The organism is Lentilactobacillus parakefiri (genome assembly GCF_002157585.1).
Classification (GTDB): Bacteria; Bacillota; Bacilli; order Lactobacillales; family Lactobacillaceae; genus Lentilactobacillus; species Lentilactobacillus parakefiri.
In genome coordinates this window covers 1-57,671 of the sequence record NZ_BDGB01000072.1, presented here as the reverse complement: position 1 = coordinate 57,671, position 57,671 = coordinate 1, and the positions used below count along the sequence as shown (strand labels likewise).

The window sequence follows — 57,671 nt, the reverse complement described above, 5'->3', positions numbered from 1 at the left end:
ATATTGAAAAAGTCGACCAGGGTGGGGCAGAAGTGCTTCACATCGACATCATGGACGGCCAATTTGTGCCTGCTTTGTCTTATGGGCCGGGTTGGGTGAAAGCGATTCGACCAATTACCAAAATGGTTTTAGACGTCCACATGATGGTTGAACAACCGGAACGGTTTATCGACCAATTTGCCGATGCCGGTGCCGACATTATTGGGGTCCACGTGGAATCAACTCCCCATATTCACCGTGCTTTGCAAATGATCAAGAATAAGGGTGTCAAGGCCGAAGTTGTCATCAATCCCGGCACGCCTGTGTCAGCTATAAAACCCGTGCTGTACATGGTTGACCAAGTGCTCGTGATGACCGTTAACCCTGGTTTTGGCGGCCAGAAGTTCTTGCCTGAGACGGTTAAGAAGATTGCCGAACTCAATGAGTTGAAAAAAACTGAAGGCTTGAACTTTGACATCGAAATTGACGGTGGCGTCAATGATCACACCGTTGTTGGGGCTTACCAAGCCGGGGCAACGGTTGCGGTTGCCGGTTCATACGTTTTTGACGCCGATGATCCAGTTAGCCGAATCAAAGCAATAAAGGATGCGACCAAATAAATGAAGATCTTAAATCTATTGGTTGGCGGCCCCATTGACCTCTGGCCTGACGAGCTAAAAAATGGACAGATTAAAGGCGATTGGATCGGCATCGATAGAGGCAATCTCCATTTGATCGAGCGGGGAATCGACCCACTCGTTGCGATTGGCGATTTTGATTCTTTGAAGCCTGCCGAACTTCAGTTGGTTCGCAACCACATTAAAGATATCCGCCAATCGATTCCTGAAAAAGACGATACTGATACTCAATTGGGGCTGAAGGTCGCCTTGCAGGAACACCATGCTGATCGACTTGATATTTATGGTGCGACAGGTGGCCGGCTGGATCATTTTCTGGCTAACCTGTGGATGGTCCTGGGACCGCGTTTCAAGCCATATGCACCAAAAATTCGAATGATTGACAAGCAAAACACGATCACCTTCTTTTTGCCAGGGACTTATCAAATTGAAAAAGAGTCTGATAAAAAGTACTTAGCCTTCGTTGCCTTGACGCCGATGGATCACTTGACATTATTTGACGAAAAGTATCAGTTAGATGACTATCAAGTGAAACACCCAATGTCTTTGGCCAGCAATGAATTTGTTGGGAATACTGCTAAATTCAAGTTTGGCAGTGGGGTGATGTGTGTGATTCAAAGTAAAGATATTAATCGATATAATTAAAAAATAGGGGCAACGTTCAGCAACCGTTTTCGGTTTACTAAGCGTTGCCCCTATTTGAGGGTAATAAAAAAGACCGATTAACATCGATCCAAGTTATTGTTATACGCGGGTAACTTTACCTGATTTAAGGGTTCGGGCAGAAATCCAAACCTTCTTAGGCTTGCCATCAACAAGAATCCGAACTTTTTGCAAATTTGGCTTCCAGGTACGACGGCTTGAGTTTAAAGCGTGTGAACGTTTGTTACCAAAGTGGGTACGCTTACCATTAATAAAATCCTTTGCCATGGGTAACAAATCTCCCTTCTCTTTGATTTTAGTGTTAAAGTCTGTTTCATTACACTAGAATAATTTATCATAGATACATTGATATTGCAATACTTTTCTTTCAAGTAATTATACTTGACAGTCCTCTGATCGCCGTCAAGATTACTTTGGTTTTTAGCGTTATTGTGGTAATATTAACTATCGTTAAAGGTTAATAGAAAATTAAGGAGGCTGCTGCACATGGCCGTCAAAATCAAAACCAGATTCGGAACAGTTGACATCGACAACAATGTTATTGCAAACGTTGTTGGGGGCGCCGCTACCGATAATTACGGTGTCGTGGGTATGGCAAGTCGCAATCAGCTTAGAGACAATGTCAACACGATTTTAAACCGCGAGAACTATTTCAAGGGTGTTGTGGTTAAACAACACGACAATGAAATCGAAGTGAATGTTTATATTATCGTTGCTTATGGCAACAAGATTTCGGAAGTTTCTAAAAACGTTCAAGCAAAGGTTAAATATAACCTGCAAAGTATGCTTGGGGTATCTGCAAATTCGGTCAATGTCATCATTCAAGGCGTTCAGATAATGAATGACTGATTATGCAAGTGACCAAGGAGGACAAGTTGTTGAAAGTTACAGAAATTACCAACACCGAATTTACGGCAATGGTTCAAGCAGCCGCAACTAAATTAAATAAAAATTCTGATTTTATCAATTCACTGAACGTATTTCCAGTTCCAGATGGCGACACGGGGACCAACATGAGCCTGTCAATGGCTTCTGGGTACAAATACGTCAACAAAGACGTCAAGACAAACGTTGGCGACTTAACCGCTGCTTTGGCTAAGGGACTCTTAATGGGTGCCCGAGGCAACTCAGGGGTTATTTTATCGCAGATTTTCCGCGGCTTTTCCAAATCAACTGAAGGAAAGCAAACCCTGAGTGCGCAAGATATTTCTGATGCTTTTATTGCTGGAACGGAGATTGCCTACAAGTCCGTCATGAAGCCAACTGAAGGAACCATTTTGACGGTTGTTCGAATGGCCGCAACTGCCGGTAAGAAGGCCGCTTCCACAACCAATGATGTGGTAGCCGTGATGGATGCGATTTATCAAGCTTCTCAGTCGGCATTGGAGAAAACGCCGGATTTGCTGCCGGTTCTTAAACAGGTCGGCGTTGTCGATTCTGGTGGTCAAGGATTGGTATTTGTATTGGAGGCCTTCGATGATGTTTTGAATGGTCGAAACGAAGCGGAGTCTGGCGAATATCAGCCGAATGATGCTGAAATGAATCAGATGATTAAAGTCGCCGATCAAAGCGTTCAGAGCAAACTAAATCCAGAAGACATCGTGTACGGTTACTGTACGCAAATTATGGTTCGAATCGGCAAGGGTCGAGAGGTTGATCATAAATTTGACTACCAGACTTTTTATGATTACCTGGCCAAACTTGGTGATTCGCTGTTAGTGATCAATGATGATGACATTGTTAAGGTCCACGTCCACACTGAACATCCCGGCAAGGTCCTCGCCTGGGGTCAGGAATTTGGGGATTTGGCAACCGTCAAAGTTGATAACATGCGGCTCCAACAAGAAACCATCATTGAAGAAGATGAGGACAGCCACGAAGACGCCTCACCAATTCAAAGAGCCGAAAGTATCAGCACCCAGCAACCAACTTCAGACACGGCCATTATTTCGGTCTCTTCGGGTAAAGGGTTGAACCAACTATTCGAAAGTTTAGGCGCTAACTATATTGTCAGCGGCGGTCAAACAATGAACCCAAGTACCGAAGACATTGTTAACGCGATTCAGAATACCAAAGCGAAGCAAGCGATCGTCCTGCCAAACAATAAAAATATCTTCCTGGCTGCTGAGCAAGCTGCCAAGGTGGTGGATATTCCGACAGTGATTGTTCATTCAAAGACCATTTCACAGGGCATTACTGCCATGCTTGGGTTTAATCCTGAAAATTCACTGGAAGATAATCAAAAGGCAATGGAAGATAATTTGCCAACGGTTAAGTCTGGCCAAGTCACCACCGCTATTCGAGATACCAAAATTGATGATTTGGATATCAAAAAAGATCAGTTCATGGGCATCGTCGATGGTGACATTGCCACGGCTGGCGATGATCTGATCGACACTGCTATTCAGATGGTCAAAAAGATGCTCGATGATGATAGTGAAGCGATCACAATTATTTACGGCGAAGGTGCCGACCAGAAGGCCGCTGAAAAGGTCCAGGCCGGTATTTTGGAGCTGGATGACGAACTGGAAGTTGAAATTCATGAAGGGGACCAGCCAGTTTACCCATTCTTAATTTCGGTCGAATAAACAAATTCGTAAAAGTTTGGTCAAAACTGGCCAAGCTTTTATTTATATCACAGTTAAAGGAGGGGTCAGGTTGGCCAGTTTAAGCGATTCGGTTGGGGTTCTTAAAGGAGTCGGCGAAAAGCGGCTTATCGCGCTCAATAAGCTTGGAATCAATACCATTAATGACTTACTGACTTACTATCCCCGCCGATATGATGATTTATCACTAAAAGATTTAAGGACCGCGGTTGATGGCCAAAAAGTCACTGTCAAAGGTACGGTGATTAGTGAACCAACCGTTCGTTTTTTTGGTCGCCGTAAAAGTCGTCTCGGGTTTCATCTCAAGATTAATGATGAGATCGTCAACGTTACTTTTTTTAATCAACCTTGGTTGAAAAAACAGCTCGAGCTGGAAGCCCAAGTGATTATTTTTGGCACCTTCGATCGCAGTCGCAACCAGATTCAGGGGATGAAAATCTTAAACGGCGAAAAAAGCGACACTTACGATTCCATTTATCCGAGCAATAAAGAAGTCAAACAAAATACCATTAAGCAATTGATTAGACTTGGGTTTGATGAATACCAAAATCAGCTGGTGGATGTCATTCCCGAGCCAATTCGCACTAAGTATCGATTGGAGTCCTTTCACGATACCATTCAAAATATTCACTTTCCAACCTCACCCCTAGCAGCCCAAAAAGCCTTTCGGACGGCTAAGTTCATGGAGTTTTTCTTATTTGCGATGAAAATCCAGATTTTAAAACAGCGCCATCGAAAGCCGGATCCAGCAGCCAAAGTTGCCTATGATGCCGAGCTGGTTAAACAGTTTACAGGTCAATTAAAATTCAAACTAACCAATTCCCAAAATAAGGTTGTCAATGAAATTTTGACTGACCTGAAAGAACCACTTGAAATGAATCGATTGCTTCAAGGCGATGTTGGCAGTGGTAAGACGGTTGTTGCCGCAATCGCCATTTTAGCGGCAATCAGTGCTGGCAAGCAGGCCGCCATTATGGCACCAACTGAAATTTTAGCCGAACAGCATGCTAACACGTTTGCCAAGCTATTCGAAAAATTCGATGTGAATATCGCCTTATTGACCGGGGCAACGACAGGGCTGGCCCGTAAGGCCATGCTGCCGCGAATTGCCGATGGTGAAGTGAACCTGATTGTCGGCACTCACGCCTTATTCCAGGATCAAGTCGATTATCACGATCTTGGCTTGGCAGTGATTGACGAACAGCATCGATTCGGTGTCAACCAGCGACAAGCTCTGCGGTTGAAGGGAAACAGTACCAACATGCTGGCGATGACCGCCACGCCAATTCCGCGAACGTTGGCAATCACTATGTATGGCGATATGGATGTCTCCGTGATCGATGAACTACCAAAGGGCAGAAAGCCGATTAAGACGACTTGGATTACGTCAGCGAAAACCGACAGTGCGATTCGGTTTGTCAAAAAGCAGCTCGATTTCGGCAATCAAGTCTATGTCGTCACGCCGCTGATTGAAGAATCCGAAGCTGTTGACATGAAGAATGCGATGGCAATATTTGACCGTTTCAAAGCGATTTTTGAACCGCAATATTCAGTTGGTCTCTTACATGGCCGAATGTCTGATGAAGAAAAGGATACTGCCATGGCCGACTTTAAAAGTAACCAATTTCAAGTTCTCGTGGCGACAACCGTGATCGAGGTTGGTGTGGACGTCACCAATGCTAATACGATGCTGATATTTGATGCCGACCACTTTGGCTTGGCACAGCTTCACCAGCTTCGCGGCAGGGTTGGCCGTGGCGACACACAGTCCTACTGTATTTTAATTGCCGATCCTAAAAATGAGCTTGGCAAAAAAAGAATGACCGCGATTGCCAGCAGTACCGACGGCTTTTTCCTGTCCCAAAAGGATTTGGAATTACGCGGTCAAGGTGACATCACTGGCAGTAAGCAATCCGGGATGCCAGATTTTAAAGTAGCTGATCCGGTTGGCGACTTGAACATTTTACAAGTTGCCAATCAGGAGGCCCAAACTTTGACGATTCACCAAGACTGGCAGAAAAAGCCAGAAAATGTACAATTATCACAGTATTTAAAATATAATGAAACCATTACGACTGATTAAAGAGGAGTTAAATATGAAAATTGCAGTGGACGCCATGGGTGGCGATTACGCCCCAAAAGAAGTTGTTGAAGGTATTGAATTGGCACGGGATGCTTATTCCGATGTTGACTTTCAACTATTTGGTCAAACCGACCAAATCAATAAATATCTCAAAAATGACGATCGGATCCAGATTGTCCAAGCTGATGAAGTCATCGAAATGGGCGACGAACCAGTCAAGGCGGTTCGGACTAAGAAACAATCCAGTATCGTTTTGGCGGCAACTGCCGTCAAAGAAGGCCGTGCCGACGCATTCTTCTCTGCAGGAAATACGGGGGCCATTTTAGCTGCCGGTTTATTTATCGTCGGCAGAATCAAAGGCATTGATCGTCCTGGGTTGACCACCACGCTGCCGGTCATCGGCGTCAAGAATCAAGATAAGTTTGTGATGATTGACGTTGGTGCAAATGCTGACACGAAGGTATTAAATATTTATCAGTATGCCTTGATGGGAAAGTACTATGCTCAAAACGTTAACCAAGTTAAAAATCCACGGATTAGCCTGTTGAACAATGGTACCGAAGCGGATAAGGGCGATATGAATCACCGTAAAGTCCATGACCTGCTGGCAGCTGATAAGGACATCAATTTTGTCGGGAACGTTGAATCTCGTGAATTGCTTAACGGTGCAGCGGATGTGGTTGTGACTGACGGGTTTACCGGAAACGCTGTGTTAAAGAGTATTGAGGGAACCGCTTTATCGATGCTTGACCTCATCAAGACAACCATCATGGACAGTGGCACCAAAGCGAAGTTTGGGGCTTTGATGTTAAAAGACGCTTTCCACAAAGTCGGCGGTTCAATGGATTATTCACAATACGGTGGCGCCGTTTTACTGGGTGTGAAGGCACCGGTTGTCAAAACGCACGGCAGCAGTAAGGCTAACACCGTCAAGAACACGATTGGTCAAATTCGACAGATCATTTCTTCTAATATGATTCCTGATTTGAATCAATACGTCACTGATCACACTGATGAGCTGCAGCAAATAAAAGATAGTATCAAAAGCAGTAAATAGTTGATATAATAATCATTAGCAAATTAATTTTATGAAATAGGTGTTTATCAAAATGGACAAAGATGAAGTGTTTAACAAAATTGCCGATTTAGTGGCTGACCAATTTGATGTCGACCGAAGTAAAATTACCGGTGACTTGAATTTTAAAAACGATCTTGATGCTGATTCAATTGATTTCGTTGAATTTGTGTTGGATATGGAAGATACTTTTAATGCGGAAATTTCCGATGAGGATGCTGAGAAGCTGAATACCATTAATGAGGCTGTTGATTTTGTCATGGCTCATCAAAAATAATAAAAGTGATCGTAAATTGAAATTATTTCAAGTTTGATATAATTTCAATTTTTTACTGTTATCTGGATTTTATTTGGAGGTAAAAGATTGATAAAGGGTTTAAATGAGATGCTAAAACAGGATTTTGGCATTCATATTGATGATCAGGATTTATTGGATGAAGCGTTCACACAAGCGTCTTACGTCAATGAACATCGCGGTGAAGGTTTGAAATTCTATGAACGCTTGGAGTTTTTGGGCGACGCAGTTTTACAGCTGATCGTTTCTGACTACATTTTCAAACGTTATCCAAAGATGCCTCAAGGACGGCTTACACGGCTTCGAGCAGCGATGGTAAATGAGCAAAGTTTCAGCACCTTTGCCAGAGAATGTCATTTTAATCAGTATATTCGTTTGGGTAAGGGCGAAGAAAAGGCCGGTGCTCGTGATCGGGACTCCCTTTTATGTGATATTTTTGAATCATTTGTCGGCTGTCTATATTTGGACCAAGGGCAGGCCGAGGTCACACGCTTCGTGACTAAAGTTATTTTCCCAAAGCTTGATGAGGGGATGTTTGCTGAATTCTTCGATCATAAGACTGAGCTGCAGGAACTCGCACAAGCTGATGGGCCGGTTGCCATTGATTATGAATTAGTGGATGAGTACGGTCCGGATAACGATCGTTCTTTTAAAGTCAACGTTTCAATTGATAGCAAACTTTATGGCGTAGGTATTGGTCATTCAAAGAAAGCTGCGGAGCAAAAAGCCGCCCAACAAGCGCTTGAGCAGTTTGACACTGAGGGCGATAATCTAGTTTAGACTGGAGAATGAGTGTGCAACTTAAATCCATTGAAATTATCGGTTTTAAATCATTTGCCGACAAAACCTTAATCCACTTTCCGGGCGGCATGACCGGCATTGTGGGACCCAACGGCAGCGGCAAGAGTAATATTGCCGAATCCATTCGTTGGGTGATGGGGGAACAATCTGCCAAAAATCTCCGTGGATCGCGGATGCCTGATGTCATTTTTTCAGGCTCTGCTGATCGACGGTCTTTAGGCATGGCCTCAGTGACCTTAACCTTAGATAATTCCGACCACTTCATTAAGACACCCTTCGACACGCTCAAGCTTTCCCGGAAACTTTTCCGAAATGGCGATAGTTCCTATTACTTGAACGAAAAGCAATGTCGACTCAAGGACATCACTGATTTGTTTTTGGATACCGGCATTGGGCAAGGGTCGCTGTCGATCATTTCTCAGGGGAATGTTGAACAAATATTCAATAGTAAACCCGAGGATCGACGATCAATTATTGAAAACGTCGCCGGCGTGTATAAGTACAAACAGCATAAGACGACTGCTCAAAAAGAAATTGATCAAACCACTGATAATCTTAATCGAGTTGAGGACATTATTTCAGAACTTCAAAGTCAAATGGCGCCCCTTGAAGAACAGAGTAGTTTGGCAACCGATTATCTTGATCAAAAAAAGCGCTTGGATCAATTTGAAAAACAGCAGTTGATTCTGGCAACCAAGAAGTTGATGGCAGCGAGTGACCAGCTGAAACAAACGGTTGCCGAAAAGTCTGACTTGGTGAACAAAATTTACACCCAAGTCCGCCGAGACGAAAACGACCGCGATAAATTGAAGGCTAAGTTGACTCAAAACCGGGCGAAAATTGATCACATCAACGAACAAATTTTGGGCGCTACTGAACGAATCCAATCGCTGAAGAGTCAACATCAATTATCCACTCAGGAGAAGTCCTTTAAGGATGCCGATTTAAAACGAATCACTGAGCAAATTAAACTGACTGACAAGCAAATTGATGATTTTCAGGTCAAACTCACTCAATCGGTAGATGCCGGTAAGCGGTTATCAGCTAAAATTGCCGCCAAACAAGCCGATTTCGACAAACTTTCTGAGGCCCAAAAGGCTAACAGTGTGTCGGTCATTGAATCTGAAATCGATCAGTTGCGGAATCAATATGTCGATTTATTGCAGCAAAAAACCGACATAAAAAATCAAATCACCATGAAGAGTCACGATGAAAAGCAGTTTGAGCAGCAGTTAGGATCACAGCAGGAACGGATAAACAAATCAAGTGAAGCGCTTGGTAAGCTCCGAATAGAATTGGCACAAAAGCAGGCTGCCTTCACGAAGGGTCAATCAAACTTGCAGGAAGTCTCTGAGCAGTTGGCTGATTTAACCAACTTAATGAATACTCGTAAGCAAGCCGTTGACAGTTCCCAAGCCAATTGGCTGGCTGCGCTGAAAATTGCTGAACAGGCCAAAGCCAAAGCAGAATCCCTGAAGAATCTCCATGATTCCTACCGCGGCTTTTATCGCGGAGTGGCTAATCTTTTGAAACGGAAAAACCAGCTGCCCGGTATATTGGGGCCGGTGAGCGACTATTTAACGATTGAAAAACGTTATGTCAAGGCCATCGAAACCGCTTTAGGCGCTCAGACGCAACATATCATCGTCGAAGACAATCGCGCAGCCTCTTCAGCCATTCACTTGCTGACAAAAGAACGACTTGGTCGGGTGACATTGTTGCCAATTTCAACCATTAAGAGTCGTCAGCTAAGTCAGACAATTATCCATGAATCACAGGGAATTGACGGATTCATTGGGGTGGCAGCTGATTTGGTGTCCATGCCAGATAATCTCGCTCAGATTAAAGGCTTCCTTTTGGGGACGACCATTATTGCGGACACACTCGATCATGCCATTAATATTTCTAAGCAAATCAATCATCGAACCCGGATTGTCACTTTGGATGGGCAGGTCGTCAATGCTGGCGGATCTTTGACCGGTGGTGCCAGTCGTAATGACAATCAAGGCGTTTTGATCCAAAAGGCCGAGTTGGAATCTTTAAATCAATCGACTGCCCAAATGGACCAAAAATTAGCCGAGAATGAACACCGACTTCAATCCGCTAAAGTTGAACTTGAAAAGATCACTGCCTCACATGAACGCGGCCAACAAAAAGTTTTTCAAATTCGTCAGCAAATAGATGCTTTGGAGAATCAATGTCAGTCACTGCAAAATACGGTTGAGGAGAAGCAGCGTGAACTGGCAACCCTCAAACTTGCGCTGAAGAATTCGGCCCAGGCTAATCAAGCAGACGACAAGTCCCAGCTCGTCGATCGCCAAGCAGCCATTGACAAACAAGTACAGGCAGTCAACGATGACCTGGATCACAAACGGGTTCAACTGGCAAACGTGAAACAGTCTGCCCAAAAGTTTGCTACTGAAAAGCAAACTTTGCGAGAAGCCATTGTCATTGAACAGCAAAAAATGACCCAGCTCCAAGTTGATCAAGCTGCCATCAATAAACAAATTGCTGCGCATCAGCAAAATCGGGTTCAACTGCTTAAACAGCAAGACCATTTAGCTTCCGAACTCAGCGCACAAGTTGACGCTGGGACATTGAACAAGCAAATTCATGCAGCCGTTGATAATCAGCGTGCCCTTAACGCAACCCAGAGTCAATTAAAAGCCACCGTCGAGTCGGCACAAGATCACCTGGATCAGTTAAACCAAAAGATTCAAGATGAGCAGATCAATTTAAACAATGCCAAGTATGAGCTGACCAGTCAGCAAGCAGCCGCCACTAAGAACCGCCAGAATTTGGAAACTAATTTTTCCACGCTTGAAACAACTTATCAGATTGAGCAAACCGATTTGGCTAACCCGGATTGGAACTGGGACGAAAAGCAAGTTGTCCGTCAAATTAAAATGCTGCGAACTGGCATTGACGAAATTGGCCCGGTAAATATCGGGGCAATTCAAGCCTTCAAGGAAGTTTCCAAACGGTTTGAATTTTTGACCAGTCAAAAACAAGACCTTTTGGAAGCCAAGGACCATTTAACGGCAACCATGCGCGATATGGATGATACCATTACCACTAAATTTGCCAAGGCATTCAAGCAAGTCAGCCAAGCCTTTTCAAAAGTCTTCGTTGACATGTTTGGTGGCGGAGAAGCCAAGCTGGTCTTGACCAATCCCGATGACATGTTGGATACTGGAATTGAGATTATGGTCAAACCACCTGGCAAGAACTATCGCAACTTAAATCTGCTGTCAGGTGGCGAAAAAGCCTTAACGGCGATCACGCTGTTGTTTGCGATCATCAAGGTTCGACCGGTACCATTTTGCATCTTGGATGAAGCAGAGGCAGCCCTTGATTCATTTAATGCCGATCGCTTTGCCAAATACCTCAAACGGTTCGGTGATGAGACCCAATTTGTGGTCATTACCCACCGAAAGGAAACCATGATTTACGCCGATCAACTGTATGGTGTTACCATGCAGGAATCCGGCGTTTCAAAAGTTGTCACTGTTAATTTAGATCATTTAAAAGCGGAGGTGAGTTAATTGGGACTTTTTGATATCTTTAAACGCCGTTCCAAAAAAGACGACGAAAAAAAAACAGCTGAATCCACTGAACAAATCGACTCTAAACAAGAAGCACCCGTCAAAGACGACCAAAGCACGGCCAGTTCAAATCAAACAACCGTGGATGCTGAAGAGACGGCAAAAGCCACCGAAAGGCCAGTTGATGAACCAGCTGACCAGTCAGTAGATGAACAACCGGTCCGTCAACCAGAGAAGCAAAATGATAACCAGACCACAAATCAAACTGATGCTCAACAACCAGCACCAGCTGTAAGTGAATCCAATCCGTTGGCGGAGCAACAAGCTTCGGCTGAAACCTCTGAGGCGCCAACAGAACCGGAAAAATCAGCTGAAAGTAAAGCTCCAGCGGAAGCAACAGAAGACTCAAACACTGAAAAATACGAAAAAGGATTGGAAAAGTCACGATCCTCGTTTGGTCAAAAACTGAATGCACTCTTAGCCAACTTCCGCCATGTTGATGAATCGTTTTTTGATGACCTGGAAGATATGCTGATTGAATCAGATGTCGGGTTTGAAACTTCGATGCGGATTGCCGATGAACTGCGTGATGAAGTCAAACTGCAAAATGCCAAAAAAACCAAAGATGTTCAAAACGTGATCGTCAAAAAGTTGATTGACATGTACGATCAGGCCGGCAATGGTGAAAATTCAGCTATCAACATGGCGAAATCCGGCCCGACGGTTATCATGTTTGTCGGCGTCAATGGGGTCGGTAAGACAACCACCATCGGTAAGATGGCCAAAATGTACAAAGATCAGGGTAAGAAGGTCGTTTTAGCTGCTGCCGATACCTTTAGAGCCGGTGCGATTGAACAGCTAAATGTTTGGGCAGAACGTGATGGCGTGAACATTGTCAAAGGCAAGGCTAAAAGCGATCCAGCCTCTGTGGTTTACGATGCGGTTGTCAAAGCCCGTAAAGACGACTATGACATTTTGATGGTCGATACCGCTGGCCGTCTGCAGAATAAGGTTAACCTCATGAATGAATTGAGCAAGATGAAGAAAATTCTGACGCGTGAGATTCCTGAAGCACCACACGAAGTTTTACTGGTTCTTGATGCTACTACCGGTCAAAATGCCATGACTCAAGCCAAAATGTTTAAGGAAACCACTGACGTTTCCGGAATAGTCTTGACTAAGCTCGATGGCACGGCTCGCGGTGGAATCGTCCTTGCAATCCGCAGTGAATTGCATCTGCCGGTCAAGTACGTTGGTTTAGGTGAGCAGGTTGGCGACTTGAAGCCCTTTGATCCAAATGACTTTGTTTATGGGTTGTTTAAGGGCCTCATTTCTGAATAACCCGGTATTTAAATGTTGACTGACATTATTTAAATCTGTACGCTGGATTAAGCATTGGTCGTCAAAGGAGTTTCAATATGGAACTGGAAAAAAACAACTACATCAATTCTTTGTTTGAATTTTACGAGCCACTCCTCACCAAAAAGCAGGCTAACTATATTGAGCTGTACTATGCGGATGACTACTCACTGGGTGAGATTGCCGGTGAATATAACGTCAGTCGGCAGGCCGTCTATGACAATATTCGTCGTTCCGAGAAGATTCTTCAGCAATATGAAGATAAATTGAATTTATATCATAGCTTTGTTGACCGGAACGACAAACTTGACCATATTCAAACTTATATTCAAAAAAAATATCCACACGATGATCAATTGAATTCAATGATCAAAAATCTGGAAACAACCGAAGAACAATAAGGGGTGAATTAATTGGCTTTTGAAGGATTAACCGAACGTTTACAAAACGCCATGAAAACTTTGCGTGGCAAAGGGAAAGTCTCTGAGTCCGATCTGCGGGCAACGATGCGGGAAATCAGATTGGCTTTACTTGAAGCCGATGTTAATTTCCAAGTCGTCCGTGATTTCGTCAAAACCGTTGAGCAGCGTGCCAACGGGGCCAAGGTACTGGAAGGGTTAAATCCCTCTCAACAAATCGTCAAAATTGTTGATGAAGAGTTAACTAAAACCATGGGGGAAGAAGCCGTTCCCCTGAATAAATCAGAAAAGATTCCCACCATCATCATGATGTCTGGCCTCCAAGGTGCCGGTAAGACGACGACAGCTGGTAAATTGGCCTTAAAGTTAAAGAATGAGCAGAATGCCCGGCCGTTATTGATTGCCGATGATGTCTATCGGCCAGCTGCTATCGATCAACTGCAGACGGTTGGTCAACAAATCGATGTTCCAGTGTTTCAGCTGGGAGTCGATGTCGATCCGGTAGAAATTGCCAAACGCGGTGTTGAGCAGGCCAAACAAGACCATAATGATTATGTCATCATCGATACGGCCGGTCGTCTGCAAATCGACGAAAAGTTGATGGACGAGTTAAGCCATATTAAGGATGCCGTTGAACCAAACGAAATTCTGTTGGTCATCGATGCAATGACCGGTCAAAACGCCGTTGCGACTGCCGAAGGATTTAATAAACCCCTGGACGTTACCGGGGTGGTCTTAACCAAGTTGGATGGTGATACCCGTGGTGGTGCCGCCCTTTCAATTCGAGCAGTCACTCAAAAGCCAATCAAATTTGTTGGTCAGGGTGAAAAAATGTCTGATTTGGACGTTTTCTATCCCGATCGAATGGCTTCTCGGATCCTTGGAATGGGCGATATGCTTTCACTCATCGAAAAGACTCAAAAAGAGTATGATGAAAAGCAAGCCCAAGAATTATCTGAGAAAATCCAGGAAAATACCTTTGATTTCAACGATTTTGTTGACCAGTTAAATCAGATTCAAAAAATGGGTCCCTTAGATGAAATCATGAAAATGATCCCGGGGATGGCTAATAATCCACAGCTTAAAAATGCAAACATGGATCCAAAAGACATGGATCATTTAAAGGCAATTGTCTATTCAATGACCGATCAAGAGCGTACCGACCCCGATGTGTTGAATCCATCAAGACGTCGGCGGATTGCCCGCGGTTCTGGACGACCAATCCAAGAAGTCAATCGAATGATCAAGCAATTCGGCCAAATGAAGACCATGATGAACAAGGTTTCCAAAGGGAACATGTCCGGAATGGAAAACATGATGAACAGTACCGGAATGGGCGGCAAAATGTCCAAACTGGCAATGAAACAGTTCAGTCGCAAAATGAAAAAGAATAAGAAACGGCGTTTGAAGAAGAAAAATAAAAAGCGCCATTAATGCTGACAAGTTCATTGCATTGACACCCAACCAATCAGTTCAATTGGTCAAAACGAGCTACTCAGTCCGCTATTTTGATGGTGTAAAGAAAAAAACCTTTACAAGCATTCAAATTACTGGTATATTATTAATCGTTAAAACATTACAGGAGGTAAAAGCATGTCAGTTAAGATTCGTTTAAAGCGCATGGGTTCCAAGAAGCGCCCATATTACCGTATCGTTGTAGCCGATTCACGTAGTCCTCGTGATGGTCGGTTCATCGAAAACGTTGGTACTTATAGTCCATTAACTCAACCTGCCAAGATTACGCTTGAAGAAGAGTCAATCATGAACTGGTTGAATAATGGTGCACAACCATCTGATACCGTTCGTAACATCTTATCAGATGCCGGTATTATGAAGAAATATCACGAAGCTAAATACTCAAAAAAGTAAGTGAGTGATTATCATCATGACAAGTATTGATGGTTTAATTAATAAGATTATCTCACCGTTGGTAGACTATCCTAAGGATATTGAGATTTCGCATAATGAATCCGATCGGTTTATGGAATATCATCTGAAGTTGAACGAAGAAGATATTGGCAGAATCATTGGAAAGCATGGTCATGTGATTCAGACAATCCGGACAATTGTTTACAGCGTTCCGGTTGAGGGTCAAAAGAAAGCTCGTCTAATTGTCGACGATGGGAAACAATAGGGTTCTTAAGCGAAACGAAGGTTTTGTTTAGGCCCTTTTTTCTTTATTCAAAATGAGATTCATTAAAGCTGGAGGAGTGAGTGAATGAATTATTATAATATTGGCAAGATTGTCAATACCCAAGGCTTGAAGGGTGAGGTCAGGGTGATTTCAATTACTGACTTTCCTGAAAAACGGTTCAAAGTCGGCAATACGGTCTTTGCCAAACTGCCCAACAAGCACGAACAAGTGGCGCTGACAATTGACGGCGTCCGTAAACATAAAGGATTTGTCCTGCTGCACTTCAAGAATCATCCTTCAATCAATGACGTTGAATACTTAAAGCCCTCAGAGCTAAAAATTGATGAGGAAAGCCTCTCAAACGATGACCTGCAGCCTGGTGAATATTACTATCATCAGATCATTGGGTTGGACGTTGTTGATCCACAAGGCAATCCAATTGGCCAGGTCAAAGAGATCCTCTCACCGGGTGCCAATGATGTCTGGGTGGTTGAACGCGATCAACAAAAAGACTTACTGCTGCCAAAAATTGATTCTGTCATCACAAATGTTGATCTTGATGACGGCAAGATAGTCGCTGACATTCCGGAGGGGTTGGACGAATGAGAATCGATGTGCTCAGTTTATTTCCAGAAATGTTTTCAGTCCCAATGCACGATTCGATTATCGGAAAGGCAATTGAGAATCACATTATTGATCTAGCCGTGACCAATTTTCGTGAATTTACCACCGATAAGCACCGTCACGTTGATGACTATCCCTTTGGCGGTGGCGCGGGTATGCTGCTACAGGCTCAACCCATTTTAGACGCGTATGACCACACCAAACAAACCACTGAAGCTGCCGGTTATCCAAAGGGCAAAGTGATTCTCATGGATCCGGCCGGAAAGCCTTTCAAACAACACGATGCCGAAGCACTGTCCCACGACGACCATTTGACGTTTATCTGCGGTCATTACGAAGGCTATGATGAACGGATTCGCTCCATTGTGACCGATGAATACTCTTTGGGCGACTTTGTCCTAACTGGCGGAGAACTACCAGCGATGGTCATGATTGACGCAATTACCCGCCTGATTCCCGGTGTTTTGGGCAATAATCAATCCAGCGTTGAAGAATCGTTTTCAACCGGTCTCTTGGAAGAGCCTCAGTATACGCGGCCAGCTCAATTTCGGGGAATGAAGGTTCCTGAGGTCCTAATGAACGGCGATCACAAAAAGATTGCTTTATGGAATCAAAAGGAGGCCTTGCGCCGAACTTATCTTCGGCGACCAGATCTCATCGACCATCATCAGTTGACCAGCACGCAAAAGAAATTATTTGCCGACGTTCGAATTGAGGAAGAAGAAAAACTGGCTGCAAAAGCTGCTGACAAGAAAAAGTCCTTTACAGACAACGAATAATTATGTTACACTAATTTTTGGCGCAAGCCGCAAAACAACATTCCGCTGTCGGACAAGATAATGAATGTTAGTGAAAGGAAGATTTGTTTATGCGACAAAATCAATTGATTGACAAGATCAACGAAAAGCAACTACGTAATGACATTCCTGATTTCCGTGCCGGAGATTCTGTGAGAGTTTACGTTAAGGTTGTCGAAGGTACCAGAGAACGTATTCAGTTGTTCGAAGGTGTTGTTATCAAACGCAAGGGTTCAGGCATTCAAGCTACTTACACCGTTCGTAAAGTTAGTAACGGTGTTGGGGTTGAACGAATATTCCCACTGCATTCACCACGAGTTGATAAAATCGAAGTAGTAAGACAAGGACACGTTCGTCGTGCCAAGCTTTACTACCTGCGTGACTTACAAGGTAAAGCTGCTCGTATTCGAGCTTCACTTCGGACACGTGGATAATAATCAATTAGGCTGGATCGAATCATTCGATTCAGTTTTTTTGTATACTCATTTCTAATGACTTAATTGCTTAAATACTTAAGTTCTGCTTAAGACTAGCACAATCGATTGATGACTGCTAATCAGGTGAGTAAAATGACGCTTATTCGATGAACATGATCGGATTGAGATTTGGTTAATTTCGTCTCAAACCAGGCACAAGTGACGTTTATTTGCTATCATAGATATTAGGACATGAACACGATTACATTGTTGAGGGTGATAGCAATGACTGAACCAGATGAAGATCAAAAGAATAGTCAGTGGTTTTTGAAGTATTTAACAAGCGACCGTCACTACTCGGTTGATACCATCCAGGCTTATCAACAAGCACTCAGCGAGTTCACCAGGTTTCTGGCCGAAATTCCCAGTGAACAAAAGCCGTTGACCCAAGTAGACTCGTTTGATGTTGAGTCATTCTTGAGCGACCTCTACGAGCGAAAGTACGCTAGAAATTCCATCGCCCAAAAGGTGTCAGCGCTGAAGTCGTTCTATGCCTTCTTGGTGAAAAATGCGGTCATCGCCAATAATCCATTTGAATATGTCCACTTGAAGTCAAATAATCGCCGGTTACCGAGATTTTTGTATCAAAATGAAATGCGGGCGCTGTTTCAAGCAGCCAAACAAAATCCCAATCACCAACTCGGATTGAGAAATACGGCTGTTCTGGAAACGTTATATGCGACTGGTATTCGGGTCAGTGAGTGCGCCGGCATTCAGCTCAAGGACGTCGACTTGGACAACCGCACCATCTTAGTCACTGGGAAGGGCAATAAGCAAAGATACGTACCCTTTGGTGAATATGCCAAAGACGCCATTGAAGGTTATCTTACCGACGCTAGAAGCCCGATCATGGCTAAGTACCATCAAGACCACCCGTTCTTATTCGTCAATCATTATGGCCGACCGTTGACAAGTCGGGGAATTGAATATCTTATGGACGAAATTGTGAAGCAAAGCAGTCTCACAACGAAGATTCATCCCCACATGCTGCGCCACACCTTTGCGACTGAGATGCTCAACAACGGTGCCGACATGCGGTCAGTTCAAGAATTATTGGGCCACAGCAGTCTGGCAACGACCCAAATTTACACACACGTTACCAAATCACATTTAATGGATGATTATAAAAAGTATTTTCCACGAAATAATGATTCATTAAAATCAAACAAATAAAGGGGTATATTATGCCAATCAAATTTGAAGCAACTACGATCGTCGCTGTTCGTCACAATGGCCACCTTGCTATGGCTGGTGACGGCCAGGTTACCATGGGTGAAAAAGTGATTATGAAGGGAACTGCCCACAAGGTTCGCCGGATTTATGATAATAAAGTCGTTGTCGGTTTTGCCGGAAGTGTTGCCGATGCCTTCAACCTCGAAGAACGATTTGAAAAGAAATTGAGCCAGTTTGACGGTGATCTGAAACGATCTGCCGTTGAATTAGCTCAGGAATGGCGTGGTGATCAACAATTACAAAAACTTGAGGCTTTGTTAATTGTCATGAATGACAAAGATTTATTGCTGGTATCCGGTCAAGGAGAAGTCATTGAACCCGATGATGATATTCTAGCGATTGGTTCCGGTGGTAACTTTGCTTTAGCGGCTGCGACTGCCATGAAGCACCACGCCCAAGATATGAGCGCCAGAGAGATTGCCGAGGCTGCCATTCACATTGCCGGCAATATTGATATTTTCACGAACCAAAACGTGATCTCTGAAGAACTATAGGAGGAACTTAAATTGACTGAGTCTACTCAAACACCCAAAGAAATCGTTTCTGTCTTGGACCAATATATTGTTGGCCAAAACGAAGCAAAAAAAGCGGTTGCGGTCGCCTTACGAAACCGATACCGCCGAATGCAGCTGTCAAAGGACATGCAGGATGAAATTTCACCAAAGAATCTGTTAATGATCGGACCGACTGGAGTCGGGAAAACTGAGATTGCCCGTCGTTTGGCCAAAATTGTCAACGCGCCATTTGTGAAAGTTGAAGCCACGAAATTTACCGAGGTCGGTTATGTGGGTGGCGATGTTGAATCAATGGTCCGCGACTTGGTTGAAAATGCCATCCAGCTGGAGCGTGCTGACCAGTACAAGCAGGTTCATGTCGAAGCTGAAAAGCAGGCCAACAATCAGTTGGTCAAACTTCTGGCACCGGCAAAGAAAAAAGAAAACCGGCAAAATGAGATGCAGAACCTGATGAACATGTTTACCCAGATGCAGAATGGCCAGATGCCGTCCGAAAATCAGGACGATCAAGAAGAAGTCACCGATGATATCCGTGAAAAACGGATGTCAATCGCTGAAAAACTCAAGGCCGGCCTACTGGAAAACGACCAGGTTGAAATTGAAATGGACGATCCCTCACAACAACCCGCTGGTCAAAGTACGATGATGAACCAAATGGGAATTGACTTGAATGATACACTGGCTGGGTTGATGCCCAAAAAGAAAATCAAGCGGACTGTTCCAGTGAGTGAAGCCCGCGAAATTTTAACCCGTCAGGCTTCCGAAGACCTGATTAATAAAGCTGATCTCTATCACAATGCGATTGTTCGTGCTGAAAATACCGGGATTATTTTTATTGATGAAATTGATAAGATTGCGCCGGAAAAATCCCAAAATAGTGGTGAAGTTTCCCGCGAAGGGGTTCAACGAGATATCTTACCAATCGTCGAAGGATCTCAGGTCAACACCAAATACGGCACCGTCAACACAGATCATATGCTGTTTATCGGCTCAGGTGCTTTTGCCGAAAATAAACCCTCAGATTTAATTCCAGAACTCCAAGGACGTTTTCCAATCAGAGTTGAGTTGAATGATTTGACCAAGGAAGACTTTGTCAGAATTTTGACCGAACCGACTAACTCACTGACCAAACAATACATTGCTTTGATTGGGACTGACAATATTAAAGTCACTTTCACCATCGAGGCAATTAATCGAATTGCCGAAATCGCTACCGATGTCAATCACAACACTGATAACATTGGTGCGCGTCGTTTGCACACGATTCTTGAAAAATTACTTGAAGATATTCTGTACGAAGGACCGGATATGCAGATGGGCGACATTACCATTACTGAAAAGTATGTTGATGATAAAGTTGGCAAATTGGCTCAAAATAAGGATCTTTCACGTTACATTCTTTAAAGTCGGGAGGAAGAGATCAAATGATTACCTTGAAGAATCAGTATTTAACTGTGTTGATCAATGAACAGGGCGCAGAACTCACCTCGGTGAAAGATACTGACGGACTAGAATATATCTGGCAGGCCGACCCAGCATTTTGGAGGCGTCACGCCCCAATTCTGTTTCCCATCGTTGGTCGCCTCAAAGACAATCAGTATACCTATAAGGAGCATTCCTATGAGATGACTCAGCATGGCTTTGCTCGTGACAATCAGTTTCAAATTGAATCGCAATTGCCAACCAAAGTGTCCCTTCTTTTACGGCCAACGGATGAAACGCTGGCCAAATATCCGTTTAAATTCGAGTTGCGAATCATTTATGAACTGGTTGATCATCAATTGAATGTGAGTCTGAACGTCATCAACCCAACTCAGGAGACAATGTTATTCTCAATTGGCGCCCATCCTGGCTTTAACGTTCCATTAGTCAAAGGAGAAGGCAGCTTTGAGGATTCCTTTATTCGCGTCGCACCAAAGAAGTCATACGTTCAGATCCCCTTAAAACCGCCGTACAGCGATCCAACTGATCCCCAAGCCATTGACCTGACTAAGCCGCTGCCATTGAAGCACGAGCTGTTTAACAGCGATGCCATCGTTTTAAGCCTTGATCGCCAGGAAACAACCGTGATGCTGGCTAACGCCCAGAATGATCACGGCGTTTCCCTGACGGTTGAAAATGCCCCTTACGTCGGTATCTGGTCACCGTACCCGAAACAAGCACCGTTTGCTTGTATTGAACCATGGTGGGGACTGGCTGATACGGTTAATACCGATGGCAAGTTAGAAGATAAATTCGCCATTAACCGATTGGACGGCCGCCATGCTTTCGTCGGCAGGTATTCAATCAGTTTCTTCTAAATGTTTCGTCATTAAAGACAGCCGTCAAATAAATTGTCCGGCCCGTTAAAGTGTCAGACGAAAAGCGAGTGATTCCTTATTTCAGAAATCACTCGCTTTTGATTAACTTATTTATTGGAATCTTTGCGTTTCCGGAGCCGATTCCCTAGGCCGAAGGGAACCATGCTTTCCGTGCCGTTTTTGATTCGGCTGATATTGGCGCGATGACGGTAAAAAATGAAAAAGGTCAGAATCACCGCCAAGGTACTCAATAAAAGATCGTGCGTAAAGAAAATGGCGATGGTCGTTAGCGTAAAACCAACCATGCTGGCTAGACTCACCATGCTGGTTAACAAGATTATCAGGATCCAAATGCCGGCTGCCAAAAAGAAGAAGGCTGGTTTGTACGCCAGCAACATCCCCGCGCTGGTCGCCACTGCCTTGCCGCCCTTAAATTTATCGAAGATCGAAAAGGTGTGACCCAGAATGGCCATTAATCCAAAGATCAACGGGCTGATCGTCGTTATATGAAAAAAAGTCGGCAACAGGGTGGCCACTGCCCCCTTTGAGATATCCAGTGCCATCACGATTGAGCCGGCAATCGGGCCCAAAACCCGGTAAGCATTAGTGGTGCCAATATTACCGGAACCATGGCGACGGATATCGATGTGAAAGAAAATTTTACCAATCCAAACGCCACTGGGAATTGACCCTAGCAAATAAGCTATCACTAACAGCATTATAATTTGTTCAATATTAGAATTCATCTCAAACCTCACAATAGTCGCATTTAATAAACTTAATAGCGTTTCTCATTTTAGCATGTAATTTAGGTTCAGCCAATAAAATTTCGTTTCCATCAGCGTAAATTTAGGTTATTATGAAGTAGATTGCAAAAAAAGGAGTCATAACGAATGGCAAAGCAAAAGCAAAAATATGATGATTCCTCGATTCAAATTCTTGAGGGACTCGACGCGGTTAGAAAGCGTCCGGGAATGTACATCGGTTCCACAGATTCACGTGGCCTGCACCATTTGGTCTACGAAATTGTTGATAACGCGGTCGATGAAGTGTTGGCCGGTTACGGAGACGAAATCGACGTTTCAATTCATAAAGATAATAGCATCACGGTGGTTGACCACGGACGGGGGATGCCGGTGGGAATGCACGCTTCAGGAAAGCCAACCCCCGAAGTCATTTTAACGATGCTCCATGCCGGTGGTAAATTTGGCCAGGGCGGCTACAAAACCTCTGGTGGCCTTCACGGGGTTGGCGCTAGTGTGGTTAACGCGTTGTCCACTTGGCTGAAAGTTGTCATCGTCCGTGACGGTTACCGCTATGAAGAAGATTTCAAAAACGGCGGCCATCCGGTGGGTACACTGAAAAAGTTGGGTAAAACCCGCGCCCATAGTGGGACGACGGTGACCTTCAAACCGGATCCAACCATTTTTACCAGTACGGTTTACAACTTCTCAGTTCTTTCCGAGCGATTGCGGGAATCGGCGTTTTTGCTTAAGGGAACTAAAATTACCCTGACCGATGAACGAACTGATCAAGAGCAGGAAGACGTTTTTCACTATGAAGAAGGTATCAAGGAATTCGTTCAGTATTTGAATGAAGATAAGCACACTTTGGGCGACGTCATGTATTTTGATGGCAAAAGAGACGGCGTGGAAGTCGAAGTCGCTGCTCAATATAATGATGGCTATTCTGAAACCATGCTGTCCTTTGTCAACAACGTTCGAACGAAGGATGGCGGGACTCACGAGGCTGGCCTGAGAAATGCCTGGACAAAAGCCTTTAACGACTATGCCAGAAAAGTGGGCATGCTCAAAGAAAAAGATAAGAACCTTGAAGGCAGCGACGTCCGCGAGGGATTATCCGTTGTCTTATCATTGCGAATTCCCGAAGAGATTCTCCAATTTGAAGGCCAAACCAAGGAAAAATTAGGCACCCCTGAAGCCCGCTCAATCGTTGATAGCGTTGTCAGCGAAAAATTAGGCTATTACTTGATGGAAAACGGTGAATTCGCCCAAACTTTGGTTCATAAAGGATTGCGTGCCAGACAAGCTCGACAGGCAGCCAGAAAAGCCAGGGATGAAACCCGAACCGGCAAACGGCATAAGAAGCAGGAACGCCTGTTGTCAGGGAAGTTGACTCCCGCTCAATCAAAAGATTACAGCAGAAATGAGCTGTTCCTAGTTGAAGGGGATTCTGCCGGTGGTTCCGCCAAGCAAGGTAGAGACCGTCGTTATCAGGCAATTTTGCCCCTTCGTGGGAAGGTTTTGAACACTGAACGGGCTAAATTACCAGAAATTATGAAAAACGAAGAAATCAATACCATGATCTATACAATTGGTGCCGGGGTTGGTGCTGATTTTAATATTGATGATGCCAACTACGATAAGATTATTATTATGACCGATGCTGATGACGATGGTGCACACATCCAGATTTTACTACTGACATTCTTCTACAAATATATGCGGCCAATGATTGATAATGGCCGGGTCTTTATTGCCTTACCACCGCTTTACAAGCTGCAAAAAGGTGCCGGCAAGAAGCTGAAAGTCCAATATGCTTGGACCAATGAAGAATTAAACAAGGTTTCGAAAGATTTTGGCAAGGGATACAGCCTTCAGCGTTTCAAAGGTTTGGGTGAGATGAACGCCGATCAACTGTGGGAAACGACAATGAATCCCGATACCAGAACCTTGATTCGGGTTAGAATCGACGATGCCGCACTTGCTGAGAAACGAGTCACTACTTTAATGGGGGATAAAGTTGAACCCCGAAGAAAGTGGATCGAACATAACGTTAAGTTTAACTTAGAAGAAGATGGCAGCATATTGGATAATACAAATGATTAGGGGGCGCGACTAAAAATGAGTAAAATTGAAAGTTTGACCCTCGAAGATGTCATGGGTGAACGTTTTAGCAGATATTCAAAATCAATAATTCAAGAACGGGCATTGCCAGACATTCGTGATGGGTTAAAACCCGTTCAAAGACGAATTCTGTATGCGATGAATAAAGATGGCAATACCTATGACAAGCCGTTTCGAAAATCGGCAAAATCCGTTGGAAATGTTATGGGTAATTTTCATCCCCACGGCGACAGCTCAATTTATGAAGCCTTAAACCGGATGAGTCAGGATTGGAAGGTTCGAGAGCCACTCATCGAAATGCACGGTAATAATGGGTCGATGGATGGTGATCCGCCGGCAGCAATGCGGTATACCGAAGCCCGTTTGAGCAAAATTGCCAGTGAGATGCTTCGGGATATTGAAAAAGATACGGTCGACTGGGTGCTCAACTTTGATGACACTGAGTATGAACCAACTGTCTTGCCATCCCGATTCCCCAATCTTTTAGTGAACGGTTCTACTGGGATTTCAGCAGGCTATGCCACCGATATTCCACCGCACAACTTGGGAGAAGTCATTGATGCGATTCTCTATCTGCAGAAGCATCCTGACGCAACCCTGGACGATTTGATGCAATTTGTCAAAGGCCCTGATTTTCCAACCGGAGCGATTGTCCAAGGAATTGATGGTATTAAAAAAGCCTACGAGACCGGTCACGGCAAGATTATTGTCCGCTCGAAGACATCAATTGAACCTCTGAAAGGCAACAAATCACAAATTGTCATCACAGAGATTCCATACGAGGTCAATAAAGCCCAATTAGTCAAACGGATCGATGAAATCCGCTTAAATAAGAAGATTGACGGAATTTCAGAAGTTCGTGATCAAAGTGATCGAAACGGTTTGAGTATTGTCGTTGAATTAAAACGCGACGTTGACTCAAAAGGAATCTTAAATTATCTGTTTAAAAACACTGACCTGCAAGTCTCTTATAACTTCAACATGGTGGCCATTTCCCATATGCGGCCGGAACGCCTGTCGCTGAAAAAGATTCTGGTGGCATACCTGGAATTCCAGCAGGAAGTGATTGAAAAGCGGACCAAGTACAACTTAAAGAAGGCCCAAGATCGTCAGCACATTGTTGAAGGACTGATTCACGCCTTATCAATTTTAGACCAAGTCATTAAAACCATTCGGGCAAGCAAAAATCGTAAAGATGCCCGCGATAATTTGGTTAAAACCTACGACTTTTCAAAAAAGCAGGCGGATGCTATCGTTGCCTTGCAGCTATACCGTTTGACCAATACTGACGTGACTGAACTGGAAAATGAGCATCAACACCTTGCAGACGAGATTACTAAAGACAACAAAATTTTAGATAGCCCAAAAGAGCTCAATCGCGTTTTGGCGAACGAATTACGAGCCTTGGCCAAAACTTATCGGAGTGCTCGTCGGACTGAGGTCCAAGCCGAGGTCTCAAACATCAAGATTAACACCGATGTCTTGATTCCAGACGAAGATGTTGTGGTCATGGTCAGTCACGACGGCTACATCAAGCGCAGCAGCATTCGATCATATAAAGCCTCAACGACAGATACCGGGTTAAAGGATGAAGATTATCCAATTTTTATGTCCCAATTAAACGCCCGTGATCATCTGTTTATGTTCACCAACAAGGGCAATCTAATTTATCGGCCAATCTTTGAATTGGCAGATGTGAAGTGGAAGGATACCGGGGAACATATTTCTCAAACCATCGGCTTGGATGCTGACGAGGAAATTATTGGAACCTATGCCTTTGACTCGCTCAAACAACCCGGGAGATTCCTCATTGCGACTGACCAAGGTCACATCAAGCAAACTGCTTTTGAAGATATGAAACCCGGTCGGACCTATAAGAAGCATGCTTATACTTATGAGAAGCTCAAAAATACCGATGAACGAGTCGTTTCCATTCATTATCTGAAAACACCAGAGACTGCTGGACAACTACTGCTGATTTCCAACAATGGTTTAGCACTACGTTACGGAATTGAAGAGGTGCCGGTTAACGGCGCCAGAACCACCGGAGTCAAATCAATGGGGCTGCGAGGTGTCGATAAAGTCACCAACCTGCAGCTGGTTAACGAAGATGATACTTTAGCGATTGTGACGCAACGAGGGGCTTTCAAGAAGTTGGCTGTTAAAGAAATTCCTGCAACTTCACGGGCTCGAAAGGGTGTCATGATTTTGCGGGAACTCAAGAACAATCCCCATCGAATCGTGGACTTTTGCCGAATTCAAACTGACGATCAGGCACTTGAAGTTAGAACAGACCATCGTCGGGTTCACGATATTGTCTCTGCTGACTATTCCCTTGGTGGCCGCTATTCCAACGGCTCGTTCGTGATTGACGTTGACAGTGAAGGAACACCGACTTCAATTAGGCCTAAGTTTGTCGACTTATCAATTGATTAAATTTTTACCATATTAATTGATTGTATTAACAATAAGAATTATCATAATAGCAGTATCCTGTTAATTATTTAATGGTCGTATGGACCGATAAGGAGAGTCTGAATGAAAACCACTCAGGAAAATATTTTTGCATCTAAGACTTTATCGTATTTTCTCCAGTTGTCAGAAACAATGAATTACACCCAGGCTGCTCAGATCTTGGGGATTACCCAGCCAGCGTTGACTCAGCAAATTAAGAAGCTTGAAAAAACCATGGGCACTGAATTATTTTACTCGGTTGGCAAGAAATTAAGGCTCACCGATGCAGGTGTGATCATGTTGAAAACCACTCGGCAAATATACGACCTGTTAAATGATGCTAACGACCAGATTCAACAAGCAACCAGCTCAACAACTGGTCAAATTAATCTGGGGATCTTGGCTTCCGTCGAGACCAAAGTCTTTGAAGATTTTGCTTTGGCACTTTACCAGGAAAATCCGGACTTGGAAGTCAATTTCCATATGCTGACCAGAAAAGAAATTTGGGAAAGTTTGGAGAACAACCGAATCGACTTGGCAATCATGTACCTGCCTGACGAATCGATTAAGAATTGGAAGCCCTACAGTTCCAAGAAGATTATTTCGGATGACTTACTGTTTATCCATCACAACAAAAGCCTCGCTAAACGCAAACGAGTCCGCTTGAAAGATGTGAACGATAGGCCATGGGTGATGTATCCCCAAGACTATTATCTCAATCAAACTTTGCGAGAATCCTTTACGAACCAGATGGTTGACTGGCCAAAAGTGGCTGCCAGATATACGATGCCTGAGCAAATTTTAAAGTTTGCCATTAATTCTCACACGAATACGGCATTACCAAAGTCATACATGCTCAATATCGATCTCAAGAAGTTGACTGACGACGATATTTGGGTCACTGAACTGGATCCTAAAGTCAAATTTGACCTAAACTTTGTCTACCGCAACCGGAAAAATGAAATTCCACGAATTGAACGTTTCTTGCAGAAGTTCGATGAGTTCCTTGCTAAAGAAGATTATTTAGCCCGTTTAGGGAAATAAATTTAATTATCAAAGGAGATTATGTAAATGAGTAAAGAATTAGTTTTTGGCCATCAAAGTCCTGATACAGATGCGATTGTCGCTGCAAAAGCCTATTCATATTTGCAGAACAAATTAGGGTATGATACGGAAGCCGTTGCTTTGGGTGAACCCAATTCAGAAACTGCATTTGTTTTGAATTATTTTGACGAACCAACGCCACGCATTATCAAAACTGCAAAAAATGAAGTTGATTCCGTCATGTTGGTTGACCACAATGAATTCCAGCAAAGTGTCAGCGACATCAAAGATTTAACAATTACTCACGTGGTTGATCACCACCGAATTTCCAATTTTCAAACTGACCAGCCGCTTTATTACCGTGCTGAACCAGTTGGCTGCTGCAGCACCATCATCGTCAAGATGTTCGACGAAAATAAAGTTGAAATTCCTGCACAATTAGCCGGCTTAATGCTTTCGGCAATCATCTCGGATACGTTGTTATTGAAGTCACCAACCACAACCGAAGAAGATAAAATTACTGTGAAGACTTTAGCTGAAATTGCTAATATTGACTACGAAAAGTATGGGATTGAAATGCTTAAAGCTGGAACTAACGTGTCTGCCAAGAGTGACCAAGAGTTGATTGATTCGGACGCCAAGTCATTTACAATGGGAGACAAGAGTGTTCGTATCGACCAAATCAACGTTGTTGAATTCAGTGAAATTGACAAACGTAAGAATGATATCGAGAAGGCCATGAAGGCTGAAGCAGCTGATAAAGGTTACGACCTGTTCTTAGTGTTGATCACCAACGTCTTGAATAGTGATTCAAAGATGATTGTAGTGGGTCAACCAGCATCTGCAGTTGAAAAAGCCTTTAACAGCAAATTAGCTGACGACACACTGTCATTACCGGGAGTTGTTTCTCGGAAGAAGCAAGTTGTTCCACCATTAACAGACGCATTAAGTTAATTCATCCGATCTTTTTAAACGGTCTGGCTAATCTCAATGGTTAGTTTGGCCGTTTTTGTTTACTTTGTGGCAGTTGACGGCTATAATAAATTTAGTTTAGTTGTACACAACCTAATTTTAAATGGAGGGTTAATATGGACAAGCAGGAACTTAAAAACAAACTAACCCAAGAGCAGTACGATGTTACCCAAAATAAAGCCACTGAGGCGCCGTTTAGTGGTCAGTATGATGACTTTTACCAGGATGGTATTTACGTTGACGTCGTGAGCGGAGAACCGCTGTTTTCTTCAACCGATAAATACGACGCTGGCTGTGGTTGGCCGTCATTCACTAAACCAATTGATCTGGCCAACATTGACAATCACTTAGATACTTCCTTTGGCATGATTCGTGAAGAAGTCAAAAGCAAACAGGCTGGGTCCCATCTTGGCCATGTCTTCCCAGACGGGCCCAAGGACGCCGGCGGTCACCGTTTTTGCATCAATTCTGCTGCCTTAAAGTTTATTCCGGTTGCCGAATTGGACGCAAAGGGATACAGTAAATACAAACAATTATTTGAATAAATAAAAATGAGGTGCAATGCATGGAAGATACAGCAATTTTTGCAGGTGGATGTTTCTGGTGTATGGTCAAACCATTCGACACCATTCCCGGCATTAATAAGGTCGTTTCCGGATATACCGGCGGTCATGTTGCCAATCCAACTTATGAACAGGTTGCCAGCCATACCACCGGCCATACAGAAGCTGTCAAGATTTTCTTTGATCCTGACGTAATTTCGTATGATCAGTTAGTGGAAATTTATTGGCATCAAACTGACCCAACCGATGCGATGGGGCAATTCCAAGATCGCGGTGATAACTATCGACCAGTCATTTTTGTAAAGAACAAGCAACAACGAAAAATCGCTGAGGCCTCAAAGAAAGCATTAGCCGAAAGTGAACAATTTGACAGCCCAATTGTGACTCAAATTGAAGATGCCAAACCATTTTATCCTGCAGAAGAAGAACATCAAGAGTTCTACAAGAAAAATCCGCTCCGCTATCAAATGGAAGAAATGGGCGGACGGGAAACCTTTATCAAAAAGAATTGGCAAAAAAATAAGTGAATCAACGATAACGCTGATCAATCAAGGGGCTGTGACAAAACTCGATTTTTGCCAACAGCCCTTTTTTGAAATAAATTGTAAGGAGAATTGTCAGATGATTAAATGGTCGCATGAGCGAAGTCAAGCATTCCAAGAAACGTTGCTTGACTGGTATGATCAAAACAAGCGCGACTTACCCTGGCGGCGCGATCACAATCCTTACCACGTGTGGGTTTCCGAGATTATGCTGCAGCAAACTCAGGTGCAAACTGTCATTCCGTATTATTTACGGTTTATGGACCAGTTTCCAACGGTGGAAGATCTCGCAACAGCTACTGAAGACAAATTGATGAAAGCTTGGGAAGGACTGGGCTACTATTCGCGGGCCAGGAACCTTCAAAAGGCGGCTCGTCAAATTGTTTTCGATTATCAAGGTCGATGGCCAACGACTACTGAAGCCCTTCAGGAACTAAGTGGCATTGGTCCCTATACAGCCGGCGCCATTGCCAGTATTGCGTTTGGCCAACCAGTCGCTGCAGTGGATGGGAATGCCTTTCGCGTCTTTTCCAGATTATTGGAGATTGATGATGATATTGCTAAACCGCAGACCCGCAAAGTATTCGAAAGAATAATCAATTTAATCATCCCCAAAGCACGTCCGGGTGACTTTAATCAAGCCATTATGGATTTAGGCGCCAGTTACATGACCGCGACCAATTACGATACCAGCCAATCGCCGGTCAAGGATTTTAATCAGTCTTACCAGGATGGGATCGAAGACCATTACCCAGTCAAAACCAAAAAGAAACGACCGATTGCCCACGACTATTTCGGTTTAATCATTCATTCCAAGCAAGGTTACTTATTTGAAAAACGCCCTAGTCATGGCATTTTAGCCAATTTTTGGATGTTTCCTTTATTTGACCGCGAGAATTTAACTGATGAAAAGGCAACGCCAGAATCAATGTTGGTTGGCAAAATCGAAGCGCGACTGCAGTCCGAATACCAATTAAGTGCCGATTTGCATGCAGTGGATGTCCCAACAGTCACTCATACCTTCACCCATCAGAAATGGAAGATTAAGTTGCTGGAAGCACAAGTAGCGGATAATATCGATGTGAGCTATTTTCCTGGGAAATGGATTCATTCCAGTAAATTTGATCAAATGACATTTTCGAAAGTTCAATCAAAATTATGGCTGGCATATCAAAAAGCTTCGAAATCCACTCAATCGGTTGGTGATTAATCCGTCTTTCAAAGGAGCAAAGTCAATGAAGGATCTTTACCTCAGTCTTAAATCCGATTAGTGATGCTTCTTGTCACCATGCAGCTTATCGAGTGCTTGGCGTTGCTTGGTGTCAATGATATGCGTGTATAATCCGGCGGCAGAAGTTGAGCTCTGGCCAAGCTGAGTTGCGACCAAGTGTTCATTGTTGGTTTCCAGATACAGCTTGGAAGCTAGGGTATGCCTTAACTTATGGGGTGTAATCCGAACGTGATTGAAAGCTTGAGAATATTTGGCCACCAGCAACTCAACGGTCGCGGTTGAGATTCTCCGGGGTTGGCTTGCCCCTTTCGTTAAAAAGAGGGCAGGGGTAGTCTTGGTTGCCAAATACCGCTGCTTACGGATTTTTAAGTAAGCTGCCAGATGTGGCAGTACCCAATTGGCAATGGGAACGGAATCGTATTTTCCGCCTTTTCTCCTGACCACAATTGTGGCTTTAGGCAAATTCAAATCGGCCATATTTGCATTGGTCAATTCAGAGACCCGAATGCCGGTCCCAAGCATCAGCGCATTGATTGCGACGTCACGCTCACGATCACGCTGATATAAAGATAGCGTTCGTTTATTTGTCAGTTTCTTGGGGTAAGTATTCTGGATGAATTCAACGTATTTTACGTCAGCATCGCCCAACATCAACTGATCTTTGATGTTGCTGGCGCGGGTTTGGTAGGTTTCAGTGTCGGGAACCAGCGCAATTTTCTTCATCACATTTCGGTAAAAATAGGGTTCACCATCCGCAGTTTCGGTCTCTTCAGATAGGTACCTGAACAAGGCCGACAACGCGTTCAGTGAGCGGTTGACCGTTCGATGAGAAATAGGTGCTTGCGGATGAGCGGCGGTCTGCTTACCGCGGTTCAGCAGGAAAGACTTATACAGCTCCATATCCTGTTTTTTGAAGTTTTCCAAAGCTGAGAGTGGAATATCTTTGACATGTTTGACGTCGGTAATTGAAGCATCGATCATCCAGGTGAAGAAGCGGTGAAATTCGTTTAGATACTGATATAACGTGGCGGGGGATAATGGCACCGTGGATTTATCGAGGTAATAGTCGTTAATATAGGTTGGCAGGGTTTGAACCAGCTGTTCGTTGTGGTCGATGTATTGGGATGATTTCATCGTTAAGCTCCTTAATATCGTTAATAATGGCCCAAGCCAATGCGCGGGAATTTGGTGGGGCTGTCTGTTTTTTTGTGTATAACTTAATAAAATCTATATTTTATTAAGTTAAGTATAGCATAAATGAGCATATTCATTGACCCAATGTTGGAATCGATTAATATTAATAAGTGAACAATCCAAATTTGAAAGAGGTTTAGATATGAGATCGGATTTTTGATTAAGGGGGTTCTAACTATGGTTGATTTACATTTAATTCACCAAATTCAACTTGGTATTCTGGCAAATGTGGCGGCAATCAATTCTAAATATCATTTGGAATACTTTCTAACTGGCGGTTCAGCAATTGGTGCCGTCCGTCATCACGTCTTTATTCCATGGGACGACGATATTGATATTGGCTTGCCGCGAACTGACTTCGAAAAGTTCCTGCAAGTCGCACCAGCTGAATTGTTGCATCGAGGATACTTTGTTGAAGAGAATCGCCTTGATCCACAATACGAATACGATTTTGCCAAAGTGATGGCTGATGGCACCCGGATTCTGGAACACGGCCGTGAGTTAACGAAAGCTAAGAATGGCATTTTTATTGATGTCTTTCCATTTGATCGGATGCCAAATAAACGGACTCAGCAACACAACCAGCAAGCTAAGTTAGCAATGCTGTTGGAAGAGATTCGGAAACGATTTTATCCGGATCTGTATCAGCAAAGCATCACACAATCTAAATACGCTGATTATAATTTAAATGAGCTTTACGATATTCGGCTGAGCACAATGACGCAATACAACGGTCACTCAGAATTGTCGTTGATCAACATGTCATCACCATACCAATACGGAAAAGAATTAATCAAACCAACAGAGATCCATCATCTAATCCCAATGGACTTTGAGAATTTACAAGTTCCGGTCTTGGCGGATTATGATGCGTACTTAACGAGGCTGTATGGCGACTACATGAAATTACCGCCGTTAAATAAACGCATTCAGCGTCACGTTTTAAAAGTACAGGTGGATAATTTTACCAAACGAACACTCAAGTTGAATCCGGCAATCATCTGGAAGAAGCCGTTGGTTAATTGTTCACGAAATTAAAGTAAAGGACCAGTTATCATTGCCGAGAGTGTTGGCTTTGATGGCTGGTCCTTTTTAGATGTTTATCCTACTTCGCATAATATATATTATGTAAAGTAGAATCTAAATTACGAATATCGGATTTAATCCCCGCTCTCCTGTTGTCTATTTAGATGATTTTATTAAAACGGATGACATCATCACGTTTGACGAATTTAACTTGTTGCCAAAATGATTGACCAACTTGGTTATTCTTCATCACATTGACGAAGATTTTATGAATTCCGACGGCTTGCAGCTGTTCAATCACTTTAGTCACAAGTTGGCTTCCTAAACCCTGGTTCTGGTAACTCGGAGCAACAGCCAAATGATAAATTGTCCCGCGGCGGCCATCAGTTGCACCAAGAATACTGCCAATGATCTGTTTGCCGGACCGGGTCTCTGCTACAAAACAAAAATTCGGATTAAAACGTAACAATCGACTGATTTCCTCAAAACTGTCGTCAAATTCCCTCAAATTCATGCCGGGAACATGTTGCCACAAGGCATAAGCATTTGGGTAATCTTCAGCCCGCATCTTTCTGATGATAATTTGATTGTCCATCGTGTTGAACCTTCTTTTAGTTTCAAAATGCATTCTTTAATTGTAGCTAACAACAACTGATTTGACAGTGTTTTTCAGCTATATCCGAACGTTTAATTGTATATAACAATCATTGGTGTTTTTCCCTTCTAATTCAACGGCATCAAGGCAAAATATGGCTGGAACTCCGCTGGGGCTTCCCGCCTTGTCAGCCTGAATACCGGCAACTCAGACTGATAGTTGGTCTCTGGTTCAATGGAAGAGAACCAGTAGCGAAAGTCCAAATGTTGGTGGGCACCCTCACCCTTTTTTGGATTAGCTGGAATGTCAATGATGTTCACGTCAATTAAATGATGCGGAACGGTCTTCAAAACCAGACCTGTCTCCTCAGTAAATTCCCTGATCGCACAACCAATTGGCATTTCGTTTGGTTCCACATGTCCGGCAGGAAGTAAAATAGTGTGCAGATATGGATGACGGATAAAAATTCCGCTACCAGCGTCAAACACCATTGCACTTGCTGATAGATGAAATGAGGAGCTGCGATCACGCAATCCCGTTTGGTGCAATGTCAACAACTTGGTGACCGTCTGCATTTTCTTGGAATTGAGCCATGGATATGACTGCTTTTTTAAAGTCGTTATTTGTTTACCTAGTTGGTCGACTAAAATGACAGATCACTTCCTCAATCGTTTAATAGGTCTTTAAAAATCTGATACGTCTTAATCAGCTCTTGGGTTTCTTTGACGTTGTGAACTCGGATAATCCGGCCACCAAGTTGGGTCATATAGGCTTCAAACAGCAGCGTTGGAATTAGCCGCTCTCCTGAATCGGCATCAAACAATCGTTTGACAAAGCTCTTTTGAGAAATTGCAATCATGATCGGCGTCGCAAACTGACGCATTTGTTTTGTAAAGCGCATTTTAATCAAATCAAACTCAAGGGTATTACGATCAGAGAAACCAACTCCTGGATCGATGACGATGTTTTCTTTTTGAAGACCGGCTTGTTTCAAGCGCGCAATTGTCTCAGAGAAAAATGACTGCATCGTGTCTTCGAGGGTTGCTGACTGTTCATCAAAATTACGTCCGTTAAACATCGTGACGACTGATGGATGATATTGTTGAACCAAATCCAGTTTAGTTTGAGAATTAAAGCCATCAATATCATTGATGATCTGAATGCCGGATTGCAAAGCCCGCTCAATCACCGAGTTGGTATTTGAATCGATTGCCAATACAATGTTGGGAAATCGCTTCTGAATCGCCTTGAGATAGGGCTCTACCCGCTGCCACTCTTCATCGGCACTAATATCATCAAAATGCGGTTTGGACGATTTGCCACCCAGTTCAAAGATTTTGGCACCATAACTCATTTCAGTTTCGATACGGTCCAAAACCTGATCAATACAGGTATTGACCCCACCGTCGTAAAATGAATCCGGCGTTAAATTGAGAATCGAATAAATAATTGGGCTTTCCGTAATATTGAAGTCAAAATTAGCCCCTCGAAAATGGATTTCGTTAGGATTAGTCATTTGAATCACTCCTTGTCTTTATCAGGTAGTCACGAATTGGGTTAATGAGATAGAATGAACCCACCACCAAAATCACCAGCTCCGGGTTCTCAGACGCTTCAGCCATGCTGTTCTTGAGAGCGACGATTGGGTTACGAAACGTTGGGTAACGCTTTTCCGTAACGTTTTTGAAAACTGTTTGGAGATGATCTTTGTCTAGCTTGCGCTCTGGATTGTCGGGTTGAGTTAATCTGAAGGTTGCATTTGGGATTTGAGCCAACAAGCGCACATTATCGACGTAATCTTTATCCTTAAGAAAACCGGTAATAATCAACTTAGGCTGTTTTGGAAAGGATTGTTTCACTGATTGAACGAAGGCCGAAATGGCATCAACATTGTGAGCCCCATCAATCATAATGATTGGTTTGGTGCTGATCGTTTCAAATCTCCCAGGAACACTCAGCTTCCCCAACGCTTGGGTTAACAAGCGATCCGTGTCAATTGTTGAACGCTGATGTTTTTGAAAATCAAATAGCCATAAAAGCACTGTTCGGACATTCTCTACCTGGTAAGCACCCTGCAAACCAAATTTGAAGTGACCGGCTCGATCATTAAATTGGTAATGCAAGCTAGTTCGGTCATCCGATTGTTGATCAATCTGAACCTGATTAGCATCAAGAAAAACCGCATTTTTCTCGATGGCCTCATGGCTCAAAATAGCAGATACTTGTGGCCGTTGATTTGGCGCTGTAATCGTTGTATTTCCCTTGCGGATAATTTTTGATTTTGTCGTCGCAATTTCCTCGATGGTATTACCAAGAATCCCAGTATGATCCATGCCGATCTTAGTGAAGATTGAATACATCGTTGTCGTAACCGCGTTGGTGGCATCGAGTTCGCCACCTAAACCGCATTCCAACACCACATAGTCGACTCCTTGATCAGAGAAATACTGCATTGCCGTGACAAACTGCGCCTCAAACTCAGAAAGTTCCTGCTTACCATCACCAAATGAGGCCATTAATTGCTGAAGTCGATTCAGATAATGGTTAAAGTGAGTCATTTGAATTGCCTGCTGATTAATGCGAATACTATTGGTAACATCACCAATAAACGGACTTGTAAACAGACCAACCCGCTGACCCATCTTCTGAAGCAATGCCGCAATCATTGTCGCGGTTGATCCCTTGCCGTTAGTACCACAGACGTGAATGATTGAATAGTTGGTATCTGGATTGCCCAATTGGCGTAAAACTTGTTTTAACAAACCAATGCGGTCACCTTGATCATATAAAAATTCAGCAAAGTGACTGGTTAAATCATCTTTCATATTTGCCCCACCTGAATTGAATTTAGAAACTCACTTCTCAGTTCATCGTTTTGTTGAAAGATTCCTGTAAATTTAGTAGTTCGTGTCACGGTGCCGGTTTTTTTGACACCTCGCATTTCGATACACATATGACGGGCATCGACAATCACCGCCACGCCCTTGGGATGGAGGATCCTTTCCATTTGGACTAGAACATCATCCGTGATTTTTTCTTGAAGGCTTAACTTGTGTGATACAAAATCGACTAACCTGGGGATTTTACTAAGGCCGATAATTTTGCCATTATCAGGTACGTAGGCAACGCTGACTTTGCCCCAAAATGGCATCATATGATGTTCACACATTGAGTAAAATGGAATACCTTTGACCATGACCGTCTTTGAATCATCCGATTCAGGTGAATCAAACAACTTATAGTCCTGAAAATCTTCTAATCCGATTGAATCAAAGATGTTGGCATACATTCTGGCAACCCGATCCGGAGTTTCAATAAGCCCCTTTCTGGATGGATCGTCACCAATTGCCGCTAACACCTTGGTCACATTACTGGTAATCTCTGTGTAGAAGTCATTAGCAGGACTAATTTTCTTGATTGATTGATCTTCTTTTTCAAGGATCGAAATGGCCATCTCAATCTTATGGGCGTCTGGAAACTGTTCATCAATCAATTCTTGGATCGGAATTAACACAAATAACCGGTTGAAGGCTTCTGGATGCGGAACCGACAGCCCGGGCTCTTGGATATGCTCGCTGCCAAAGAAGATGATATCAATATCCACCGTTCTTGGACCCCAGTGAATCGAACGGGTCCGATGAAGACCACTTTCGATTTCATGAATGACTTTTAAGAGCGCCAGTGGCTCATAGGTGGTGCCAATTTTGACGGCCGTATTCACAAATGCCCGTTGCTTAACGCCACCAACTGGAGAAGTTTCGTACAAACTAGCCTGCTTTTCAATCATAATCCGTGGGTCACTGCCCAACGCCTCGATGGCTTGCTGCAAAAAGGCCTCTCGGTTCCCAATATTACTACCTAAACTTAAATATACATCTTCCATGCTAATGCTCCATTTCTATTTCGACGTCATCCAACACCCCGTTAATCGGCGTTCCCTGCTTACGAATGTGAATATTGACAGCCGCAATGCGCCGGTCAATGTTTTTGATGGCGTCAATGATTATTTGTGCTAAGGTCTCAATTAAGTTGACCCGGTTATTTTGAATCACGTTGGCGACGGTTGGGTAAAAATCCGCGTATGAAACTGTCGACTTCAGATCATCGTCAGCTGGGACCGCATTCACAGCCACTTTTAAATCAATTTGAATGTTTTGCCCGACCACTTTTTCCTCAGGTAAAACGCCGATATGACTGTGAAAGCGCATATTGTGCATTGTAATTTGATACATGGATAATCGCTCCTTTGTGTATGACAAAAAGCGGCCCGCCAACCAATTTGATGGTACGGTGTGTCGCTTATTATTTTAGTTGAACAACCGATTATAAATATTACCCATTGTCTGAGAATTCAGCGTGTAATACAGAATGGCCATTTGAATGGGTGTCATAACCAGTTCTTTTAATGCCCGCGCTGGCAAAAATGTCCAAAATGGTGTCTTATATAAAATGGTTAACCAATAGGTATTCAAAACAGTATTGACGATAACAGCAATAATCAGCTGGGCGATAATCACTCGTTTCCAACTGATCGGTTTGCCATAAAAAAAGTAGCCATAAATAGCTGCGCCCAAGATCGCCGAGATTGTAAAACCTGGAAAATAAACACTTCCGGACATCAAAGTGCCGATAATGTCTGTTAAAGCAGCGATGGTTGATGACCATAGTGGCCCGTACAACATGCTGGCAATTGCGGTCACAACAAAGCCAAAGCTCAACCGCCATGCCTGAACACCGACCGTAAATCGACCCAGAATTAACAATAACGACATAAAAATGCCTAATACAACAATATCAACAACCCGCAGCTTACGAAAACCCAGTGATAATGACTTCATGATGCAGCATCTCCTTATAAAGGAGCTCACCATTATTTAGAAAACTAAATAACATAGTGAATGCGGAAACAATACCGCAAACGGTCGACAAGTCGAAGCCAGCCATTTTTCGTTCGAAGTTCACATTCCGTTCCTCCGACACTTAACGCATTGAATCCTACCCCATATTTATTTTATGTAACTATTAAAGTCTATCACATGCATCAAAAAAAGCAATCGCCTAGTTCGTGTTTTACTGAACAATAGACGGTTGCAGATTAATAAAGTTCACTTTAGAGGTTATCTTGTTCAAAGTCCCTAAGCCAGGCAAGAGCCAGTGCCTTATCGCCTAAATGAGTGCCAATTGTCGGTCCAAAGTAGCTTTGGTCAATTTTCATATCAGGATAAAGTTCGTGAATTTTGTTTGCCCATTCATTACCGGCTTTCGGATCATTCGCGTTAATCACCAATGCCCGCAATGGGTAATTGGCCTTTTGTTTTGCCGTGGCAAAGAGTTCTTCTACTCGTTTAAGAGCCTTTTTGCGAGAACGGATTTTTTCGAAAGCAACGATTTCATTACTTTTATCATCAAACGTTAATAGGGGCTTGATCTTCAAAATTCCACCAATGAATGCAGAAGCGTTTGACAGGCGGCCACCCCGAACCAGGTTTTGCAGATCATCAACGACAAACAGTTCATCAATTGTCTGTCGAAGGCCATCAAGATATGTAATAATCTGTTCGGGAGTACGGCCGATTTGCGCCATTTTGCTGGCTTGAATGGCCATGTACCCCATTAGTTTGACGGTAATCTTGGAATCGTATGGGATCACTTTGATGCTCTCAATTGTTGGGGCAATTTGAGTCAGTGAGCTATAAAAACCAGAAATCGTGCTGGCAAGGTGAATGCTGATCACCGTGTCATAGCCTTTTTTGGCCAATGAATTATATAAGTCGATCATTTCGCCGATTGGGGGCTGAGACGTGCTTGGAAACGCTTGAGAATTCTTTAATTTATCGTAGAATTCCGCCGTTGTTAAATCAACGCCCTCCTTATACTCACGGCCATCGATAATGACGGGAATTGGCACTTCGATAATGTTATACTTCGTTTGTTCTTCCTTCGTCAAATATGCCGTGCTATCAGTCACGATCGCAATTTTCATTAAACTCACCTGCTTGTAATTAGATTCTATCCAAACTCTTTTCAAGACGATTGATTAATATCTTCAAAAGATTCTTTTCTTCGTCAGTCCAGTGATTAAAGACGCGTTCAGTCAATTGCGAAATTTCAAGTGCAATGTGTTGACTGGCTTTTGTTCCTTTATCAGTCACTTTGTAAATCAGCTGCCGCTTATCACGACCAACGGCAGTTTTTTCGATCATATCTTGTTCTAACAATCGCTTCAATTGCCGCGACAAGGTGGAGATGTCCAATTTGGTACTCTCGGACAATAATTCTTGAGTGGTATTGCCGGCAATCACTTGGTTTAACAATTTCCATTCAGAAATGGTCAGGTTCATTGCCTTTGTAATAGTGAAGATTTGAGAACGGTGGTTTTTGGCAGCCGAATTAAGTGCCACAAGAATATCTTTCATGATGAAAAGACCTCCGAAAAATTAGTATACGCTATTTGATAATGACATACAAATAACATGTGCCTTCCTTAGCATCAGTAAGGAAAGTGCGCTATACTAGTACATGCTACTTATACGAAAGTGAGTGATAAGATGTCATTTGATGGTTCTTTTACCCATTCTATGAAAAATGAACTAACAGACCTGCTGCAAACTGGCAGAATCAGCAAAATTAATCAACCCTATCCGAATGAACTCATATTAACAATCCGAGCTCACGGGAAGAATCAACAGCTCTTGCTATCTGCCAATCCCACGTATGCTCGGGTACAGATTACCAAGGTTCCCTACGTCAATCCCAGTGTGCCGACGAATTTTACAATGATCGTCCGTAAACACCTCAGCGGTGGGATTTTGACCGATATTTCCCAACAGGAAAATGACCGGGTGTTGACCTTAACCTTCACGGCACGAAATGAGCTGGGCGATCAGACAAAATTAGACTTGGTCGTCGAAATTATGGCTCGTCATAGTAATATTATCTTAGTCGAACAAGCAACCGGCAAGATTGTTGACGCCATTAAACATGTAGGATCTGATGTTAACCGGTATCGACTGCTGCTGCCGGGTGCGACATATATCAAACCCCCGAAGCAGGACTTGGAAAACCCATTTACCTTGACTGACTTTGATCAGGTTCACCAATTAATCAAAGATTTTCCGAATGTGGACGTCTTGGCTGAAAATTTGCGGAAGACGATCCAGGGATTGGGCAATGACACGTCCTTGGCATTAGCAACTAGTTTGCATAAAGACGAGAAAGTTGAGACTAATTTTAAGGATTTCTTCCAAAAATTCGACTCACCAGAGCCAACCTTTAGCCATATTGCAGGTAACAAGATTAATTTTACCGCATTTCCGTATCCAGGTACAACTAAAAATCAAATTTTCTCAACATTGAGTGAATTGCTGGATGCTTTTTATGCCAGCAAAGCGCAACGAGACCGAGTCAGAGAACAAGGTGCGGTGCTAATTCAAGTTGTCAAAAAGCAACTGAAGAAGAATCGGACAAAGCTTAAAAAACTTCAGCGGGATATGAAGGAAACCGAAAATGCCGATGATTACCGTGTTAAGGGTGAAATCTTAACAACCTATCTCAACGACGTCCAACGGGGAATGACCAGTATTGAACTACCTAATTACTATGATGAAAATAAACTGATTAACATCCAGCTTTCCAATCAACAATCCCCTTCACAAAATGCTCAGCGTTATTTCAAAAAATACCAAAAGCTGAAGAACGCCGTTCAATTCGTTGGCGAACAAATAACGCTCACCAAACAAGAAATTGACTACTTTGAAAATATTCAATCACAAATTGAATTGGCTGACCCAAAAGACCTGATCGATATCAAATACGAATTGGAGCAAGGCCACTATCTCCGTGACCATGAGCAGAACAAAAAGAAGAAAAATAAACGTCAAAAAATTAATCACCCAGAAAAGTTTGTCGCCAGCGATGGAACTGAAATTTTAGTTGGGAAGAATAACTTACAGAACGAAAAATTGACGATGCATACGGCCGATAAGCGCGACACTTGGCTGCACACCAAAAATATTCCTGGGTCTCACGTTATTATCAGAAGTTTTGACCCCTCCGAGAAAGCCTTGGCAGAAGCCGCTAATTTGGCCGCTTATTTCTCCAAGGCCCGTGGATCGGCCAAAGTCCAAGTTGACTACACAAAAGTCAAGAATATTCGCAAGCCTAATGGGACCAAACCGGGGTATGTCATCTACGATAATCAAACCACACTATTTGTTACGCCTGATGAAGGCTTAATTGATCAGATGAAAAAATAAGTCTGTGGCGTAATGAGTGGTTATGTTATAGCAATATAAAAAAATGTCGGGACATTCACTTTGTCCTGACATTTTTGTAACTTATTCAAAATTCTTGAATGAGAATGAGGAACCAACTTCTTGTTTGGTGGTTCCTTCAATCCGACTCGACTGAAGCTCTCTAAATGGAAAATGGGCCGTCATGATTGATGAACGCTTGTGCTCAGATGGCTTTAAATCTTCTCGCAGCGCATTCATATCTAATGTTTTAAGGTATTTACGAACTAAAACGGTCACCCAATTGATACCGGTGGTTTTAGTTAGAAAAGCGGTTTCAGTAATCCGAACAGGTCGAATTCCGGTCATTTCGTACTGAGAATCTCCAGTTGTATTGTACAAGACCTGCACCAATCCTTGCCATTGCCCGGTATCCACTTTTTTGGTGGCATCGGCAATCAACTGAGTTTCATCAGATTGCCAATTATCCATCGGTTCTTTATAATCGTTAATAAATCGCAAATCTGTCCGCTGATCTTTACCAACAAACGAGATTGTTGTAACGGGTAAAATTTTGTTCCCTTCGATAAAGAGATCGACCGCGGTTGTTGCATATTTTTGATTGTAGGTGGCAACTTTCTGATCTGGCGGCAACACGATGATGTCAAGATTTGGGAACTGTTTGAGTTGTTTAGACAAGTAATGCCGATTGCCGGGCAGAATGACAACATCCGGTTTCTCTAAATTAATAATATTTAGAATATTGCCGAGTTGAATTGGTTCAATATACTGTTTATCACTTAGCTGAGGGGTTAGTGACACTGCATTCGGATTAGTATTCATGATGATTGTTTTATAACCCGATTTGTGAAGCGCCCTTAAAATCTGTGAGGTATAGTAATCGGCCGCTGAATTTGGTCCGAGCTGGTTGCCACCACGGCCAATCACCAAGGCACTCTTTTCTTCGAATGGTCGACTCTCGTTTTCCAATTCATAACTGCTGTAAAAAATATTCGTGGATTCCAGCATCTCCCCGGCGCTTGGCTCAACTGCCTTATAAGTCACGTGATTCTCGTAGTTTTCGTTCAACTGTTGAATTTTTGAGATATTAACTTGCCATAATTCAGCCAGCATACCGTCGCCAAAGCCATATTTATGGCCAATTTCGATGGATTGCGGCGACAATGGATTGTTCACAACAAAATCTTGAGCTCTCAATAGTTGATTCAGTTTGTAGAAATAGAAACGATCAATTTGTGTCAGTTCAGACAACTCATCGATTGAGAATCCTCTTCGCAAGGCTTCCATCAGAATTAACACGCGGCTTGCCAACGGGTGGATTAACTGATTAATCACCTCATCATCGTTGACTGTTGACACACTTGGAAGAATATCCCGAGGTGAAAATTGGGAGCTGTGCATGGCCTTAATGATCGCTTCCTCAACCGTTCGGCCAATGCCAATTGTCGACCCGACAGACTTCATTAAAGTATTCAGATGCTGGTCGACGTCCGTAATATCTCTAAACGGCCACAATGGAATCTTAACCACCACGTGGTCCATCGTTGGTTCCATAAATGGCAAAAATTTATTGTATTGACTTGGCAATTTGATTTCGGTTAGATTGTAACCTAGTTCGAGAAAGCTTGAAACGTAGGTTAAGGGATACCCGGTTGCCTTAGCAGCCAAAATTGTGTTTCTGGTAAAAAAAGGACTCACCTTAGTCACAAAATAATTGGCGTCCGTTCGAGACTGGGCAAATTGAACGTGACAGGTTCCCGCGACATTCAAAGCATCCATAATTCGAAATGTCGCCGACCTAAGCGCTTGATATTCTTCATTAATCAAGGTTTGAGTTGGCGCAAAAATAATTGAATCACCCGAATGAATCCCAATGGGGTCCATATCTTCCATCCCTGAAACCAACAGCTTATTACCACTTTCATCACGGATACCAACCATTTCGATTTCTTTGTAGCCGACGATGCTTTGTTCAATTGAACAGCGCTTGATGTATGTCCGCTTAAAACTGACATCCAGAGCATCCTCCAATTCGTCGGTATTATTACAAATAAACCGGCTGGTATCATGACTTGATGACATTGGTTTGACAATCACTGGGAAGCCGACTTCGCGGACAAAGTCCATGGCTTCATCATCATCAGCGACAATCTTTGAGGCAATCACTTTTTCGTTAATTTCAGTCAGCGTATCACGCAACTTCTGATTGTCCATGACCTTCCGCAAATCAGCCGGTTTAATGCCTAAAAGAGAAATGTTGTTAGAAGCCAAGACGCCGCTTTCAGCAAGCTGCCAGGCAATTTGCATGCCATTCAGCCCACCCGTTGTTGCCATTATGGCATCGGGATTTTCTTTATCGATAATATTGACAATATTTTGAAAATTAACGGCTTGGACGTACACATTGGCCGGTTGAATTTCCTCAGTTGTGACTGAAAATGGGTTGTTATCCACGTAAATAATCTTCGCTCCGGTCTTTTTGAGCGCCATCAAACGCTCGAAAGCTGCCGCATCAAGCTCGTTTTCATGGCCAATGTTAGTTGGGCCGCCGCCGAGTAGGAGAATTTTGTTAATATCGATCGTCATTGCTGTCCCTTCTTCTTGCCATGATTTCCATAAAGTCATCAAACAGGCCGACGCTGTCCTTAGGCCCTGGCGCGCCATCAGGAGAAAATTGGACAGAAAATGCCGGATAATCTCGGTGTCTGAGGCCTTGGACGGTTCCATTGACTAAGTCAATATGCGTAATAAATAGCTTGGCATGGTCAATAGATTTGGGATCAACGGCATACCCCTGTTCTTGTCCTGAGAAAAAGATCTCATTCGTGATAATTTCACGAATTGGATGATTACTACCGTGATGTTCAACGGTTAGTTGGGAAATTTTGGCACCATTCGCCAGTGCAAACAGTTCATGGCCCAGCCCCATCGCAAATAAGGGTGCCTGTGATTGAACATCGGTAATCATGTCCAGTATGGAAATGGGCAAATTCTCTGGCGAACCTGGACCGGTAGACAAAACAATGCCATCCGGATCAAGATCGAGAATTTGAGCCGCAGAGAAATTCCATGGCACCACCGTCACATTACAGTCACGGTGGGACAATTCTCTCAGAATCCCACTTTTTAAACCGAAGTCAACCACCACCACATTTGCGCCCTCATCCGGGTTTGGAAACGGCTTGGGAGTCGCAACTTGGGCAACCTGCTGATTGGTCAAGACCGTTGCGTGCAGCTGATCAAAGGCATGATCGTCGGCAACATCGACAATGCTGGCTTTCATGTTGCCGCGTTTTTGAAGATGGTGTCTGATTTCACGGGTGTCAACATCATAGATTCCCGGAATTTTGTGCTGTTTCAAATATTTATCCAAAGAAATCCGCTTAAAGTGATCAGTTGCCAGGTTTTCATATTCTCTGACAATGACACCTTTTGCGGACGGCAAAATGGACTCGTACGCATTCTGGTCGAGCCCAGTATTTCCTATGGATGATTGAGTGAAAACGATAATTTGATTATGATAAATCTGATTGGAAATGATCTCTTGATAACCGTTCATTGTTGAATTGGCAACAATTTCACCGGTGGTGGTTGCTAATGATCCGAATGCCTTTCCAGCATACGCGGATCCATCTTCTAAAATTAAATATCTTTCCGTCATGCTGACTCCTCGCAATGAGAATTATTTGATGAGTTCAACAGCATCCTTGTCATCAATTTCTGATACATAGACCTTAATCTTTTCTTTTTGAGAACTAGGGATGTTTTTGCCGACAAAATCAGCGCGAATTGGTAGTTCTCGGTGACCCCGATCAACCAAAACGGCTAAATTGATACTCTTTGGTCGGCCCAAGTCCATCACTGCAGAAAGGGCAGCACGAACCGTTCGGCCAGTATATAAAACATCATCGACCAAAATAACCCGCTTGCCTTCAATAGAAAAGTTAATCTTATTATTGGACATTTTGACGTCACTACTCATGGCATCGTGTTCGATGTCATCACGATAGTTTGTAATATCCAACTCACCAACAGGAATCGACACATTTTCCAATTGTTGGAGCCGATCAGCAATTCGGTTGGCTAAAAAGATTCCTCGAGTCTTGATGCCAATTAAGACTAAATCTTCAACACCCTTATTTTTTTCAACGATTTCGTACGTAATTCTGGTTAAGGACCGCTGCATAGCCATTTTGTCTAGTATTATCTTTCCCATTAGTAAAAGCTCCTTAATTGAGTAACGTTTGTTCCTGGTGATTGCATTAAAATGCTATACCACTTCAGAATATGAAAACAGCGCCCGATTGTCAAGATCCGAGAGCGTTGTTTAATCGTAAATGATTAAGTGTTTGTTCAAATATTGGTGGTAATGGTGCTGAAAAGATCATTAATTCGTGAGTCCGCGGGTGTTCAAACCCTAATTCCTGCGCATGTAAAAATTGCCCGTTCCCGTGGATGGTCTTTCGCGGCCCATACAAGGGGTCACCCACGATCGGATGGCCGATATATTTCATGTGAACCCGAATTTGATGGGTTCTACCGGTTTCCAGTCGACAAGCAACCAGGGTGTAATCGGAGAAGCGCTCCAACACCTCAAAGTGAGTGACGGCACTTCTCCCATCTGAGACAACTGCTTGTTTTTTTCGATCCTTTGGTGAGCGGCCAATTGGTGCATTTACCACCCCTGAATCTTCTTTAATGCGGCCATGAACGAGGGCAACATATTTTCGCAGATTCTTTTGAGCTTTCAATTGCTGTGATAAGAACTGATGAGCCGCGTCATTTTTGGCAACCATTAACAATCCCGAAGTGTCTTTGTCAATTCGATGAACGATTCCGGGCCGAAACTCACCATTAATTGTTGAAAGCGGGCTATGGTATAACAATGCATTCACCAGTGTGTGGTCAGGGTGACCGACAGAAGGATGCACGACCATTCCCTGGGGTTTATTAACGACAATCACATCCGCATCTTCATAGACAATATCAAGCGGAATATTTTCCGGTTCAAGACTGATCGGGGTGGGCTTTATTTCCGCAATCTGAATTTTATCCCCCTGCTTTACTTTGTACTTTGGTTTAGCGGGCTCACCATTAACTGTCAGGTGATGCTCATCGATTAACATTTTTGCCCGTGAACGGCTGATGGAAGGATCAAGTTCGGAGATGACTTTGTCTAATCGTCCGGTCTGTTCAGTGATGATGTAGTCTTTCAAAATAATTTTCCCCTTCATCAGCTTTCGCGGATAATCGCGATGGCCAAAATCAAGATTCCAAATGTCAGGTACATATCAGCACAGTTGAAAATTGGAAAATTGATAAAGTCCAGCTGAAACATATCAACCACGTGATTATTCAAAATCCGATCAATGACATTCCCTAGCGTGCCTGCTAACAGTAGCCCCAGCCCGATTCGATACGGCATATTCGCCCAGTACTGGACGATGAAATAGAAAACTAGGATTGCTGCGAAAATGGCGATAATCACAAAAATAAATTGATGACCAGATAAAATACTCCATGCTGCACCGGTATTATTGATTCTGGTAATCGACAAAATGCCATCGATCACTGAAAATGAGCCGCCCAAAGCGAGGCTGACCACCACGAGGTGCTTAACAAACTGATCAATCGCGATTAAAGCAATGATCCCGATAACGTAAAGTACTGGCAAAATAAACGCTCCCTTTTAGAACAGTCCGCTAATTCGGCCCTGTTCATCAATATCCATATCAAGTGCTGCGGGGTGAGTTGGCAGCCCTGGCATCGTCAAGATTTTTCCGGTCAAGGCGACAATGAAGCCAGCGCCTAGTTTTAATTGTAAATCCGAGACGTGAATTTTAAAGTTCTCGGGTGCTCCCAGCAGCTTGGCATTATCTGTAAATGAGTACTGGGTTTTCGCCATGCAGACTGGTAGTTGATCATAACCCAATTTTTTAATGCGTTTTAACGCAGTTTTGGCTTTAGCGGAAAATTCAATCCCATCGCCACCATAGATTCTGGTCACAATTTTGGTCATTTTGTCTTCAATTGAGTCCTCATCATTGTACAATTCATGAAATTCCGCCGGCTGATCACAAGCTTTGATGACATCTTTAGCGAGGTCGATGGCCCCCTTACCGCCTTTCGCCCAACTGTTAATAATTGTCCCAGTGACTTTCAGATCATTTGAGACGTAGTTTTGTAAGTAAGCCAATTCATCCTCAGTGTCAGTCGCAAACTTATTGATTGCCACAACCACTGGCTTGCCATACTGCTGCATCCCTTCAACGTGGCGTTTCAAGTTCACAACTCCCTGTTTGAGTGCGTCAAGATTTTCGATGTTCAATTCGTGCTTATCCGCACCGCCATTGAGCTTCAATGCCCGGACTGTGGCAACGACCACGACGCAGTCAGGACGCTGATTCAGGCGTGGCGTGACAATATCCATGAACTTCTCCGCACCCAAATCTGATCCGAAGCCAGCCTCGGTAATCGCATAATCGCCAAAATGCAGGGCCGCTTGGGTTGCCAAGATACTGTTGCACCCATGGGCAATGTTAGCAAACGGGCCACCATGAATGAAAGCCGGTGTATGCTCAATTGTTTGAACCAGGTTCGGTTTAATCGCGTCCTTGAGCAGTAGCGTAAGTGCCCCTTGAACGTGTAGATCGGCCACGGTTACCGGTTGGCGACCGTAAGTATAGCCAATCAACATCCGACTAATCCGTTGCTTCAAGTCAGGTAAACTGGTTGCCAGACACAGTATGGCCATTAATTCACTGGCAACGGTAATGTCAAAACCGTCTTGACGTGGAACACCTGAAGTTCTGCCGCCGAGACCGATGACAACCTGCCGCAGTTCTCGATCGTTAACATCCATCACACGCTTCCAAGTGATTTGGCGAGGATCAATATTCAATTGATTCCCGTGCTGAATATGGTTGTCAATTAAGGCTGCCAGCGTGTTATTGGCTTCAGTTAAAGCATCAAAGTCACCCGTGAAATGTAGGTTGATGTCATCCATTGGAACAACCTGGGCATACCCCCCGCCGGTGGCGCCGCCCTTCATACCCATCACAGGTCCCAAGGATGGCTCCCGTAATGCAAGGACAACTTTTTTATGTAATTCGTTGAAAGCATCTCCCAATCCAACTGTAACGGTGGTTTTACCCTCACCGGCCGCCGTCGGATTAATGGAAGTGACCAAAATAAGCTTGCCATTTGCCTTTTCAGTGGTTGGGTCAAAATTGATTTTTGCTTTATACTGACCATATTGTTCAATTTGGTCTTCAGAAATACCAATTTTTCCGGCAACTTTCGTAATTGGTTCCATAACAGTTTCTTGGGAAATTTCAACATCGCTCTTCATAATGATTATAACCCTCCTAAATAATACGCAACTGACAACGGACCAGTAATTATTTGTTGGAAATCAATTCTTTTATTTCAATAACGGAATTGGCCGGTAAAATGAAACTGTATATCTTCGTGTTGGCAACAAAGGCCAGTTGGTATTTAGAGGTCTGAATGTGTGAAATCTGATCCAAATCCACCGTGAGCCAATGCGGATTGGTAATTCGACTGACGACAAACTTGTGATCGTAGACGTGAATACTGCGAAAATGAATTTCTGCCCAGACAATCACCGCGAACAACACGAAGAAAAATAAGGTAATCCACTGAAAATGCGTAATCTCCAGCCAGATAATCACGCCAATGAAAAAGACGACAAAGGTCCAACTCCAACAAATAATACTGCTTAATGGGCTTGGTTGATAAAAGAAGTGACGCTTTTGGCTTATCATAAATAAACTCCTTAAAGAAAGTGTGAATAACATGATTAAACTATATACAGACGCAGCCGTCAATCAGCACACCGGGCACACCGCGATCGGTATCCTAATTGTCAACAATGGCAAGCAGCTTCAGCTCAACAAAGTGATTCAACCAACTGACAATCACGATGCTGAATTCATTGCGGCGATTGCCGGATTTGAAAAACTGATCAACCTGCAGATTGATCCAAACGACCTGATTTTTTTCAATACCGACAGCAAAATCGTCATTGACAGTCTTAATAAACAATACGCCAAGCATTTTGAGAATGACCTCGACAAACTGCTGGGACTCCAAAATCAGTTTACGACCGTGGTCAACACGTGGATTCCAGACAATCAAAACATGGGTGCACACACATTGGCTCTTCAAGCACTACATTCAATCTAATCAACGTACTGACTGACCGGCAACGTGTAATCCTGCCAATGGGTGATTTCCCTTCCAAACACTGCCTGAGCAAGAAAATAGCCAATCATTGGTCCAGGGGTCAATCCTGAGGACCCCAGCCCACCTCCAATCAGATAGTTGGGCTGGGCAGGAACTGCTCCAAAGAAGGGGGCAAAATCTTCGGTGTAAGCTCTTGTGCCTACCCGCATGTCACTTACTTGGGCAGCCGTTAGTGTGTTGATAAACACGCTGGCATTATCCAACAATTGTTGTTTTGCAGCAGGTTGAGGACTTAAATCAAACCCTTCATCATTCTCATGGGTTGCCCCAATCACCAATTTACCGCCATTAAACGGAATAATGTCACTACTCCCTTCTGGCATCATCACTGGCATATTTTGCCATTTGTGGGGCATTTTGACCGTTAAATCGATTAATTGGCCTTTCTGTGGTCGGACTTTTACGTTCAACCCCAATGGCTGGAGTGACTCGTGCATCCAAGCACCAGTGGCAATAATCACCGTATCAAAATGTTTTTGCCCCTCTGACGTGTGAAGGTCACCATTTTGGGTTAAGGAAACCCGTTCGTGCTTGATAAGCAAGTTGTTGTCAGAGGCTCTTTTAAGCAATTCTGAGACAAAGTGGCCGCCATCAATTCGTGCGCCACCACTGACAAAAATGCCTTCCGGAGCATCCGTGAGCAGTGGCAGCCGCCGTTTCACGGCTTCAGCGCTTAGTAATTCGACTTGCCCCATTGCTGAGGTATGCTGCTCCTTGATCTTAGCCTCGTGATAAAGTGCCAATAAGTCATCATGGTTCTTTCGAGTGACAATTGTACCAGTCTGTTGATAGGCCTGAGTGCTTAACTGTGCATCATGAACGAGGGTTGGGTACAACTCTGCCCCTCGTTTTGCCAACGCATACCAGCGCTTGTTTCTGCGCTTTGACAGCCATGGCGAAATAATACCGGCAGCCGCTTTAGTGGCTTGTCCAGTACCCTCATCAAATAATGTCACATGAATATTTTCATTGCCTTGTAGAAAACTCAAATAAAACGCGGCCGTTGCGCCAACAATTCCGCCGCCAATAATTGCGACCTGTTTAACCATCTACCCACTTCTTTTCACCAAGTTGTTCTCATTTTAGCATATATTTCGGCTTATTTGCTGCTGATTTGGTCCAATTTGCGTAAATCTCGAACTTTTTTGCCCCAAAACTGAAAATAGTCCGTCCTTATAGAACCATTATAGAGTTTGCGCCGTTTTGTTGCTTTGGCACCATAATATTTTTCGAAGTCGAGATCTGACGTCAAAAAGTATTTGGACCAGCTGGTGAGTGGATTAAAGACTTTGCCCATTTGCTTGTATAAGGCGTGTGCATGTTCCTCATCACTCATTCGTTGCCCATAGGGTGGGTTACCGACAATCACACCGTTGACCTTATCGGTTTTAAAGTCCGCGACTGCCAATTGTTTGAATGAAATATCGGCCAGTAAACCAGCTTCTTCTGCGTTTCGCTTTGAAATTTCAATCATATTACCATCAATATCGCTGGCGGAAATATCAAGTTCAATGTCATAATCGGCTTTAGCATCCGCTTCGTCGCGGACCTTTTGGACCATATCGTTATCGACCCATGGCCATTGCTCACAGATGAAATCGCGATTAAAACCAGGCGCAATGTTGCGCCCGATTATTGCCGCCTCAATTGGGATTGTCCCAGAACCACAGAATGGGTCTAGAAATGGCATATCCGGATACCAGCTGGTTAGCATCACTAAAGCTGCCGCCATGTTTTCCTTAAGCGGTGCAGACCCTTTTTCAATCCGATACCCCCGTTTAAAAAGACTGGAACCGGTGGTGTCCATGGTTAGCATGACGTGATCTTTATTAATTGCCACTTCCAGCGGAAATTCAGCTCCGGATTCTGGGAGACGTGTGTGACGATGATAAGCTGTGCTCAACTCGTTGACAATTGCCTTTTTGACGATTGCTTGAGAGTCGGGAACACTGTGGAGCTTAGAGTTTCGTGAACGGCCTTCAACTGGGAATGCGGCATCCATTGGTAGTAGTTTATCCCAGGCAATTGCCGTTGTTTGTTCAAATAATTCATCAAAGGTCTGAGCATCAAATTCGTCAACAATAATTTTAATCCGATCTGCAGTTCTCAACCATAGATTGGTCTTAATAATATCTTCTTCATTGCCTTCGAAGCGAACCCGCCCATTTTCAACCTGAACGTCGTATCCTAAATCTCGCATTTCTTTGCCAACTAAGGCTTCAATTCCGGCGGCACAAGTGGCCATTAAATTAAATTTCATTTTATCCCTCTTCTGCATTTTCTGGGTAACAAAAAAGTGGGAGCAAGCTCCCACTCAACCTGTTTGGTGTAAATCCCTATAAGCCATGTTTTGTGCTTATTACATCCCAGGACGATATAACAAGTAGTAATCATCTATCTGAGAAATATCGAAATACTTCTCCCCCACACTTGGTTCATTTACCGTGTGTGAAGCTCCCCTACCAAAAGTTTGGGTTTCCCGCTCGAGGGGTTTACCGCGTTCCATCAGTACCGTTTCCAATACTGTTCGTCACTGTGGCACCTTAGGGAATTAAAGCATAGCAAGCCTTAGCTTTAATATCCGCCGTAACTCACAAAGAGTCCCCCGGCTTATTTTTTCACCGAGCACGAACACTACGGGCATCGCAGCCCGTGCGAGAATGGACTTTCCTCAGCCGCCATAAAGACGACCGCAATTACTCAGAATTTACACCATATTAGTTATATGCAAGCATTAAAGCCTGTGTGAATCATTGGTATTATTATCAAGTTGTGATCCGAATACTCGTCTTTCAAGGTTGGAAAGGCGCTTTAAAATATCCATGTTAGTGGCGCTTGACATTGGCTGACTGGGAACGCTTCTGGTTGGTGCAGCGCTGCCACTAGATGGCATTGGCTGGGAACCGGATACCGCAATCTGCTTGTTCAATTCATCGACTTGGACTTTTAGTCGCTCATTTTCATCACTGAGGGACTGGAGTTCTTTGTTGAAGGTTTCATAATCTTTGATGACGTCGTCTAAAAAACCGTCGACGTCATTTGGATCATAGCCACGCATCTTTTGCTTGAATTCCTTTTGAAGAATATCCTTCGGAGTATAATTAATGTTTTCCATTTATGGGTTACACCTCACTATTTGCAACAAACCAACTAAAATAATATCATAAATTAGTCATCTTGAACACTATTATTCAAGTTTTCCTGATATTCATCCGCAGCGCTTTGTAAATCGTCGAAAGTAATCAGCTTATACGGATATGGATGGCTGTCGGCAAATCTTTTTATTTGATCATAATCGTATTGCAATTTCCCTGGATTATCTAAATCATATATCAATAATGCCTGATCCGTGTGGCTAAGCATGAATTCTTGGTAATTTCTTAACTGTTGAGGGGATTGGTACGGTTTATCAGATACAGACGCCGAAAAATCAACTTTGGCTTTTAACGTCTGTAGTTTGGTCTGATTATTCTCGTTCCAGTTATTGCCAAACTCAGCAAACGGCAGCATCATTGACGTCTGAAATTCGCCTGGATAAGTATCTTTTAGGTTCAATGCCATCTCCAAGGACCACTGCTCAATTCCCAGTTGTCCACCGGAAATTAACCAGTCCATTCCATCAACAATTGCTTGACCAATTTCATTTTTTAACACCTGATCAATGACTTTTCGCTTCGGATCGTCATCTTTAAAAATTCCTAACTCATAGCTTCGATAGCCGGTTACCCACAAGCGGCTCATGATATCACCCTAACAATTAAATATTTTAAATGGAGACTCCACTTGGTATAATAACATTATTGTGGTTATTATTAAGTTAAATGAAGTACAATATAACTATTCACAAAAAAGGAAGCTAACGTTTAATGACTATCAGATACCCGAATGGAAACCAGTTTCATGAGCAGCCGACTTCTTCCGGTACCCACAATGATTCGATTAACTTCTCAAATCGCGGAATGACCTTAGAGGATGAAATCAACAAAAGCAATCAGTACTACCTTCGTGAAGGGATTGCGGTGATTCATAAAAAGCCGACGCCAATTCAGATTGTTTCTGTTGACTATCCTAAGAGAAGTGCTGCCAGAATCAAGGAAGCTTATTTTCGTCGTGCTTCGACCACCGACTACAATGGTGTGTATCGTGGAAAATACGTTGACTTTGATGCCAAAGAAACGAAGAATAAGCAGTCGTTTCCACTCAAAAATTTTCATGAGCATCAAGTTGAACATATGCGGCAATGTTTGAGCCAGCAGGGCATCTGCTTTGCGATCATCAAATTTATGTCAGACCAGGCAGTCTATGTTCTCAAGGCCACTGATCTGATTGCCTATTGGGATGCGCAAAGAACTGGCGGTCGGAAATCCATTCCCAGGAAAGTCATTGAACAAGAGGGCTTTTTGATTCAATACAGAATTAATCCATTATTACCCTATCTTCAAGCGGTTGATTCTTTCATCGAATAAGTTACGAAGGAGAAGGCTATGTCACAGAACAATCCTAGAAACTCACGTGCTGAAGTTCGGCGCGGACGACAGTTTAGCAACACCCATAAGAAAGGTCCGTATCGTCGAATTCTCAAATGGGCTTTAATCCTGGTTGGTGTCCTATTTCTTTTTGGCGCCGGCCTGTTTACGTACTACGCTTCAAGTGCACCTCGAATTACCCGTTCTGCATTGACCAGTGACAACTCCACGAAATTCTACGATGCTAACGGCGCAGTTATTTCACGCCTCGGAAGCCAGAATCGTGATTACGTCAAATCTAAAAATATCCCAAAGACGCTCAAAGAGGCGGTCGTGTCCATTGAAGACCGCCGTTTCTACAAACACCACGGCGTTGACCCGATTCGAATTGCTGGTGCAGCAATTTCAAATTTAACCGGGTCTTCTCTGGGCCTTCAGGGCGGAAGTACCCTTACCCAGCAATTGGTCAAGCTGTCAGTCTTTTCAACGGCTGCCAGCGACCGAACCTTTAAGCGAAAAGCTCAGGAGGCCTGGCTGGCGATCAAAGTAGAAAATCGCTATAGTAAGAGCCAAATTTTGGAATTCTATATTAACAAAGTTTATATGGGCAACGGTGTGTACGGTATGCAGACAGCTGCAGAATATTACTACAATAAGACACTCGATCACTTAACTTTACCAGAGTTTGCCTTATTGGCTGGGATGCCGCAATCACCGACATTATACAATCCTTACAAGTACCCACAATACGCTTCTAAACGTCGAAACGAAGTGCTTGATGCAATGGTTAAGACCAAAGACATTACCGAATCCCAGGCCCAGGCTGCTAAAAGCACGAGTGTCAAAGCCCATCTCTCCGCAACTCATGCAAAAGCACGAACCTCTGAAAAAACTTCCAAATATATTGATTCTTATTTAAAACAAGCCATTGAGGAACTTGAAGATAAAGGCTACAAACCAAATAGCGGTTTGAAAGTTTATACGAATTTGGATATGAATGCTCAAAAGAAACTTTACCAAGTCAGCAATAACGATCCGACAATTGCTTACCCCAACAACCGCTTCCAAGTTGGCGCAACGGTTGTCAATGTCAATAACGGCAAAGTGGTTGCCATGCAAGGCGGCCGGAAAACCAAGGTGGCTTTCGGCTTAAATCGCGCTGTCCAGACTGGCAGGTCTTCCGGGTCGACCGCGAAGCCAATTATGGATTACGGTCCGGCAATTCAGTATCTCAAATACCCGACTTACCAACCAGTAAAGGATACGCCATATGTCTATCCCGGAACCGACAAATCGGTCTATGATTTTGACAACAAGTACCAAGGCACCATTACCATGAGAAAAGCCCTGGTTGAATCACGAAATATTCCGGCAATTCGAACCCTTGAAAATGTCGGCGTGCCAAAAGCCACCACCTTTTTGAAAAACTTGGGGATGTCGTTTAGTAAACCCCTGGAAATTCAAAACGGCATTGGCCTCTACATTTCCTCCGAACAATTGGCAGCATCATACGCTGCATTCGCTAATGGTGGAACCTACTACAAGCCTTATCTAATCAACAAGATCGTTCAAGTTAACGGTGTCAGCCATAAGTATCGTCAAGCCGGCAAACGGGCGATGTCCCCGGCGACTGCCTTCATGATCACCAATATGCTTAAAGGCGTCATGACAGATTCAGCCGGTTCCGGCACTGCGGCAAAGGTTTCTGGCCTTTATGAGGCTGGTAAAACTGGGACGACTCAATATCCAGACGACTATTTGAATAAGGTCCCGGCCATGTCAACCATGGACTCATGGTTCTCTGGTTATACCAAGAATTATTCATTGGCTATCTGGACAGGATATGACCATCAATTTAAGGCCAATTCCTATGTCACCTCGGCACAAACCTCAATTGCCCAGCAAATATATAAAAACGTCATGGGCTATATTTCTGAAGACAAACCAAATTCTGACTGGGCCCAACCAAGTGACGTTGTGGCAACCAACCGTGGTGGGACCACTGAGTATTACGTTGCCGGCTATCCAGGCACGGTAACTGATAATAGCTCAAACCAAACAACCAGTGGTTACACAACTGAAAGCGGTGCAAGTTCAAGTTCAACAGTTGTCACCCAACCACGAGAAAACGAAAGCTCCAGCAGCACTGAGAGTTCAAATGAATCATCTGCATCGACTCCATCTGAACAACGACCAAGTGGTGATGGTGGCAATGGTGATTCTAGCAGTAGTTCTGCGTCGTCAAGTTCGACTGATAACAGCGGGACCACCCCCGACAATGGTGGGAATAACAACGCCAATGATAATAACGGCAACACTAACGAGACACAATAAGCAAAAAAGCATATCTATAAAGAGGCTCCCGACAAATTAAATCGATTTGTCGAGAGCCTCTTTACTAACATTTTTAGTTTAAATGCCAACGAGAAATGGATTGCCCAAATGTCATACTTCTAATTTTCTTTGAAGAAGTGACCCTATTTTATCTAAATGGATGTACGAAAAAAGGTTCTACAATATCTGTTGTTGGTAATAGATTTTTATCTATTACTGATGACAGTTTTTTTATTTATCATTAGAATAAAAAAGCGGACATTTTGAGCTATACCCCCAAAGTTAAAGTAAAAACTTTAGCTTTGGAGGTATTTTTTATGA

56 protein-coding genes, 1 other RNA gene and 1 riboswitch (1 of these 58 running past the window's edge) are annotated in these 57,671 nt (G+C 43.4%); of the genes, 33 read left to right on the top strand and 24 right to left on the bottom strand.

Annotated elements, in window-relative coordinates; genetic code table 11:
• Both rpe and LPKJCM_RS08020 read left to right on the top strand, forming a co-directional pair.
• Nucleotides 1–599, top strand: the 3' portion of a protein-coding gene (gene rpe, locus LPKJCM_RS08025; RefSeq protein ID WP_057963117.1) for a ribulose-phosphate 3-epimerase. Its footprint begins 55 nt before the window's first position; only the last 599 of its 654 coding nucleotides appear in the window; its start codon lies off the left edge, out of view; the stop codon is at nt 597–599.
• Nucleotides 600–1,262, top strand: a complete 663-nt coding sequence (locus tag LPKJCM_RS08020) for a thiamine diphosphokinase (RefSeq protein WP_057963118.1) — start codon at nt 600–602, stop codon at nt 1,260–1,262.
• Nucleotides 1,263–1,361: 99 nt separating this feature from the next.
• Here LPKJCM_RS08020 and rpmB read toward each other — a convergent pair whose 3' ends face one another.
• A complete protein-coding gene (gene rpmB, locus LPKJCM_RS08015; protein WP_057963119.1) occupies nt 1,362–1,547 on the bottom strand; it encodes a 50S ribosomal protein L28 in 186 nt (61 codons plus the stop codon).
• A 219-nt stretch (nt 1,548–1,766) separates the two neighbouring features.
• On the opposite strand from rpmB, the gene LPKJCM_RS08010 reads away from it, so the two are divergent.
• From LPKJCM_RS08010 to LPKJCM_RS07920, 19 genes are all read left to right on the top strand, one after another.
• A complete protein-coding gene (locus LPKJCM_RS08010) occupies nt 1,767–2,129 on the top strand; it encodes an Asp23/Gls24 family envelope stress response protein (protein ID WP_057963120.1) in 363 nt (120 codons plus the stop codon).
• A gap of 29 nt (nt 2,130–2,158) precedes the next feature.
• The gene (locus tag LPKJCM_RS08005; RefSeq protein WP_087069597.1) at nt 2,159–3,868 is read left to right on the top strand and encodes a DAK2 domain-containing protein; all 1,710 of its coding nucleotides are present in this window, start codon (nt 2,159–2,161) and stop codon (nt 3,866–3,868) included.
• Between the two features lie 70 nt (nt 3,869–3,938).
• Nucleotides 3,939–5,969 carry an ATP-dependent DNA helicase RecG gene (recG, locus tag LPKJCM_RS08000; RefSeq protein ID WP_057963121.1) on the top strand — a complete coding sequence of 677 codons (2,031 nt, stop codon included), beginning with the start codon at nt 3,939–3,941 and terminating at the stop codon, nt 5,967–5,969.
• A gap of 13 nt (nt 5,970–5,982) precedes the next feature.
• Nucleotides 5,983–7,026 carry a phosphate acyltransferase PlsX gene (plsX, locus tag LPKJCM_RS07995; protein WP_057963122.1) on the top strand — a complete coding sequence of 348 codons (1,044 nt, stop codon included), beginning with the start codon at nt 5,983–5,985 and terminating at the stop codon, nt 7,024–7,026.
• Between the two features lie 52 nt (nt 7,027–7,078).
• Nucleotides 7,079–7,321: an acyl carrier protein gene (gene acpP, locus LPKJCM_RS07990; protein WP_013727935.1), complete on the top strand. Its 243-nt coding sequence runs from the start codon at nt 7,079–7,081 to the stop codon at nt 7,319–7,321.
• Nucleotides 7,322–7,408: 87 nt separating this feature from the next.
• A complete protein-coding gene (gene rnc / locus LPKJCM_RS07985) occupies nt 7,409–8,119 on the top strand; it encodes a ribonuclease III (protein ID WP_057963123.1) in 711 nt (236 codons plus the stop codon).
• A 14-nt stretch (nt 8,120–8,133) separates the two neighbouring features.
• A complete protein-coding gene (gene smc / locus LPKJCM_RS07980) occupies nt 8,134–11,685 on the top strand; it encodes a chromosome segregation protein SMC (RefSeq protein ID WP_057963124.1) in 3,552 nt (1,183 codons plus the stop codon).
• The gene (gene ftsY / locus LPKJCM_RS07975) at nt 11,686–13,026 is read left to right on the top strand and encodes a signal recognition particle-docking protein FtsY (RefSeq protein WP_057963125.1); all 1,341 of its coding nucleotides are present in this window, start codon (nt 11,686–11,688) and stop codon (nt 13,024–13,026) included.
• Between the two features lie 77 nt (nt 13,027–13,103).
• The gene (locus LPKJCM_RS07970; protein WP_057963126.1) at nt 13,104–13,445 is read left to right on the top strand and encodes a putative DNA-binding protein; all 342 of its coding nucleotides are present in this window, start codon (nt 13,104–13,106) and stop codon (nt 13,443–13,445) included.
• A gap of 12 nt (nt 13,446–13,457) precedes the next feature.
• Nucleotides 13,458–14,897, top strand: coding sequence for a signal recognition particle protein (ffh, locus tag LPKJCM_RS07965; protein WP_057963127.1), 1,440 nt, complete (start codon nt 13,458–13,460; stop codon nt 14,895–14,897).
• 159 nt (nt 14,898–15,056) lie between these two features.
• Nucleotides 15,057–15,332 (top strand): 30S ribosomal protein S16, encoded by a 276-nt coding sequence (gene rpsP, locus LPKJCM_RS07960; RefSeq protein WP_013727929.1) that lies wholly within the window; start codon nt 15,057–15,059, stop codon nt 15,330–15,332.
• A 16-nt stretch (nt 15,333–15,348) separates the two neighbouring features.
• The gene (locus LPKJCM_RS07955; protein ID WP_013727928.1) at nt 15,349–15,597 is read left to right on the top strand and encodes a KH domain-containing protein; all 249 of its coding nucleotides are present in this window, start codon (nt 15,349–15,351) and stop codon (nt 15,595–15,597) included.
• An 84-nt stretch (nt 15,598–15,681) separates the two neighbouring features.
• Nucleotides 15,682–16,203 (top strand): ribosome maturation factor RimM, encoded by a 522-nt coding sequence (gene rimM, locus LPKJCM_RS07950; protein WP_057963128.1) that lies wholly within the window; start codon nt 15,682–15,684, stop codon nt 16,201–16,203.
• Nucleotides 16,200–17,000 (top strand): tRNA (guanosine(37)-N1)-methyltransferase TrmD, encoded by an 801-nt coding sequence (gene trmD, locus LPKJCM_RS07945; RefSeq protein WP_057963129.1) that lies wholly within the window; start codon nt 16,200–16,202, stop codon nt 16,998–17,000. Before rimM ends, trmD begins: the two co-directional genes overlap by 4 nt.
• 89 nt (nt 17,001–17,089) lie before the next feature.
• Nucleotides 17,090–17,452: a 50S ribosomal protein L19 gene (gene rplS / locus LPKJCM_RS07940; RefSeq protein WP_087069596.1), complete on the top strand. Its 363-nt coding sequence runs from the start codon at nt 17,090–17,092 to the stop codon at nt 17,450–17,452.
• A 267-nt stretch (nt 17,453–17,719) separates the two neighbouring features.
• On the top strand, nt 17,720–18,667 hold the full coding sequence (gene xerC / locus LPKJCM_RS07935) for a tyrosine recombinase XerC (RefSeq protein WP_057963130.1): 948 nt from the start codon (nt 17,720–17,722) through the stop codon (nt 18,665–18,667).
• A gap of 11 nt (nt 18,668–18,678) precedes the next feature.
• Nucleotides 18,679–19,221 (top strand): ATP-dependent protease subunit HslV, encoded by a 543-nt coding sequence (gene hslV / locus LPKJCM_RS07930; RefSeq protein WP_057963131.1) that lies wholly within the window; start codon nt 18,679–18,681, stop codon nt 19,219–19,221.
• A 12-nt stretch (nt 19,222–19,233) separates the two neighbouring features.
• A complete protein-coding gene (gene hslU / locus LPKJCM_RS07925) occupies nt 19,234–20,646 on the top strand; it encodes an ATP-dependent protease ATPase subunit HslU (protein WP_057963132.1) in 1,413 nt (470 codons plus the stop codon).
• Between the two features lie 20 nt (nt 20,647–20,666).
• Complete coding sequence (locus LPKJCM_RS07920; protein ID WP_057963133.1) at nt 20,667–21,542, top strand: aldose 1-epimerase family protein; 876 nt, start codon at nt 20,667–20,669, stop codon at nt 21,540–21,542.
• Between the two features lie 107 nt (nt 21,543–21,649).
• Here the strand turns inward: LPKJCM_RS07920 and plsY are convergent, their stop codons facing one another.
• Complete coding sequence (gene plsY, locus LPKJCM_RS07915) at nt 21,650–22,288, bottom strand: glycerol-3-phosphate 1-O-acyltransferase PlsY (RefSeq protein WP_057963134.1); 639 nt, start codon at nt 22,286–22,288, stop codon at nt 21,650–21,652.
• Nucleotides 22,289–22,435: 147 nt separating this feature from the next.
• Here plsY and parE point away from each other — a divergent pair, with 147 nt between their 5' ends.
• The 7 genes from parE to mutY all read left to right on the top strand — a co-directional run bounded on the left by parE (nt 22,436) and on the right by mutY (nt 31,194).
• The gene (gene parE / locus LPKJCM_RS07910; protein WP_057963135.1) at nt 22,436–24,391 is read left to right on the top strand and encodes a DNA topoisomerase IV subunit B; all 1,956 of its coding nucleotides are present in this window, start codon (nt 22,436–22,438) and stop codon (nt 24,389–24,391) included.
• A gap of 15 nt (nt 24,392–24,406) precedes the next feature.
• Entirely contained in the window at nt 24,407–26,845 is a 2,439-nt protein-coding gene (gene parC / locus LPKJCM_RS07905) for a DNA topoisomerase IV subunit A (RefSeq protein WP_057963136.1), read from the top strand.
• A gap of 102 nt (nt 26,846–26,947) precedes the next feature.
• The gene (locus LPKJCM_RS07900) at nt 26,948–27,907 is read left to right on the top strand and encodes a LysR family transcriptional regulator (RefSeq protein ID WP_057963137.1); all 960 of its coding nucleotides are present in this window, start codon (nt 26,948–26,950) and stop codon (nt 27,905–27,907) included.
• A 27-nt stretch (nt 27,908–27,934) separates the two neighbouring features.
• On the top strand, nt 27,935–28,861 hold the full coding sequence (locus LPKJCM_RS07895; protein WP_057963138.1) for a manganese-dependent inorganic pyrophosphatase: 927 nt from the start codon (nt 27,935–27,937) through the stop codon (nt 28,859–28,861).
• A gap of 134 nt (nt 28,862–28,995) precedes the next feature.
• Nucleotides 28,996–29,424, top strand: coding sequence for a peptide-methionine (R)-S-oxide reductase MsrB (msrB, locus tag LPKJCM_RS07890; RefSeq protein WP_057963139.1), 429 nt, complete (start codon nt 28,996–28,998; stop codon nt 29,422–29,424).
• Between the two features lie 20 nt (nt 29,425–29,444).
• On the top strand, nt 29,445–29,969 hold the full coding sequence (msrA, locus tag LPKJCM_RS07885) for a peptide-methionine (S)-S-oxide reductase MsrA (protein ID WP_057963140.1): 525 nt from the start codon (nt 29,445–29,447) through the stop codon (nt 29,967–29,969).
• A 94-nt stretch (nt 29,970–30,063) separates the two neighbouring features.
• Nucleotides 30,064–31,194: an A/G-specific adenine glycosylase gene (gene mutY / locus LPKJCM_RS07880; RefSeq protein ID WP_057963141.1), complete on the top strand. Its 1,131-nt coding sequence runs from the start codon at nt 30,064–30,066 to the stop codon at nt 31,192–31,194.
• Between the two features lie 57 nt (nt 31,195–31,251).
• On the opposite strand, the gene xerS is transcribed toward mutY, so the two are convergent.
• Nucleotides 31,252–32,349 carry a tyrosine recombinase XerS gene (gene xerS / locus LPKJCM_RS07875; protein ID WP_057963142.1) on the bottom strand — a complete coding sequence of 366 codons (1,098 nt, stop codon included), beginning with the start codon at nt 32,347–32,349 and terminating at the stop codon, nt 31,252–31,254.
• Between the two features lie 237 nt (nt 32,350–32,586).
• Between xerS and LPKJCM_RS07870 the strand changes: the two genes are divergently transcribed.
• Nucleotides 32,587–33,447, top strand: coding sequence for a LicD family protein (locus LPKJCM_RS07870; RefSeq protein WP_225364160.1), 861 nt, complete (start codon nt 32,587–32,589; stop codon nt 33,445–33,447).
• A gap of 148 nt (nt 33,448–33,595) precedes the next feature.
• Here the strand turns inward: LPKJCM_RS07870 and LPKJCM_RS07865 are convergent, their stop codons facing one another.
• From LPKJCM_RS07865 to LPKJCM_RS07825, 9 genes are all read right to left on the bottom strand, one after another.
• Nucleotides 33,596–34,030, bottom strand: a complete 435-nt coding sequence (locus LPKJCM_RS07865; protein WP_057963143.1) for a GNAT family N-acetyltransferase — start codon at nt 34,028–34,030, stop codon at nt 33,596–33,598.
• Between the two features lie 128 nt (nt 34,031–34,158).
• Nucleotides 34,159–34,605 carry an NUDIX domain-containing protein gene (locus tag LPKJCM_RS07860; protein WP_087069595.1) on the bottom strand — a complete coding sequence of 149 codons (447 nt, stop codon included), beginning with the start codon at nt 34,603–34,605 and terminating at the stop codon, nt 34,159–34,161.
• Between the two features lie 89 nt (nt 34,606–34,694).
• The gene (gene folP / locus LPKJCM_RS07855; protein ID WP_057963145.1) at nt 34,695–35,546 is read right to left on the bottom strand and encodes a dihydropteroate synthase; all 852 of its coding nucleotides are present in this window, start codon (nt 35,544–35,546) and stop codon (nt 34,695–34,697) included.
• Nucleotides 35,539–36,855, bottom strand: a complete 1,317-nt coding sequence (locus tag LPKJCM_RS07850) for a bifunctional folylpolyglutamate synthase/dihydrofolate synthase (protein ID WP_057963146.1) — start codon at nt 36,853–36,855, stop codon at nt 35,539–35,541. Before LPKJCM_RS07850 ends, folP begins: the two co-directional genes overlap by 8 nt.
• Nucleotides 36,852–37,913 carry a GTP cyclohydrolase I FolE gene (folE, locus tag LPKJCM_RS07845; protein WP_057963147.1) on the bottom strand — a complete coding sequence of 354 codons (1,062 nt, stop codon included), beginning with the start codon at nt 37,911–37,913 and terminating at the stop codon, nt 36,852–36,854. Before folE ends, LPKJCM_RS07850 begins: the two co-directional genes overlap by 4 nt.
• A 1-nt stretch (nt 37,914) precedes the next feature.
• Entirely contained in the window at nt 37,915–38,262 is a 348-nt protein-coding gene (folB, locus tag LPKJCM_RS07840; protein ID WP_057963148.1) for a dihydroneopterin aldolase, read from the bottom strand.
• Between the two features lie 75 nt (nt 38,263–38,337).
• Nucleotides 38,338–38,868, bottom strand: a complete 531-nt coding sequence (locus tag LPKJCM_RS07835) for a folate family ECF transporter S component (protein ID WP_057963149.1) — start codon at nt 38,866–38,868, stop codon at nt 38,338–38,340.
• Nucleotides 38,869–38,920: 52 nt separating this feature from the next.
• Nucleotides 38,921–39,035: riboswitch (THF riboswitch) on the bottom strand.
• 105 nt (nt 39,036–39,140) lie between these two features.
• Nucleotides 39,141–40,013, bottom strand: coding sequence for a DegV family protein (locus tag LPKJCM_RS07830; RefSeq protein ID WP_057963150.1), 873 nt, complete (start codon nt 40,011–40,013; stop codon nt 39,141–39,143).
• A 19-nt stretch (nt 40,014–40,032) separates the two neighbouring features.
• Complete coding sequence (locus LPKJCM_RS07825) at nt 40,033–40,446, bottom strand: MarR family winged helix-turn-helix transcriptional regulator (RefSeq protein ID WP_057963151.1); 414 nt, start codon at nt 40,444–40,446, stop codon at nt 40,033–40,035.
• A 132-nt stretch (nt 40,447–40,578) separates the two neighbouring features.
• Between LPKJCM_RS07825 and LPKJCM_RS07820 the strand changes: the two genes are divergently transcribed.
• Nucleotides 40,579–42,285, top strand: coding sequence for an NFACT RNA binding domain-containing protein (locus tag LPKJCM_RS07820; RefSeq protein ID WP_057963152.1), 1,707 nt, complete (start codon nt 40,579–40,581; stop codon nt 42,283–42,285).
• A gap of 81 nt (nt 42,286–42,366) precedes the next feature.
• Here the strand turns inward: LPKJCM_RS07820 and LPKJCM_RS07815 are convergent, their stop codons facing one another.
• The 7 genes from LPKJCM_RS07815 to LPKJCM_RS07785 form a co-directional block, all read right to left on the bottom strand.
• On the bottom strand, nt 42,367–44,868 hold the full coding sequence (locus LPKJCM_RS07815; RefSeq protein ID WP_057963153.1) for a carbamoyl phosphate synthase preATP-grasp domain-containing protein: 2,502 nt from the start codon (nt 44,866–44,868) through the stop codon (nt 42,367–42,369).
• Nucleotides 44,852–45,943, bottom strand: coding sequence for a carbamoyl phosphate synthase small subunit (locus tag LPKJCM_RS07810; RefSeq protein WP_057963154.1), 1,092 nt, complete (start codon nt 45,941–45,943; stop codon nt 44,852–44,854). The genes LPKJCM_RS07815 and LPKJCM_RS07810 overlap by 17 nt, the downstream gene beginning before the upstream one ends.
• Nucleotides 45,944–45,964: 21 nt before the next feature.
• Nucleotides 45,965–46,498, bottom strand: coding sequence for a bifunctional pyr operon transcriptional regulator/uracil phosphoribosyltransferase PyrR (gene pyrR, locus LPKJCM_RS07805; RefSeq protein WP_057963155.1), 534 nt, complete (start codon nt 46,496–46,498; stop codon nt 45,965–45,967).
• Nucleotides 46,499–46,589: 91 nt separating this feature from the next.
• Complete coding sequence (locus tag LPKJCM_RS07800) at nt 46,590–47,516, bottom strand: RluA family pseudouridine synthase (RefSeq protein ID WP_404819209.1); 927 nt, start codon at nt 47,514–47,516, stop codon at nt 46,590–46,592.
• The gene (gene lspA / locus LPKJCM_RS07795; protein ID WP_057963157.1) at nt 47,516–47,956 is read right to left on the bottom strand and encodes a signal peptidase II; all 441 of its coding nucleotides are present in this window, start codon (nt 47,954–47,956) and stop codon (nt 47,516–47,518) included. Before lspA ends, LPKJCM_RS07800 begins: the two co-directional genes overlap by 1 nt.
• Nucleotides 47,957–47,971: 15 nt before the next feature.
• Nucleotides 47,972–49,633: a formate--tetrahydrofolate ligase gene (locus tag LPKJCM_RS07790; RefSeq protein ID WP_057963158.1), complete on the bottom strand. Its 1,662-nt coding sequence runs from the start codon at nt 49,631–49,633 to the stop codon at nt 47,972–47,974.
• Nucleotides 49,634–49,682: 49 nt separating this feature from the next.
• Nucleotides 49,683–50,069, bottom strand: coding sequence for an EbsA family protein (locus LPKJCM_RS07785; RefSeq protein WP_057963159.1), 387 nt, complete (start codon nt 50,067–50,069; stop codon nt 49,683–49,685).
• A 31-nt stretch (nt 50,070–50,100) separates the two neighbouring features.
• On the opposite strand from LPKJCM_RS07785, the gene LPKJCM_RS07780 reads away from it, so the two are divergent.
• Complete coding sequence (locus tag LPKJCM_RS07780) at nt 50,101–50,490, top strand: ribonuclease HI family protein (RefSeq protein WP_057963160.1); 390 nt, start codon at nt 50,101–50,103, stop codon at nt 50,488–50,490.
• On the opposite strand, the gene LPKJCM_RS07775 is transcribed toward LPKJCM_RS07780, so the two are convergent.
• The 5 genes from LPKJCM_RS07775 to LPKJCM_RS07755 all read right to left on the bottom strand — a co-directional run bounded on the left by LPKJCM_RS07775 (nt 50,487) and on the right by LPKJCM_RS07755 (nt 54,291).
• Nucleotides 50,487–51,599, bottom strand: coding sequence for an NAD(P)/FAD-dependent oxidoreductase (locus LPKJCM_RS07775; RefSeq protein ID WP_057963161.1), 1,113 nt, complete (start codon nt 51,597–51,599; stop codon nt 50,487–50,489). The genes LPKJCM_RS07780 and LPKJCM_RS07775 overlap by 4 nt on opposite strands.
• Before the next feature lie 50 nt (nt 51,600–51,649).
• Nucleotides 51,650–52,810: a THUMP domain-containing class I SAM-dependent RNA methyltransferase gene (locus tag LPKJCM_RS07770; RefSeq protein ID WP_057963162.1), complete on the bottom strand. Its 1,161-nt coding sequence runs from the start codon at nt 52,808–52,810 to the stop codon at nt 51,650–51,652.
• A gap of 74 nt (nt 52,811–52,884) precedes the next feature.
• Nucleotides 52,885–53,258, bottom strand: an RNA gene (gene rnpB / locus LPKJCM_RS07765) — RNase P RNA component class B.
• A gap of 26 nt (nt 53,259–53,284) precedes the next feature.
• A complete protein-coding gene (gene gpsB / locus LPKJCM_RS07760; protein ID WP_057963163.1) occupies nt 53,285–53,665 on the bottom strand; it encodes a cell division regulator GpsB in 381 nt (126 codons plus the stop codon).
• 53 nt (nt 53,666–53,718) lie between these two features.
• Nucleotides 53,719–54,291 carry an SLOG family protein gene (locus LPKJCM_RS07755; protein ID WP_057963164.1) on the bottom strand — a complete coding sequence of 191 codons (573 nt, stop codon included), beginning with the start codon at nt 54,289–54,291 and terminating at the stop codon, nt 53,719–53,721.
• Nucleotides 54,292–54,416: 125 nt separating this feature from the next.
• Between LPKJCM_RS07755 and recU the strand changes: the two genes are divergently transcribed.
• Both recU and LPKJCM_RS07745 read left to right on the top strand, forming a co-directional pair.
• Nucleotides 54,417–55,016 (top strand): Holliday junction resolvase RecU, encoded by a 600-nt coding sequence (recU, locus tag LPKJCM_RS07750; protein WP_057963165.1) that lies wholly within the window; start codon nt 54,417–54,419, stop codon nt 55,014–55,016.
• 18 nt (nt 55,017–55,034) lie between these two features.
• Complete coding sequence (locus tag LPKJCM_RS07745) at nt 55,035–57,350, top strand: PBP1A family penicillin-binding protein (protein ID WP_057963166.1); 2,316 nt, start codon at nt 55,035–55,037, stop codon at nt 57,348–57,350.
• Nucleotides 57,351–57,671: the final 321 nt, after the last annotated feature.

What these genes read in the sequence shown, in the direction of transcription:
- LPKJCM_RS08020 (WP_057963118.1), top strand. Translation starts at nt 600, where the DNA reads ATGAAGATCTTAAATCTATTGGTTGGCGGCCCCATTGACCTCTGGCCT.
- rpmB (WP_057963119.1), bottom strand. Translation starts at nt 1,547, where the DNA reads ATGGCAAAGGATTTTATTAATGGTAAGCGTACCCACTTTGGTAACAAA.
- LPKJCM_RS08010 (WP_057963120.1), top strand. Translation starts at nt 1,767, where the DNA reads ATGGCCGTCAAAATCAAAACCAGATTCGGAACAGTTGACATCGACAAC.
- plsX (WP_057963122.1), top strand. Translation starts at nt 5,983, where the DNA reads ATGAAAATTGCAGTGGACGCCATGGGTGGCGATTACGCCCCAAAAGAA.
- acpP (WP_013727935.1), top strand. Translation starts at nt 7,079, where the DNA reads ATGGACAAAGATGAAGTGTTTAACAAAATTGCCGATTTAGTGGCTGAC.
- LPKJCM_RS07970 (WP_057963126.1), top strand. Translation starts at nt 13,104, where the DNA reads ATGGAACTGGAAAAAAACAACTACATCAATTCTTTGTTTGAATTTTAC.
- rpsP (WP_013727929.1), top strand. Translation starts at nt 15,057, where the DNA reads ATGTCAGTTAAGATTCGTTTAAAGCGCATGGGTTCCAAGAAGCGCCCA.
- LPKJCM_RS07955 (WP_013727928.1), top strand. Translation starts at nt 15,349, where the DNA reads ATGACAAGTATTGATGGTTTAATTAATAAGATTATCTCACCGTTGGTA.
- rimM (WP_057963128.1), top strand. Translation starts at nt 15,682, where the DNA reads ATGAATTATTATAATATTGGCAAGATTGTCAATACCCAAGGCTTGAAG.
- trmD (WP_057963129.1), top strand. Translation starts at nt 16,200, where the DNA reads ATGAGAATCGATGTGCTCAGTTTATTTCCAGAAATGTTTTCAGTCCCA.
- rplS (WP_087069596.1), top strand. Translation starts at nt 17,090, where the DNA reads ATGCGACAAAATCAATTGATTGACAAGATCAACGAAAAGCAACTACGT.
- xerC (WP_057963130.1), top strand. Translation starts at nt 17,720, where the DNA reads ATGACTGAACCAGATGAAGATCAAAAGAATAGTCAGTGGTTTTTGAAG.
- hslV (WP_057963131.1), top strand. Translation starts at nt 18,679, where the DNA reads ATGCCAATCAAATTTGAAGCAACTACGATCGTCGCTGTTCGTCACAAT.
- LPKJCM_RS07920 (WP_057963133.1), top strand. Translation starts at nt 20,667, where the DNA reads ATGATTACCTTGAAGAATCAGTATTTAACTGTGTTGATCAATGAACAG.
- plsY (WP_057963134.1), bottom strand. Translation starts at nt 22,288, where the DNA reads ATGAATTCTAATATTGAACAAATTATAATGCTGTTAGTGATAGCTTAT.
- parE (WP_057963135.1), top strand. Translation starts at nt 22,436, where the DNA reads ATGGCAAAGCAAAAGCAAAAATATGATGATTCCTCGATTCAAATTCTT.
- parC (WP_057963136.1), top strand. Translation starts at nt 24,407, where the DNA reads ATGAGTAAAATTGAAAGTTTGACCCTCGAAGATGTCATGGGTGAACGT.
- LPKJCM_RS07900 (WP_057963137.1), top strand. Translation starts at nt 26,948, where the DNA reads ATGAAAACCACTCAGGAAAATATTTTTGCATCTAAGACTTTATCGTAT.
- LPKJCM_RS07895 (WP_057963138.1), top strand. Translation starts at nt 27,935, where the DNA reads ATGAGTAAAGAATTAGTTTTTGGCCATCAAAGTCCTGATACAGATGCG.
- msrB (WP_057963139.1), top strand. Translation starts at nt 28,996, where the DNA reads ATGGACAAGCAGGAACTTAAAAACAAACTAACCCAAGAGCAGTACGAT.
- msrA (WP_057963140.1), top strand. Translation starts at nt 29,445, where the DNA reads ATGGAAGATACAGCAATTTTTGCAGGTGGATGTTTCTGGTGTATGGTC.
- mutY (WP_057963141.1), top strand. Translation starts at nt 30,064, where the DNA reads ATGATTAAATGGTCGCATGAGCGAAGTCAAGCATTCCAAGAAACGTTG.
- xerS (WP_057963142.1), bottom strand. Translation starts at nt 32,349, where the DNA reads ATGAAATCATCCCAATACATCGACCACAACGAACAGCTGGTTCAAACC.
- LPKJCM_RS07870 (WP_225364160.1), top strand. Translation starts at nt 32,587, where the DNA reads ATGGTTGATTTACATTTAATTCACCAAATTCAACTTGGTATTCTGGCA.
- LPKJCM_RS07865 (WP_057963143.1), bottom strand. Translation starts at nt 34,030, where the DNA reads ATGGACAATCAAATTATCATCAGAAAGATGCGGGCTGAAGATTACCCA.
- LPKJCM_RS07860 (WP_087069595.1), bottom strand. Translation starts at nt 34,605, where the DNA reads ATGCAGACGGTCACCAAGTTGTTGACATTGCACCAAACGGGATTGCGT.
- folP (WP_057963145.1), bottom strand. Translation starts at nt 35,546, where the DNA reads ATGACTAATCCTAACGAAATCCATTTTCGAGGGGCTAATTTTGACTTC.
- LPKJCM_RS07850 (WP_057963146.1), bottom strand. Translation starts at nt 36,855, where the DNA reads ATGAAAGATGATTTAACCAGTCACTTTGCTGAATTTTTATATGATCAA.
- folE (WP_057963147.1), bottom strand. Translation starts at nt 37,913, where the DNA reads ATGGAAGATGTATATTTAAGTTTAGGTAGTAATATTGGGAACCGAGAG.
- folB (WP_057963148.1), bottom strand. Translation starts at nt 38,262, where the DNA reads ATGTATCAAATTACAATGCACAATATGCGCTTTCACAGTCATATCGGC.
- LPKJCM_RS07835 (WP_057963149.1), bottom strand. Translation starts at nt 38,868, where the DNA reads ATGAAGTCATTATCACTGGGTTTTCGTAAGCTGCGGGTTGTTGATATT.
- LPKJCM_RS07830 (WP_057963150.1), bottom strand. Translation starts at nt 40,013, where the DNA reads ATGAAAATTGCGATCGTGACTGATAGCACGGCATATTTGACGAAGGAA.
- LPKJCM_RS07825 (WP_057963151.1), bottom strand. Translation starts at nt 40,446, where the DNA reads ATGAAAGATATTCTTGTGGCACTTAATTCGGCTGCCAAAAACCACCGT.
- LPKJCM_RS07820 (WP_057963152.1), top strand. Translation starts at nt 40,579, where the DNA reads ATGTCATTTGATGGTTCTTTTACCCATTCTATGAAAAATGAACTAACA.
- LPKJCM_RS07815 (WP_057963153.1), bottom strand. Translation starts at nt 44,868, where the DNA reads ATGACGATCGATATTAACAAAATTCTCCTACTCGGCGGCGGCCCAACT.
- LPKJCM_RS07810 (WP_057963154.1), bottom strand. Translation starts at nt 45,943, where the DNA reads ATGACGGAAAGATATTTAATTTTAGAAGATGGATCCGCGTATGCTGGA.
- pyrR (WP_057963155.1), bottom strand. Translation starts at nt 46,498, where the DNA reads ATGGGAAAGATAATACTAGACAAAATGGCTATGCAGCGGTCCTTAACC.
- LPKJCM_RS07800 (WP_404819209.1), bottom strand. Translation starts at nt 47,516, where the DNA reads ATGAAGGGGAAAATTATTTTGAAAGACTACATCATCACTGAACAGACC.
- LPKJCM_RS07790 (WP_057963158.1), bottom strand. Translation starts at nt 49,633, where the DNA reads ATGAAGAGCGATGTTGAAATTTCCCAAGAAACTGTTATGGAACCAATT.
- LPKJCM_RS07785 (WP_057963159.1), bottom strand. Translation starts at nt 50,069, where the DNA reads ATGATAAGCCAAAAGCGTCACTTCTTTTATCAACCAAGCCCATTAAGC.
- LPKJCM_RS07780 (WP_057963160.1), top strand. Translation starts at nt 50,101, where the DNA reads ATGATTAAACTATATACAGACGCAGCCGTCAATCAGCACACCGGGCAC.
- LPKJCM_RS07775 (WP_057963161.1), bottom strand. Translation starts at nt 51,599, where the DNA reads ATGGTTAAACAGGTCGCAATTATTGGCGGCGGAATTGTTGGCGCAACG.
- LPKJCM_RS07770 (WP_057963162.1), bottom strand. Translation starts at nt 52,810, where the DNA reads ATGAAATTTAATTTAATGGCCACTTGTGCCGCCGGAATTGAAGCCTTA.
- gpsB (WP_057963163.1), bottom strand. Translation starts at nt 53,665, where the DNA reads ATGGAAAACATTAATTATACTCCGAAGGATATTCTTCAAAAGGAATTC.
- LPKJCM_RS07755 (WP_057963164.1), bottom strand. Translation starts at nt 54,291, where the DNA reads ATGAGCCGCTTGTGGGTAACCGGCTATCGAAGCTATGAGTTAGGAATT.
- recU (WP_057963165.1), top strand. Translation starts at nt 54,417, where the DNA reads ATGACTATCAGATACCCGAATGGAAACCAGTTTCATGAGCAGCCGACT.
- LPKJCM_RS07745 (WP_057963166.1), top strand. Translation starts at nt 55,035, where the DNA reads ATGTCACAGAACAATCCTAGAAACTCACGTGCTGAAGTTCGGCGCGGA.